The 57,671-nt window shown below is 44.7% G+C and carries 40 protein-coding genes, 2 pseudogenes and 1 riboswitch (1 of these 43 running past the window's edge); of the genes and pseudogenes, 10 read left to right on the forward strand and 32 right to left on the reverse strand.

Going from position 1 to position 57,671, the window contains the following annotated elements; all coding sequences use genetic code 11:
- Window positions 1-156: 156 nt before the first annotated feature.
- The 6 genes and pseudogenes from AACV20_RS11500 to AACV20_RS11525 form a co-directional block, all read right to left on the reverse strand.
- Window positions 157-543 carry a hypothetical protein gene (locus AACV20_RS11500; RefSeq protein WP_047691023.1) on the reverse strand — a complete coding sequence of 129 codons (387 nt, stop codon included), beginning with the start codon at window positions 541-543 and terminating at the stop codon, window positions 157-159.
- Window positions 544-1,207: 664 nt separating this feature from the next.
- A pseudogene (tssI, locus tag AACV20_RS11505) lies at window positions 1,208-3,688 on the reverse strand (type VI secretion system tip protein TssI/VgrG); the annotation flags it as partial.
- A 141-nt stretch (window positions 3,689-3,829) separates the two neighbouring features.
- Complete coding sequence (locus tag AACV20_RS11510) at window positions 3,830-4,348, reverse strand: Hcp family type VI secretion system effector (protein WP_013868180.1); 519 nt, start codon at window positions 4,346-4,348, stop codon at window positions 3,830-3,832.
- A 290-nt stretch (window positions 4,349-4,638) separates the two neighbouring features.
- Window positions 4,639-6,828 carry a 1,4-alpha-glucan branching protein GlgB gene (glgB, locus tag AACV20_RS11515; RefSeq protein ID WP_170907316.1) on the reverse strand — a complete coding sequence of 730 codons (2,190 nt, stop codon included), beginning with the start codon at window positions 6,826-6,828 and terminating at the stop codon, window positions 4,639-4,641.
- Window positions 6,829-7,009: 181 nt separating this feature from the next.
- Window positions 7,010-9,187 (reverse strand): 4-alpha-glucanotransferase, encoded by a 2,178-nt coding sequence (malQ, locus tag AACV20_RS11520; protein WP_047687685.1) that lies wholly within the window; start codon window positions 9,185-9,187, stop codon window positions 7,010-7,012.
- Window positions 9,188-9,288: 101 nt separating this feature from the next.
- Window positions 9,289-11,742, reverse strand: a complete 2,454-nt coding sequence (locus AACV20_RS11525) for a glycogen/starch/alpha-glucan phosphorylase (protein WP_013868184.1) — start codon at window positions 11,740-11,742, stop codon at window positions 9,289-9,291.
- Between the two features lie 586 nt (window positions 11,743-12,328).
- Here AACV20_RS11525 and malT point away from each other — a divergent pair.
- Window positions 12,329-15,037 (forward strand): HTH-type transcriptional regulator MalT, encoded by a 2,709-nt coding sequence (gene malT / locus AACV20_RS11530; RefSeq protein WP_170907317.1) that lies wholly within the window; start codon window positions 12,329-12,331, stop codon window positions 15,035-15,037.
- Window positions 15,038-15,099: 62 nt separating this feature from the next.
- Here malT and AACV20_RS11535 read toward each other — a convergent pair whose 3' ends face one another.
- Window positions 15,100-15,456 (reverse strand): YibL family ribosome-associated protein, encoded by a 357-nt coding sequence (locus AACV20_RS11535; RefSeq protein WP_170907318.1) that lies wholly within the window; start codon window positions 15,454-15,456, stop codon window positions 15,100-15,102.
- A 291-nt stretch (window positions 15,457-15,747) separates the two neighbouring features.
- On the opposite strand from AACV20_RS11535, the gene AACV20_RS11540 reads away from it, so the two are divergent.
- The gene (locus tag AACV20_RS11540; RefSeq protein WP_088729794.1) at window positions 15,748-17,409 is read left to right on the forward strand and encodes a methyl-accepting chemotaxis protein; all 1,662 of its coding nucleotides are present in this window, start codon (window positions 15,748-15,750) and stop codon (window positions 17,407-17,409) included.
- Window positions 17,410-17,539: 130 nt separating this feature from the next.
- Here the strand turns inward: AACV20_RS11540 and AACV20_RS11545 are convergent, their stop codons facing one another.
- From AACV20_RS11545 to AACV20_RS11560, 5 genes and pseudogenes are all read right to left on the reverse strand, one after another.
- Window positions 17,540-18,022 carry a YehS family protein gene (locus tag AACV20_RS11545; protein WP_038148283.1) on the reverse strand — a complete coding sequence of 161 codons (483 nt, stop codon included), beginning with the start codon at window positions 18,020-18,022 and terminating at the stop codon, window positions 17,540-17,542.
- Window positions 18,023-18,141: 119 nt separating this feature from the next.
- Window positions 18,142-18,522, reverse strand: a complete 381-nt coding sequence (locus AACV20_RS17625) for a CZB domain-containing protein (RefSeq protein WP_410001445.1) — start codon at window positions 18,520-18,522, stop codon at window positions 18,142-18,144.
- Window positions 18,523-18,564: 42 nt separating this feature from the next.
- Window positions 18,565-19,257: pseudogene (locus AACV20_RS17630) on the reverse strand (methyl-accepting chemotaxis protein); the annotation flags it as partial.
- Window positions 19,258-19,374: 117 nt separating this feature from the next.
- Window positions 19,375-20,031 (reverse strand): 3,4-dihydroxy-2-butanone-4-phosphate synthase, encoded by a 657-nt coding sequence (gene ribB / locus AACV20_RS11555; RefSeq protein WP_047687676.1) that lies wholly within the window; start codon window positions 20,029-20,031, stop codon window positions 19,375-19,377.
- 91 nt (window positions 20,032-20,122) lie between these two features.
- Window positions 20,123-20,279: riboswitch (FMN riboswitch) on the reverse strand.
- Window positions 20,280-20,460: 181 nt separating this feature from the next.
- Window positions 20,461-20,598 carry a hypothetical protein gene (locus AACV20_RS11560; RefSeq protein WP_013868191.1) on the reverse strand — a complete coding sequence of 46 codons (138 nt, stop codon included), beginning with the start codon at window positions 20,596-20,598 and terminating at the stop codon, window positions 20,461-20,463.
- Window positions 20,599-20,743: 145 nt separating this feature from the next.
- Here AACV20_RS11560 and AACV20_RS11565 point away from each other — a divergent pair, with 145 nt between their 5' ends.
- Window positions 20,744-22,642 (forward strand): SgrR family transcriptional regulator, encoded by a 1,899-nt coding sequence (locus tag AACV20_RS11565; RefSeq protein WP_170907319.1) that lies wholly within the window; start codon window positions 20,744-20,746, stop codon window positions 22,640-22,642.
- Here the strand turns inward: AACV20_RS11565 and AACV20_RS11570 are convergent.
- The 8 genes from AACV20_RS11570 to AACV20_RS11605 form a co-directional block, all read right to left on the reverse strand.
- The gene (locus AACV20_RS11570) at window positions 22,639-24,054 is read right to left on the reverse strand and encodes a coniferyl aldehyde dehydrogenase (RefSeq protein WP_170907320.1); all 1,416 of its coding nucleotides are present in this window, start codon (window positions 24,052-24,054) and stop codon (window positions 22,639-22,641) included. The two genes, AACV20_RS11565 and AACV20_RS11570, sit on opposite strands and share 4 nt — an antisense overlap.
- 21 nt (window positions 24,055-24,075) lie before the next feature.
- Window positions 24,076-24,558, reverse strand: coding sequence for an Lrp/AsnC family transcriptional regulator (locus AACV20_RS11575; RefSeq protein WP_170894923.1), 483 nt, complete (start codon window positions 24,556-24,558; stop codon window positions 24,076-24,078).
- A gap of 221 nt (window positions 24,559-24,779) precedes the next feature.
- Window positions 24,780-26,669, reverse strand: coding sequence for a methyl-accepting chemotaxis protein (locus AACV20_RS11580; RefSeq protein WP_170907321.1), 1,890 nt, complete (start codon window positions 26,667-26,669; stop codon window positions 24,780-24,782).
- Between the two features lie 218 nt (window positions 26,670-26,887).
- Complete coding sequence (locus AACV20_RS11585) at window positions 26,888-27,115, reverse strand: hypothetical protein (protein ID WP_013868195.1); 228 nt, start codon at window positions 27,113-27,115, stop codon at window positions 26,888-26,890.
- Window positions 27,116-27,330: 215 nt separating this feature from the next.
- Window positions 27,331-28,821: a sodium/proline symporter PutP gene (putP, locus tag AACV20_RS11590; protein WP_017044927.1), complete on the reverse strand. Its 1,491-nt coding sequence runs from the start codon at window positions 28,819-28,821 to the stop codon at window positions 27,331-27,333.
- Window positions 28,822-28,889: 68 nt separating this feature from the next.
- Entirely contained in the window at window positions 28,890-29,588 is a 699-nt protein-coding gene (locus AACV20_RS11595) for a 1-pyrroline-5-carboxylate dehydrogenase (RefSeq protein WP_017042347.1), read from the reverse strand.
- Between the two features lie 21 nt (window positions 29,589-29,609).
- Window positions 29,610-32,732 carry a bifunctional proline dehydrogenase/L-glutamate gamma-semialdehyde dehydrogenase PutA gene (gene putA / locus AACV20_RS11600; protein ID WP_170907322.1) on the reverse strand — a complete coding sequence of 1,041 codons (3,123 nt, stop codon included), beginning with the start codon at window positions 32,730-32,732 and terminating at the stop codon, window positions 29,610-29,612.
- A 291-nt stretch (window positions 32,733-33,023) separates the two neighbouring features.
- Entirely contained in the window at window positions 33,024-33,848 is an 825-nt protein-coding gene (locus tag AACV20_RS11605) for an AraC family transcriptional regulator (protein WP_017044929.1), read from the reverse strand.
- A gap of 426 nt (window positions 33,849-34,274) precedes the next feature.
- Here AACV20_RS11605 and AACV20_RS11610 point away from each other — a divergent pair, with 426 nt between their 5' ends.
- The 3 genes from AACV20_RS11610 (at window position 34,275) to AACV20_RS11620 (ending at window position 38,381) form a co-directional block, all read left to right on the forward strand.
- On the forward strand, window positions 34,275-35,378 hold the full coding sequence (locus tag AACV20_RS11610; RefSeq protein ID WP_026028446.1) for a PEGA domain-containing protein: 1,104 nt from the start codon (window positions 34,275-34,277) through the stop codon (window positions 35,376-35,378).
- 156 nt (window positions 35,379-35,534) lie between these two features.
- A complete protein-coding gene (locus AACV20_RS11615) occupies window positions 35,535-37,355 on the forward strand; it encodes an SUMF1/EgtB/PvdO family nonheme iron enzyme (RefSeq protein ID WP_170907323.1) in 1,821 nt (606 codons plus the stop codon).
- Window positions 37,356-37,664: 309 nt separating this feature from the next.
- Window positions 37,665-38,381 carry a helix-turn-helix transcriptional regulator gene (locus AACV20_RS11620; RefSeq protein WP_017042342.1) on the forward strand — a complete coding sequence of 239 codons (717 nt, stop codon included), beginning with the start codon at window positions 37,665-37,667 and terminating at the stop codon, window positions 38,379-38,381.
- 39 nt (window positions 38,382-38,420) lie between these two features.
- Here AACV20_RS11620 and pdxH read toward each other — a convergent pair whose 3' ends face one another.
- The gene (pdxH, locus tag AACV20_RS11625; RefSeq protein WP_017042341.1) at window positions 38,421-39,056 is read right to left on the reverse strand and encodes a pyridoxamine 5'-phosphate oxidase; all 636 of its coding nucleotides are present in this window, start codon (window positions 39,054-39,056) and stop codon (window positions 38,421-38,423) included.
- 297 nt (window positions 39,057-39,353) lie between these two features.
- Here pdxH and AACV20_RS11630 point away from each other — a divergent pair, with 297 nt between their 5' ends.
- From AACV20_RS11630 to AACV20_RS11645, 4 genes are read left to right on the forward strand one after another with little or no spacing between them, the layout of a single operon-like run.
- On the forward strand, window positions 39,354-40,745 hold the full coding sequence (locus AACV20_RS11630) for an HlyD family type I secretion periplasmic adaptor subunit (RefSeq protein WP_170907324.1): 1,392 nt from the start codon (window positions 39,354-39,356) through the stop codon (window positions 40,743-40,745).
- Window positions 40,746-40,789: 44 nt separating this feature from the next.
- Window positions 40,790-41,452, forward strand: a complete 663-nt coding sequence (locus AACV20_RS11635) for a transglutaminase-like cysteine peptidase (RefSeq protein ID WP_026027195.1) — start codon at window positions 40,790-40,792, stop codon at window positions 41,450-41,452.
- Between the two features lie 5 nt (window positions 41,453-41,457).
- Entirely contained in the window at window positions 41,458-43,368 is a 1,911-nt protein-coding gene (locus tag AACV20_RS11640) for a bifunctional diguanylate cyclase/phosphodiesterase (protein ID WP_017049355.1), read from the forward strand.
- Window positions 43,369-43,382: 14 nt separating this feature from the next.
- Complete coding sequence (locus AACV20_RS11645; protein ID WP_170907325.1) at window positions 43,383-45,497, forward strand: type I secretion system permease/ATPase; 2,115 nt, start codon at window positions 43,383-43,385, stop codon at window positions 45,495-45,497.
- An 81-nt stretch (window positions 45,498-45,578) separates the two neighbouring features.
- Here the strand turns inward: AACV20_RS11645 and AACV20_RS11650 are convergent, their stop codons facing one another.
- From AACV20_RS11650 to AACV20_RS11700, 11 genes are all read right to left on the reverse strand, one after another.
- A complete protein-coding gene (locus AACV20_RS11650; protein ID WP_170889216.1) occupies window positions 45,579-47,255 on the reverse strand; it encodes a DUF342 domain-containing protein in 1,677 nt (558 codons plus the stop codon).
- 188 nt (window positions 47,256-47,443) lie between these two features.
- Window positions 47,444-49,138, reverse strand: coding sequence for an ATP-binding SpoIIE family protein phosphatase (locus AACV20_RS11655; protein ID WP_017049353.1), 1,695 nt, complete (start codon window positions 49,136-49,138; stop codon window positions 47,444-47,446).
- Between the two features lie 18 nt (window positions 49,139-49,156).
- Window positions 49,157-49,456, reverse strand: a complete 300-nt coding sequence (locus tag AACV20_RS11660) for an STAS domain-containing protein (protein WP_017049352.1) — start codon at window positions 49,454-49,456, stop codon at window positions 49,157-49,159.
- 9 nt (window positions 49,457-49,465) lie between these two features.
- The gene (locus AACV20_RS11665) at window positions 49,466-50,644 is read right to left on the reverse strand and encodes a methyl-accepting chemotaxis protein (RefSeq protein WP_017049351.1); all 1,179 of its coding nucleotides are present in this window, start codon (window positions 50,642-50,644) and stop codon (window positions 49,466-49,468) included.
- Between the two features lie 44 nt (window positions 50,645-50,688).
- A complete protein-coding gene (locus AACV20_RS11670) occupies window positions 50,689-51,732 on the reverse strand; it encodes a protein-glutamate methylesterase/protein-glutamine glutaminase (protein ID WP_170907326.1) in 1,044 nt (347 codons plus the stop codon).
- Window positions 51,729-52,370, reverse strand: coding sequence for a chemotaxis protein CheD (locus AACV20_RS11675; protein ID WP_017049349.1), 642 nt, complete (start codon window positions 52,368-52,370; stop codon window positions 51,729-51,731). Before AACV20_RS11675 ends, AACV20_RS11670 begins: the two co-directional genes overlap by 4 nt.
- A 10-nt stretch (window positions 52,371-52,380) precedes the next feature.
- Window positions 52,381-53,241 (reverse strand): CheR family methyltransferase, encoded by an 861-nt coding sequence (locus tag AACV20_RS11680; RefSeq protein ID WP_017049348.1) that lies wholly within the window; start codon window positions 53,239-53,241, stop codon window positions 52,381-52,383.
- Window positions 53,226-55,244 carry a methyl-accepting chemotaxis protein gene (locus AACV20_RS11685; protein ID WP_017049347.1) on the reverse strand — a complete coding sequence of 673 codons (2,019 nt, stop codon included), beginning with the start codon at window positions 55,242-55,244 and terminating at the stop codon, window positions 53,226-53,228. Before AACV20_RS11685 ends, AACV20_RS11680 begins: the two co-directional genes overlap by 16 nt.
- A gap of 10 nt (window positions 55,245-55,254) precedes the next feature.
- Entirely contained in the window at window positions 55,255-55,719 is a 465-nt protein-coding gene (locus tag AACV20_RS11690) for a chemotaxis protein CheW (RefSeq protein ID WP_170907327.1), read from the reverse strand.
- Window positions 55,719-56,249 (reverse strand): chemotaxis protein CheW, encoded by a 531-nt coding sequence (locus tag AACV20_RS11695; RefSeq protein WP_170907328.1) that lies wholly within the window; start codon window positions 56,247-56,249, stop codon window positions 55,719-55,721. Before AACV20_RS11695 ends, AACV20_RS11690 begins: the two co-directional genes overlap by 1 nt.
- 21 nt (window positions 56,250-56,270) lie before the next feature.
- On the reverse strand, window positions 56,271-57,671 hold the 3' portion of the coding sequence (locus AACV20_RS11700) for a chemotaxis protein CheA (protein WP_170907329.1). The gene runs 771 nt beyond the window's last position; the window shows 1,401 of its 2,172 coding nt (coding positions 772-2,172); its start codon lies off the right edge, out of view; its stop codon occupies window positions 56,271-56,273.

The raw sequence follows: 57,671 nt of genomic DNA on the forward strand, positions 1-57,671 counted from the left end.
AGATTCTGTCTTAATTGACTTTGCTGCTTCACGAGCAAAAGCTTCGAGTGCTTTCTTATCCATATTGTCCATCCTTAGCCTTTAAGGCTTAAGTTTAGACAGTTACACAGAATTCAGGACACTCTCCTTTATTCTATTTAAAACAACAGTCAATATCTAACCGTAGGGCTCATCACATTCTATTTTTTGATCTTCGGTAAAAATACGACAGCTCATTGAATACCAGAGTGTATCGTATGAAAAACTAATATCGCTCTTTGATACACTTTTTAAAGTAATATAAAAACCTTGCTTATCACTATTCGACAAGTTTTCATTCTCGTTAATAACACAATACTCATAATGCTTTCCATTAGTAACGACATTCAGACAAGGCTTTCCTATTGGTATATAGGCAACATTATCTCCAGTTTTACCTGTCTGATTATCGTAAGACTTAATTAACGTTCTTAACTCATTACTTGGTGGAATCGGAAATGCCCCAGCATAGGATGAATAAGATAATAAAAAAGTGCAGTAAAATATTAGGTTATAAGTGGTCATATCTTATTGTCTTCCTGTTTAGTGGTACACTATTCCATACTGCATTTTCATAATGCATAATTCTTTTAAAGTTGAAATAGTTCATCGATACTTTGTCTTCAACTAATGCCGGAACATAGGCTCTACGAGTTTCAGTATAGCTATCACCACGATATGTAATATCTATAGTTACATCCTTCACACTACGAGGCATTCCTTCCCAATCAACAACTCCATATGTTTTTTGTACATCTGCTTTTGTAACTAAGATTTTTGTCTTATTTTCAAGATATTCATAAATAGTGTTAAACATAATGTACTGTTGCTTTCTAGTAATAACCAACTCTTCATCGGTTAAATCACTCGACTTCAAGGCACTCAATGCATCGCTTTTTGTTTTACCCTCAACACTTAAGAGCCACACTGATAACTTCGGGTTAAGACCCGCTAGCTCAAATAAATTTTTCAAATCCAATTTAGAGGGATTTTGGCCATTAGCACCGCTTGGAGGACTGCCGAGATCCAGACCTCGCCCGATAGTAACACCTGAATTTCCTATCACTTTTCCGCGATGATTAGGTATGTGCACTTTCCGAGAAAAGAATGGGCTTCCTTCGATGTCATTCCCCTCTGCATCAAAGGTCAATTGACCTTTTGGTACAGTCAACCATTTCAGATCCATCTCATCATTTTCATAAACCCACTCATCCATCAACGCTTCATCTAAACCTAACAATGTCCCTTGGCCAACAATACCATCAACGGGGCCAATGCTGTACGACGGATGCGTTTGATGACTGGGTTGATAACTTTTTTGGAACTGTTCGATGGCCGTTTTGGTTTTATTACCGAAATCACCATCGGCTTGCAAATCAAATTTCATTTTGATTAACGCTTGCTGAATCAAGCTCACTTCTTCGCCATTGTTGCCTTTTCTGAAAGCGCTGGCTTGTTTCTTCGCTAACTTTTCCAGCTCTTCTGAAGGTTTCAACACATCCGATTGTAGCAGTGATGCTTTATCTTCGTTTTGTGCATCCTCTTTTGGGCTCTCTTCCTGAGCGCTCTTTTCTGCCGCCTTAGATTCTGACAGCTTTTGTTGTGATGCAGATGATTTCTGCGCAGCGGATTGTACTGCGGCAGCCTCAAAATGAGTGATCACATTCGCTTGGCCGCTTTGCATGGTCGCGCTAATAGCACTCGCTTGTAATTCGGCCGGAGCTTTCATATCAAGTAGTGGGGTTGCCAACATGGCGGATTGCCCACCATAAGCGCTACCGCTGCCAGCACTTCCGCCAGCATTAAGGTTAATCGCAGGACCAACGATGTGCACGCCACCAGCATCCACTTTGACAAAGCTGCCACCCGCTTTTAAAGTCACTTCAGCCCCAGCTTCTACAACGATTTTAGCTCCCACTTTAAGGCTGATTTCGCGCCCTGTTTCTATCGCGGTCAGTTTGGCCACTTTATGCTGTAATGACCCGCTAATCTCTACACTGCTATCTTTGGTTATGTTATCGCGGCTTTCGCCCTCCACCGTGAGGTGGTGGTTATGTTTAACGTGCGTAAACTGGTCGTTATCCACCGTGAGGTGCTGGTCGTGCTTGATGTGCGCCGTGGCGTCATTAAGCACCAAGGCATCTAAGTCTTTTTGCGCGTGTAGGTAGATTTTCTCTTGCGCCGCTTGGTCTTCAAAACTCAGCTCGTTAAACCCTTCTCCTTGGTGCGTTTCACTGCGCAGCACGGTTTTGGTTTTGTTATCCGGCAGTGTGTACGGCGCTTTGTTGGTGGCATGGTAGGTACGGCCTGTCACTATCGGTTGGTCTGGGTCGCCGTTGAGAAACGAGACGATGACTTCATGACCAATGCGCGGAATGGCTATCATGCCGTATTGGCTGCCAGCCCAACCTTGTGAGACGCGCACCCAGCACGAGCTGTGCTCATCGCCGTTGGAATATCTGTCCCACGGGAAATGCAGTTTGACGCGGCCATGTTCGTCGCAGAAGATTTCTTCGCCATCAGGGCCCACGACTAACGCCATGCAAGGGCCATCCACTTGAGGTTTGGCTTGCGGTGTCGCACGCCACGTGACATCAGCAGGAATGAGCGTGAATTGGTTGCTGTACGTGGTCGCGCCACTGCCGCCCTCTTCTTCCAAAGCTTGTGGCTGACGCCCTTGGTGGTGCACTTGCACTACAACCCAATCGCGGTTCGCGCTGTCGTCAAGATGCTCTTGTAAGTCGAACTTTGTGCCCGCTTGCAGGCCAGGATGGTTACTTTTTCCGGTCGCAGTACGCGCTTCTCGTCGTAAGTACTCTAAGCGAATTTGATTAAAGGCTTTGCCGCTGACGTCGTCTTTAAAGCGACCCGGTGCATCAAAGTGTTCGTAGGTCGCTTGCTGGTAATCCATCTCGCGCCCTTGCGCTTGCTGAGCAAACGAGTAGCTCGGTTTTTTAAAGCTGTAATCTTGCAGCGCGCTGTGGCTCACTTCGGTTTGGCTGTGTTGCGTTAATTGCGACACATAAGGGCTCTCCATCACGCCACCCGCAAGGGCGTTGCAAGGGATAGGCGTTTCTCGCTTTATCAGGCTTTGGCTGTCGTCACTGAAAAAGAGGGTGTGTTTCCCCTCTTCATGGATGAAGTGATACACCAAGCCCTCTTCGGCGGCTAAGCGCTGCAAGAAGTCGATATCCGTCTCACGGTACTGCACGCAGAATTCACGCTGAGCACACTCACGTTTCAGCGAGAAGGCGTAGTCGTTAATGCCCATTTCTTGCAGTACGATGGAGAGGATTTCGGGAACGGTTTTGAGCTGGAAAATACGGCTGTTTTGGCGCAGTGATAGCCGCTCTAATGCCGGGACTAAGGTAAGTGAGTAAAAGGTGTGATGATGGCCAATATCGCCTTTACTGAACTGGCGCACAATGCCGTGCACGCGCTGCACGACAAGGCCATCACGCAGCATCTCAAGCTGAGCGGTTTTGTCCACCAGCTCCAGCGCCGTTAAGCCAGATTGGCGACTGGCCAGTTTTATCTCATAGCGAAAACCGTAGCAATGCAGGCCCGCTTGCGCGCTATCAGACAGCGATTCCACGCCTTGGTATTCACGTACCACTAACGTGTCGTCTGCCAAACCCTCCACGGTGAGCCTAAAACTTAACCTTGCCATCTTTTTACCTTCCACATTTGAATGTCGAAAAACCTTAAGCTCAATACATAACTAGGCTACGTACTGAGCTTAAGGTTTTGGTGTGGGCCACTCACCCCAAGGACATGAAACACGAGTGAGCGACCCAAAAACTAAGCGTGATTACGCTTCAACAGGCTTGCGCCAGTCGTCAGAACCTGAAGTACCCGCATTCACGTGATCCCACAGGATTTTACGGTAAGACATAGAAACCGTAACGTTTTGTGTGAAGTCGCCGTTCGCTGGATCTTGGCAATGTGGCATTTCACAGTGAATGTCCACGATAGACGCGCTTTCGAGTGTAGTAGTGAAGAAGTTCTCTTGCTTACCTTCGATAGAAGTGCGGTACCATTTTAGCTCAACCGATTTCATCTTCTCGCCAGACGCCAGTGCGTTATAAAGAAGAGGAACCGCTTTGTTTAGCGCTACGGTGAATTTAAATGGTTTGTGAACACGTTGACCAGAAGGCTGACCTGATTGTGGATCAGTCGGTACAGTTACAACGTGGTCAAATTGTTGAACCAACATTTGGTCTTCATGACCTTCAACGAACGCATCACCGATTGAATCAGTAGACAGAGCACCAGCAGTGATCAGGCCCTGAGTTTCGCCTTCGATAGAGATATAACATGGAGTTGGCATTGCAAATTCCTTACTTTAATGATGAATGGTATGAAACAAGTTCACTCGTCATAGAGCAAAGTCAGTGCCAACTCTATTACCATTTAAAATCAAACACTTATATTGTATGTATTTTTGATTGAGCAAAAACCTGCCCAGCATGAGCAAGATATTGCTTCGATGGGTAAAAACTTACCCTCATTCTGAGACAGCCAGATGTAAAAATCCCGATTCACACTGTAAATCGGGATTTTGATGTTGAGACTTCACAAGAAACCATTCAACTCATTAAATTGCAATGGGGTTGACAACTATACCCTTGTCTCTAGCTTATAGTAGAGAGTTGCCAGTGGCGGTACACAGACCAAAATAGATTGGTCTAAACCCTCACTCTCAACGTTTTCAGTCAGTACACGGTTTTTGACTTCAAAACTGCTACCGCCATAGTGCCTATCATCTGTATTAAGCAGTAATTGATACTCACCTTTGACAGGCATACCTAAACGAAAAGCTTGGTGAGGAACAGGGGTAAAATTGGTGATAATTAAAATACGTTCACCGCAGTCACTCATGCGTTCATGCGCAAGAATGCTCGCATCGGCCGCATCTTGTAAGCGCCACTCAAAGCCACGAGGCTCACTGTCTAACTCAAAAAGTGCAGGCTCGGCTTGATACATCTTATTGAGATCTCGCGTTAAATTCTGCACTCCTTGATGGCGTTCAAACTGCAATAAGAACCACTGAAGTTGGTCATCATGATTCCATTCTGCCGTTTGACCAAATTCAGTGCCCATGAAGTTGAGTTTTTTACCCGGCTGGCCATACATGTAACCCATATAAGCACGCAAGTTTGCCGTTTGTTGCCACTCATCGCCGGGCATTTTGTTGTGGATCGAACCCTTGCCGTACACCACTTCATCGTGTGATAGCGACAACACATAGTTTTCACTGTGTGCATAGACTAACGGGAAGGTGATGACGTTGTGATGGTATTTACGATGGACGGGATCTTCTTTTATATAGGCCAAACTGTCATGCATCCAGCCCATATTCCATTTGAAACCAAAGCCTAAGCCACCCATAAAGGTTGGCGCTGAAACGCCGGGAAAAGCTGTTGATTCTTCAGCAATGGTCATAGCATTCGGGAAGTGTTTGTACACTTCTTCGTTCATCCACTTTAAGGTGGCAATCGCATCGTAATTTTCTCTGCCGCCATCCACATTTGGGATCCACTGATCATGGCTGCGTGAGTAGTCGAGATAGAGCATCGAAGCAACGGCGTCTACTCGAATGCCATCGATATGGAACTGTTCAAACCAATATAACGCATTCGAGACTAAGAAACGGCGCACATGTTCGCGGCCAAGGTCGTAAATATACGAACTCCAATCTTGATGCCAGCCGCGGCGTGGATCAGGGTCATGGAATAAAGGAGTGCCATCAAAATTGGCTAAGCCATGACTATCGGCAGGAAAATGTGCGGGAACCCAATCGAGCACCACACCAAGGCCGGCTTGGTGGCACTGATCCACGAAATATTTAAAATCATCGGGCGTACCGAAACGGCTCGTTGGCGCAAATAAGCCAACAGGTTGATAGCCCCAAGAACCATAGAATGGATGCTCAGACACGGGCATAAGCTCTACATGGGTATAGCCTAAATCCACCAAATAAGGCACCAGTTGATCAGCCAGCTCACGATAATTTAGAAATTCCCCCGCCGAATTACGACGCCAAGAGCCCACGTGCAACTCATAGAAAGAGAGCGCTTGCTTGCGCTTTTCGGTGATGGGGCGAGCTTGCCACGTACTGTCTTGCCATTCATAACGCCGATGATCATACGTCACTGAAGCAAACGAAGGGTATTGCTCGGCGTAGTAACCCCAAGGATCGGCTTTGTGCGGTAACCCTTCACCATGAGGCCCTTTCAATTCAAATTTGTATTGCGTACCTTCGGGTAAGTTGGGCATGAAAATTCCCCAAATACCGTAATCAAGGCGCTGCATTGGATTACGACGTCCATCCCATTGGTTAAATGCGCCAATCAAACTGCACGCTTTGGCATGCGGTGCGTAGACTAAAAAACGGATACCTGAGATTTGTTTACCACCACGTTCCATGGTCACGAACTGCGAACCCATGTGGTGATACATCGATTTCGGCGTATGTAAATCATCATATTCAGCGTATAAACCATGGTACTGATATGGGTCATCGATGAGCTGTTCGACACCTGCCCAATCGACCGCCAATTGGTAGTGGGTAAAACGTAAATCAATATTTGATTTTAGGATGAAACCCGACTCATCTTCACGCTCAAGCAGAATGCGGGGTTGATTTTCCACCACCAGCTCAACTTTTTCGGCACCCGGCATCCAAACGCGTAGCGCACCTTGATCGGGTGCAAGGTAAGGGCCTAAAAATGAGAATGGATCTGTAAATGATGCATGGGAAAGTTGGCTATATGCCTGCTTTAGCTTTGAAAGCTTTTTTGTTTTCATATCCCTACTCCTAACCTAACTTTCTTTAAACGTATAAAAATGCCCGCTAAAATGGCGGGCATACTAGCGAGGTTCAGTGTACCGAACTCTGCTGTTACATTGAGTGACCTAGACTAAAATTCTTCATGCCATGATTAAGAAAGATAACACTAAGCCACATCAAGGTTTATTCAGTAAGTGATTATTTACTTACACTCGCTCGCACTTCCGTTAAACGTGCAGCAATGCGATTGACATTATCACGCGCAAATACTTCATCCAAATTCATTGAAAGTTTACGACGCCAGTTAGGGTACTCATTAACGGTGCCCGGAATATTAACGGGTTTATCCATTTCCAACCAATCTTCTAACTGAATACTTAACAAGGTCGATGCGCCAGATGCAACGTGCAATTGCAGCGCCTCACTTAAATACGAATCCATTGGAACAAGGCTTGCATCGCGCCCCACACCCTCAGGCAAATAACCATGCCATGCCACCGAATCCAAAATGCCTTGTTTACATTTCAAACGGTCCTCAAACAAGGCTTCGAGCTGGGCTTGATCGGGGTACAAACCAATTTCGCTCCCCATTTTGAGATCATCGCAATGCCAGAAACCACGCAACGTTGGCATATCATGTGTGCACAGTGCCGACATCGATTGAGCGGCGTAATGTTTCGGTGAGATAAAGCCGCCATCGTCTGCGGTTTCAAAGAAGAACACTTTATAAGAGTGAACACCCGCATCGGCTAAAATATCGACGATTTCATCAGGTACTGTGCCCAAATCTTCGCCAATCACGCTGCATTGATGGCGGTGAGATTCCAACGCTAAAATCGCGAGCATATCTTGTACTGGGTAGTAGATGTAAGCACCCTTAGTGGCATTTTCACCTTTTGGTACCCACCACAAGCGCAGTAAACCAAGTACATGGTCAATGCGCAGAGCACCACAATGTTTCATATTGGCGCGCAGCAGCTTGATATAAGCATCGTAAGCGGTTGCTTGTAATACTTGTGGATTAAGCGGTGGTAAGCCCCAATTTTGACCCAATGGTCCAAGAATATCGGGCGGTGCGCCAATGCTAGCATCTAAAATCAAGTTACCGGCATCAGCCCAAGTTTCAGAGCCAGAATCAGCCACACCCACCGCAAGGTCGCGGTATAAGCCGACCGCCATACCTTTTTCTTCCGCGAGTGCTTGGGCTTCATTAATTTGGCCATCAGCAATCCACTGCAAGTACATGTATAGGTGAACTTTATCTTGATTGTCTTCGATAAATTTCTGTACTGCGCTGTTTTCAAACCGACGATATTTTTCAGGGAAAACCGGCCAACCCCATACATTCGGATCTTGGGCATGTAAATCGACATGCAGCGCATCGAATGCCGCTTGGTGCACTAAGCTCTCACCACCTTCTTCAACGAAATTCAAAAAGGCTTGTGCGCGATCGCTATTTTTATCTAAATGGCGTTTTTTAAATTCGGTGAACAGGAGTGGCAAGACACTCATTTTTAATGTTGCAACTTCGGTATAGTTTACCCAATGCGCTTCACGTACTTTCTGAAGACGTTGCTGAAACTCCGCACTGCCTACTTTTTGCTGCGCATCCGCACTCAAAGCAAATTCAGGCACTGAACTCACGTCTATGTATAAAATATTGAGCCAACGGCGTGACGATGGGCTGTAAGGACTCGCTCCTTCCGGGTTTGCAGGAAAGAGAGAATGAATCGGGTTAAGGCCGACAAAATCGCCGCCACGAGAGGCAATATCCGCCACTAACTGTTTTAAGTCGCCAAAATCACCAATACCCCAGTTGTGCTGAGTACGCAGCGTGTAAAGCTGCACACTCGGGCCCCACAATTTTTTACCTTCAGTAATAGGTGCTTGTTTGTAACAGGCTTTTGGCGTCACTATCAGCGTGAGCTCATACGGTGTTTTACGGCGTTTCCGTGTCACCAACAGTTTGTGATATCCCCATGCCAAATCGCTTGGCAATGCAAACACTAAAGGGCCACCCTCAGCGCGTTCATCACGAACGACTTGCGATTGAAGATAGCCTTCAAGTACCTCTCCTTGTTCGGTTTCTAAGCGCCAGTTAAATTCGCTTTCACGTGCGCTGGCACCTAGATAAAGTGGCACTTCCACCGCTTCACCTTCACGAATAACGAGAACAGGATCTAATACATCTTTCTTGTGTTTCTTTTCTGCTGATTTCAGCAGCGTTTCATCATTGGTTGTGTCATAGCCCAAAGACGCCAATAAGCGGATAATGGTTTCATCTTCCACTTTCGCTTCGTCGCCCCACGCGCTTATGTAGCTGTCGGCAATGTTCGCCATCGCCGCTACTTGTTTTAATGCGTTTAGTTGTTTCATCGCTTTCTCCGAAGGGACTTCTTTCCCCTTCAAATGGGTAGGGTTTTATTATAATGAGTCATCATAGAGCCAAGGCTCTAAGGCCTTGGCTTACTTGAAAATTAACGTTTAACGGTTTCTAATTTCCAGATGTTGTTAACGTAGTCACGGATACTGCGGTCAGAGCTGAACTTACCCACCAACGCGGTGTTAAGAATCGCTTTCTTCGCCCAGCCAGCCTGGTCACGGTACTGCTTGTCCATCGCCTGATGCGCTTGTACATACGAAGCGAAGTCAGCCAGCACTAGGTATGGATCACCACCATCAAGCAAGCTATCGAACGTGGCTTTCAATTTACCCGGAGCGCCTGGGGTAAACTCTTCACCCACCAACAAATCCAGTGAAGCCTTAAGCAGCGGATCCGCATTGTAGTAATCATATGGGTTATAACCACTGGCTTTTAATGCTTCGACTCCGTCCACTTCCAAACCGAAGATGTAGATGTTGTCATCACCCACTTCCTCACGAATTTCCACGTTTGCACCATCCATCGTACCTATGGTTAAAGCACCATTTAGCGCCATTTTCATGTTACCGGTACCGGATGCTTCTTTACCTGCGGTAGAAATTTGCTCGGATACATCGGCAGCAGGAATGATGATTTCAGCTATGCTCACGCGGTAATCAGGAATGAAAACTACTTTTAGCTTGTTACCAATGCGCGGATCGTTATTTACTTTTTCCGCAATTTTATTGATGGCGTAGATGATCTCTTTAGCTAGGTGGTAACCCGGTGCCGCTTTAGCCGCGAAGAACACCACGCGCGGCGTCATATCGAACGTTGGGTCATTCACTAAACGATGATACAAAGAGAGAATATGTAACATATTCAAATGTTGACGTTTGTATTCATGCAAGCGTTTGATCTGCACATCAAAGATGGCATTGGTATCAAGCTCAATACCCATGTTCTCTGATACCCAATCAGCCAGACGCTGCTTGTTGTGTTTCTTAACCGCCATAAACTCTTTTTGGAATTTCGCATCGTCAGCGTATTGCGCAATCGCTTCTAGCTGGTCAAGGTGCGCTGGCCACTCAGTGCCAATTTTTTCCGAAATAAGCGCCGACAAACCTGGGTTACAAAATTTCAACCAGCGACGCGGCGTAATGCCGTTTGTTACGTTGTGCAAACGTGTTGGGTAAAGCTCGTGGAATTCTGGGAAAAGATCGCGTTTTACCAACTCCGAGTGCAGCGCCGCCACACCGTTCACAGCGTAAGAGCCAACCACACAAAGGTTTGCCATACGCACTACACGGTGGAAACCATCTTGAATGATGGAGAGTTTTTGCTGTTTCGACACATCACCCGGCCACTTGGCTCGTACTTCTTGCAGGAAGCGGTGGTTGATTTCGTAAATGATTTCCATATGGCGAGGAAGCAAACGCTGGATCAACGACTCGCTCCACGTTTCGAGTGCTTCAGGCAGTAGCGTATGGTTGGTATAGGCGAACGTTTTTGAGCTGATCGCCCATGCTTCATCCCAGCCCATGCCTTTCTCATCAATCAAGATACGCATCAATTCAGGAATGGAAATCGTTGGGTGAGTATCGTTTAGCTGAACGGTTTGATATTTAGGAAGATCAGCAATGTCATGACCCGCCGCCGCATGACGACGCAAAATGTCACGCATTGACGCCGCGCTATGGAAATATTGCTGCATCAAACGCAGTGTCTTGCCTTTTTCGTGGTTATCGTTTGGATAAAGTACTTTGGTAATGTTGCCTGCATCAATCAAGGCATGCTGTGCTTCAAAGTAGTTACCGTTGTTGAAATCAGCCAGTGAGAAAGGCGCAATTGCGCGACATTCCCATAAACGAAGTGGGTAAACCGTGTCGCTTTCATAGCCGACGATCGGTAAATCCCAAGGCATTGCTTGGACAAACATACTCGGAATCCAACGGCGTTTTTCCACACCATTGTCATTGATAACGTCAACATGGCCGTAAAAACCAATCTCTTGTGCTAGGTGTGGTCGTGCCACTTCCCACGGGTAGCCTTCAACACAACGCCACTCATCAGGAGCTTCTTGTTGGTGGCCCTCACTAAAAGATTGCTTAAACAAACCATATTCATAATGTAAACCATAACCTACGGTTGGGTACTCTTGCGCAGCGCACGAATCCATGAAACATGCCGCAAGTCGCCCTAAACCACCATTACCTAAGGATGGGTCACGTTCTTCTTCTAATAAATCCGTTAGGTTCTGACCTAAATCAGCCATCGCTTCCGTGATTTGCTCATACAGGCCCATGCTGATGAGGTTGTTGCCCGTTAAACGGCCAATCAAGAACTCAAGTGATAAGTAGTTCAGACCCTTAGCGTTAACAATGCGCTCGTCTTGCTCAGTTTCGAGTAGATCAAACATCGTTAATTCAGCCAGTGCGCGCCCCATTGCGAGATACCATGAACGGCTATCTGCATTTTCAATGGTGGTGGCGTAGGTGGCAGTCAGGTGTTTCTTTACGTTGTCTTGGAACGAAGCTTTATCAAACTTCTTCTGTTGCGTAGGTTTCATTAGCGAAATCTCACTTAGTCGTTTTAATTCATCTTCGGCATATCGTGCATCAGCTACGCAAGGTCGGCATCCTCCTAAAAATGACCTCGTTTAGGAGGAGGGCTCAGGGCGTAGAGGGCGAGCACCAGAGTCGCAGTGATCTATCTCTCATTCGTTGCACATAGCGGTTCATAAGCAGTGATTGTGATCACATCACCTTGCTCACTAGCCTAAATACCGCTCATGACGCTAAGGTTTCGATCAGGAATATCAATCTCTCAATATGAGAATTGGCTCTCAAAAAAATGAGCTTCATTTACAAATTACATGAGATTTTGTACATGCTCAGTTTTTATATAGCGCATAACAAAGAAGTTTTAGTGATTAAAGTCACAATTACAGGGCGTAGATGATGAGTAAATGTGAATCCTGCAAGAATCTCGGGATGGATCAATAAACGTGCGTCACGACATCAAGTAACATCCACACAAAATGAGTGATAGTTCACTTGTGTACTCCTAAATAATGATGCTCTTCTTACTAAGCACCTCCAAAGCTGCGATCAGCTTTTAAGTCAGTAACAAGAACAATAAATGGAATCTGGAAGATGTGGATACCTTCTAAGCTTACTCGTCCCGGCCGCCTACACAACGCCATCGTTCGCCCGCGCGTGTTAGAGCTGCTTGCCCAAGCACCTTGCTACAAACTCGTGCTATTTCGCTCGCCTGCTGGTTATGGAAAAACCACCATGGCAGCGCAATGGTTATCAGACAAGACCAATGTAGGTTGGTATAGCATCGATGAAAGCGACAATGATGCGTTCCGATTTATCAACTACTTACTGCAAGCGATTAATAAAGCGACTCAGCAAAGTTGTCCAAATGCCCAAAAACTGGCCGAGCGACGCCAGTTCTCTTCTTTACACTCGCTATTTAGTGAAGTGTTTTCGGAAATGTCTGGCTTTAACAAAGAGTGCTATGTGGTTCTCGATGATTATCATTTGATCGCCGATGACGATATCCACGAAGCGATGCGCTTTTTCCTCAAACACATGCCAGACAACCTAACGCTGGTCGTCACTAGCCGTGCCACACCCCCATTAGGTACGGCCAACTTGCGCGTACGCGATTTGATGATCGAAATTGGTAATGAGCTACTCGCCTTTGATACCGAAGAAACAACACGCTTCTTTAATCAACGGGTCTCTGATGGCGTGGATGATGATACTGCCAACAACTTGTGCACCTATGTCGAAGGCTGGCCCTCTGCACTGCAATTGATTGCCTTACAAGCACAGCACCAAAAGCGCACGTTGGCGCAGACAGCGGAGTCGGTATCGCAGTTTAATCATGCACATTTATGGGATTACTTAGTTGAGGAAGTGTTTGATCTGCTCGATAAAGAAACGCGCCAATTTTTGATGCAATGCTCAGTGCTCGATCACTTTAATGACGTGTTAGTCTCTGCACTCACCAAACGTGACGACGCACTGAGCATGATTGAGTCGCTCAACCGCTATGGTTTATTCATTTATCCATTGGAAGGCGAGCATAACTGGTATCGCTTCCACAACTTATTTGCGGAATTCCTCTCTCATGAGCGCTTAGCTCGCATCCCGCAGCAAGAACAAGATCTGCATCGTGCCGCCGCACACGCGTGGTTACACGAAGCCACACCTCATCAAGCGTTGCGTCACGCCACGCTCGCCAACGATACTGACTTACTCGCTACTATCTTGACGCAATTTGGCTGGAAGATGTTCAACCAAGGCGAGCTTTTGGCTCTCGAAGAGGCCATTAACCAACTCTCTCCGGCCCAACTCTATCGCGAGCCTAAACTGTGTATGCTACAAGCTTGGCTGGCTCAAAGTCAGCACCGCTACTTTGACGTTGGGGATCTGCTAACCAAATCGACCAACGAGATGAAAGCGCTCAATGTTCAGCTCAGCACCAAAGAACAAGGCGAATTCAATGCCCTACGTGCTCAAGTCGCGATCAACCAAAATGAGCCAGAAAAAGCCTTAGAACTTGCGGAGTTAGCACTCAGCCAACTGGATCACACAGTTTACCGCAGTCGTATTGTCGCCACTTCAGTCGTCGGCGAAGTGAACCACGTGCTCGGTCAATTAAGCCGTGCACTCTCGATGATGCAACAAACCGAAAAGCTGGCACGCCAGTATCAGGTTTACCATCAAGCGCTATGGGCATTACTACAGCAAAGCGAGATCTTGATTGCCCAAGGTTATGTGCAAGCCGCTTTTGAAGTACAAGATATTGCCTTCAAATTAATTGAAGAGCAGCAATTGCAGCAAGTGCCATTACATGAATTCTTACTACGGATACGTGCCCAAATCCTGTGGTGCTGGAACCGCTTGGATGAAGCGGAAGAATGCGCTTATAAAGGACTACGCGTATTGGGCAACCACTCTCCAAGCAAGCATCTGCACAGTTATTCTATGCTGGCGCGTATTGCTATTGGCCGTGGTGAACTCGATAAAGCGGGTAAGTTCATCGAACAAATACAGCACTTACTGAAACAATCGACTTATCACGTAGACTGGACGGCGAATGCTTCGCTCTCACTGATTCTATTTTGGCAAGCTCGTGGCAATGATGAAGCAATGTTGCAGTGGCTCAAGACCACCATTCGACCAGAAAAAGCGTGCAATCACTTTTCACAGCTTCAATGGCGCAATATTGCTCGAGTTCAGATTCACTTAGGTCATTTGGAAGATGCGACTCAAACTTTGACGTTTATGCAGCACGAAGCGCAAACTTATCAGTTGATTACTGACCTAAACCGTAATTTGATCCTCGAAGCCGTTCTAGCCACCACAGTGCACAACGAAGAAGTGGCGAAAGAAAAACTCAAAGAGGCGCTACAACTAACCAATCAAACGGGTATGGTGGGTAACTTTTTAATCGATGGTTCTCAGATCGGCCACTTGTTGGAAAAACTCTCTAGCCGATCCGAATTGGGAGATCTGGAACGCCACCGCGCACAACAGTTAATGAAAGAGATCTCTACCACTCAGCGCAGCCGATCAGTCCATTTCGACGAAGAGTTTGTTGAGAAGCTGGTTAATCACCCAAATATTCCTGAGCTGGTTCGTACCAGCCCACTCACTCAACGTGAATGGCAAGTCTTGGGGCTTATTTACTCTGGGTTTAGCAATGAGCAAATTGCACAAGAGCTGGATGTCGCAGGAACCACCATCAAAACCCACATCCGCAACCTATACCAAAAACTGAATATTGCTAACCGCAAAGAGGCAATCCACACCGCCGAGAATTTATTGCAACTTATGGGCTATTGAGTCGCAGGTACGATCAAAAAGAGCCAGATTATCTGGCTCTTTTCTGTCGTAAAAAATGATGGTTAGAAGGTTTTTGGAGCGAAACCAGTCATCACTTCTAAACGCAGTTCTTTGCCCATTGTTGTCATCGGGTGTACCACGATTAAACCTTTAACTAACTTTTTCAATTGACCTAAATCCGCCTGTTCGGCTTTGGTCAACTCACGAGAAAATGGCATATCGAGCAAACTCTTACGCTCTTTGCTCACCGTATAATTTTGCTTGTGTTTTGCTTGAGCGAGCTTTTTCGTCAGTTGTTCTACTTCATCGGTAAATTTGCTGATCATTACTTGATCGCCACGACCTTTAGCCGCATCGAGCTTATGGCGACACGTATCTAAACGGTTATTGAGTTGTTGAATTTCATTTTTCAGGCTCATGGTCACTGGCTCTTCGAAAGTAAAGTGGGCGCGGAGTATATCACAGCCTATCTATACTCTATATAGAAATTAAGCTTAAACCGGTGAAATGAAAGCCACTGGCAAGTCATAGAGGGCATAACAACTCTACTTAGCATTCCAATTTGACATAACACCCATTTTTCATATGAAAATATGCTCTTTGTAAGACGCGGTGCCGCAAACTTAGCTAAGCTATATTTATAACAACAACGAGCATGTCAACCGTCAGTTAAAGTACCAAGGCCAATAACATAACAACAGGAAATAACCATGAGCCTGACTATTCGCCAAAGACTCTACGTGCTATCCATTGTTCCGCTACTGATTATTTCGTTAAGTATGATGTATCTCAGTTTTTCAGAAACACAAAAACTGAATCACGAACAAATGGCTGCTACCCGCGCTAGCATGATGGAGATGAAACAAAATGAGCTGCGTTCATATCTGCAAATTGCCGATACAGCGCTCAAATCACTCAAACAAAAAAACGCTCCCCTCAGCGAAGCCATCACCATACTGCGTGACATCGCGTTTGAAAATAGTGGCTATATCTTTGGCTACAATAGCAAAGGGGATCGACTACTACTGGGCCAAAGTAATGCTGGTTTAGGCGATAACTTTTGGAACATGCAAGATACGCATGGCAACTATTTAATCCAAGATTTAATCAAAAATGCCAAAGTAGATAAGTTCACTACCTACTATTTCCCCAAGCCGGGAGAGACGACACCACTACCTAAATTGGCCTATTCTACCTATTTGCCACAGTGGGATCTAATGATAGGCACTGGCTTTTACACCGATGACATTGATGCTGTAATCGCCAACATGGAAACACTCGCTGCGGAAAATATGCAAAGCAGTTTAGTCAATATCGGTTTGATGAGCTTGATCATTATCCTCATCGTCGGTTTTTTCGCCATCATTTTAAATCGCAGTATCATGCGTCCTCTCGAGCTATTTGATTTATCGATTCGTTCATTTGCAAACGGTGACGCTGATTTAACTGCAAGAATGGAAAAATTCAACGCCCCTGAATTTGCAAGATTAAGTGATAACTTCAATGCCTTTGTCTCCAGCTTGCAAAGTATCATTGCGCGCGTGCACCAAGTTGGGCAACAGGTTGTGGATGAAACCAATGACATGACACAACGAGCACAACAAGTTGACGCCATTGCATCAGGGCAACGTGAAGAGACCGATCAAGTAGCGACAGCGATGACAGAAATGACCACCACCGCAACAGAGATCTCGAATAACGCCCATCATGCCGCTCAATCGGCAAAAGATGCCGACGACAACGCCAAAGATGCCCATGAAATTGTTGATTCGGCGGCACAATCGGTACAGGATCTTGCCAAAGAAGTCGCTGAAGCGAGCCTTGTGATTTCAAAACTAGAAGGCGATGTGAAAAACATTTCGTCTCTACTTGCGGTTATCCAAGATATTGCGGAACAAACCAACCTATTAGCATTAAACGCAGCGATTGAAGCAGCTCGCGCGGGTGAACAAGGACGAGGATTTGCCGTGGTGGCAGATGAAGTCCGAAAATTAGCCAGCCGTACCCAAGACAGTACAGGGCAAATTCATGCGATGATCGGGCAACTGAAAAATGCCTCTGATGCCGCAGTTAAAGCGATGGATTCAAGCCAAAGTCGTAGCTTAAGCACCGTAGAAAAAGCCAATGCCGCATCAACAGCATTACAAAAAATTCAAGACTCTATTGCCACGATTATGGATATGAACGCACTGATCGCCACAGCAACGGAAGAACAAAGCATTGTTGGGCAAGAGATATCAGAGCGTATTGTGGTGATCTCCGACCAAAGTAGTCAATCGGCTGAACTGGCTAATCAGAACCAAGCGGGTAGCCAGCAGTTAAATAGCCGAGCCAACGAACTCTATGAGTTGGTGGACCGCTTTAAAGTTTAACAAAAAGAGGTAAAACTGATACTCGTAAGCGTCAGAATGAAGATCGTTGATCATTAAAGTAAAAAAGCCATGCCGACATGGCTTTTTTCAATGAAGAGATCCCTAATGACTTACAGGAGATTTCTTTGGTTTAATCGATTTTTTCTTGATATTCGCGTTTATCTTCTGGACGCAGTTGACGCTGAACACCCATTAAAAAGTTACGCAGGATCTGATCTTTACATTCACGGTAGTGTTTATTGTCAGGCTTGCGGAAAAATGCATTGAGCTCGTGCTTACTTAAACGAAAATCGATAAAAGCTAATGTGTCTAAAATATCTTCTGCTTTCATATCCAGCGCAATACGCAATTTCATGAAAATCATATTATTGGTTAAGCGTGTTTCAGGCTGAGGTTGTTCACCATCGCGTTTACCACGCTTTGTATTGATTAAACCATTGAGAAATATCGCTAGATCCACATCACTCAACACAGATTCCGTCTCTTTGTTTAGCCAAGTAGTCACTTGCTCTTGAGTAACGCAGCCGTCCGCCGCAGCAAAAATCTCAACCATAGCTGAGTCTTTAAAGTCAAAAGTGTAGCGAATACGGCGTAAAATATCGTTATTGGTCAAAATAGATCCTAGGGTTAGATTTCCAGTGCCATCAAGATGACAGACTGTGAAGAAATAGCGCGCCACTGTAGCAGAAGAGCGATCGGACACCTATCTATTTTACGTAATACCGTCTGAGTTTAATGTGTGTTTACTACCTCTTTTAGTAATCGGTCTATCGAATCAACCACCGATTTACTGGCCAATTCCATAGTATCAACTTGCTTAATCAGTTGTGTCCAATCACCATTCTGACCAAACTTCAGTGCACTCTTTCCTGAATCATGCACCAATTTATGAGGAGCATTCAAACCAGCAAAGCTGGGAAGCTGGCTGTATTCACGCGCACCATCACCCTCAAAATACCATTTACCTAGACGGCACTCTTGATGAGTATTCATCCCATGTTCAAACCGACGATTGAGGATGTGATCGTACACTTCATTTTTCCAAACTGCGTGATCTAATTTCACCGTATCAAGGAAAGAACACGCCGTCGCAATACGAATAACTTCTTGCATTTGTTTTGATTTGTCTAAAACGATTGTTACCGTCTGTTTTAATTCATTTGAAGCATTTTCTACTTCGATTGCACATTCTTGACTCTGATTCACTGAACCTTTAATACTTTCCGTTTGGTTCTGAACTTGCCCAACTAAAGATTCAATCTTAGTGCTGGCATCATTGGCTTTGGAAGCTAATGCCCGTACTTCATCGGCCACGACCGCGAAACCTCGACCCGCTTCACCTGCGCGTGCCGCTTCAATAGCTGCATTCAGTGCCAATAAATTGGTCTGTTGCGAAATCTCTTGGATCGTGCCGACTAACTGGCCAATCGAAATGGTTGTTTTATCTAGAACAGTCACCGATTCCATACTAGCGTGAGCGTATTCTGCAATTTTTTCTGCTCGAGAAGATAAGTGATTAATTGCTGTGCTTGTCTGACCAAAAATACTATTCAGTTGCTTCAGTGATTCGTTCTCACGCAATAAATTCTCAGCATTGTGAGCCAGACCAGAACGGATGGCTTCCAGCATGTGGCTACCACTCAAATGGCTGGCCATCAAATCAGACTCTAATTGAGTTGATGTACGCAATAAGGCCAGCTGTTCTTTTAGCTGCTGAATTTCATCTTGCCACTTTTGTTGCTCAAGTCTTTGCTGTGCTTGTAATGCAGCTATCTGAGCCTTCAAATCATCATTTTCTTTTTGCATTTTCTTATTAAATAGCATGCTCAACCTCGGCAAAAATAACATCGTCAATCTACATAAGTTTAATCGAACGTTAATAATTTTATGCACTTCTCATTTCAAAATGAGAAGATTAAATCGGAGTAATGTGAAGGGACGCACCTAGCCTCCCTTCGACATTCATTAAGCCTGTTTGAGTTCAAGTCTTGTTCGATACAGCACCATATCTTCAATCGTCAATACAGGCATATTGTGCTTTTGCCCGAACGCAACGATCTCGGGTGTTTTGGCCATGGAACCGTCAGGATTGGTGAGTTCACACAATACGCCCGCAGGCATTAAACCCGCCATTTTCATAAGATCAACCGTCCCTTCTGTATGCCCACGACGAGCCAAAACGCCCCCCGCCCGAGCGCGAAGTGGGAAAACATGGCCGGGGCGTGCAAGATCATCGGCTTTAGCATCAAAGCGGGCCGCGGTTTTTATTGTGGTCACTCGGTCTTGTGCTGAAACGCCCGTGGTTACACCTGTTTTTGCTTCAATCGAGACAGTAAAAGCGGTTTGGTTTGCGCTATTGTTATGCATTACCATCGGGGGCAGTTGCAGTTGATTAGCCTGTTCATCGGTCAAACATAGGCAGACGATGCCACTGCATTCACGGATCATCAGTGCCATTTGTTGTGTGGTCAGTGACTCAACCGCATAAATGATATCGCCTTCATTTTCACGATCTTCATCATCAAGCAACAACACGCCTCGCCCTTCTTTAAGCGCAGACAGTGCGTTTTCAACACGAGTAATAGGGTCGCCAAATTTGGCAAGTAGAGATAGCTGATTCATAGTTGTACTCCTAAAAAATCACCAGAATCAGGGCTGCTTGAGGGATCAAATCCAAAACAAATTGCACCAGCTAGCGAACTAACTGGCGTCTCTTCATTCTCTCTCATCCGGACTATAACCGTCGGCTCTGGTTTTTCACCAGATCTGCTGACCTCGATACATCGAGCGCTCGCGGGCTCATCTGCCTTCTCAACTGAAAAAACAAACACACCGCCGGTGGGGAATTTCACCCCGCCCTGAGAATTTAAACTATAAATTGGCTTTAAAAAAGCGATGTCATGGTAGTCGTTTACGATAAAGATGAAAAGTAGGACGACGAAAAAGTGATGTGCATCGAAAAGGAAAGGCATCCTGCAATTATGCAGTTGGGGGTAACAGGAGCATAGCTAACTCAAGAGTTTAGGGTATGCAGGATGCCTTTATTCATGGTCACCAGTGACATAAATGAATCAGAGCTAAAATCGCCATTACCTCTATAGGGTTACGTGATTTTTCTAAACGCTGGCGGTAATAGATCGCCAGCGGTGTTGGCTGTTTGGTGTCAGTCGTTATGGGGTCGTTCATCATTCACCTCCTCAGCTATCGATGCGTTGATTGTGAATCAAAACAAGGAATACAAAAACTGAGAATTTTTTATTTTTTAATTCCTCATATCATCGAAATTAGCCTTAAAACGATATTTAAAAACTAAAAATCAATAAATGAGGAACAAATGATCATTAATATTTCTTATTTAGTTCTTCATAAATTCGCTACTATACCCAAACAACTTGACCATCAAGGAGGGCAAAGCGCAAGGTCGTGCGAAGAACTGAACTGCCTATCTCTTCCCTTTCATCTAGAGGATTTGCGAGTGTCCGATCTTACTTTATTACGTTATTACACACGCCTGACCGTGCTTGGTGTGGGTCAAGAGATTAAAGTATCGTTAACACAGGTTGCAGAATGTTTATTCACCTCACCACGTCATGCACGAAATCTGGTGGCTAAAATGCAGCAACAAGGTTGGCTCAAGTGGCAACCCAAAGTCGGACGTAACCAACGCTCGATACTGCGCCTGAACCTCGATTTAGACACAATCAAACAAATGCTCGCGAAAGAGCAAATTTTGGCTGGGAAATATGAAAAAGCCTTAACCATACTGGATAATGATGAGGTAGTGTTTGGGCGTTTGTTGCAAAGTACTTCCGGCGCATCTATTCGCGAAGGTCGCTTACACATTCAACTGACGTATAAACGACCATTTGAACGGCTAGTGCCCCATCAAATACAGCGTAGTAGTGAGCGATTTCTGCTCAGGCAAATCTATTGCTGCCTCATCCAGTGTGATGAACAAGGACGCTTTCATCCAGAATTAGCCCATCACTGGGAGTATGATGCACAACATTTTCAGTGGGTATTTTATCTTCGCCCCGGATTAGCGTTTCACGATGGCTCACCGATTGATGCTAATACGATCGTGAGTTTATTTGCCAAACTCTCTAGTTTGGAAGAGTACAAAAAAGAGCTCGCGCATTTGGTTGATGTAAGCGCACCACAACCACAAAAAGTAGTATTTTCTCTTAATCAATCTGATTTAGGATTTGCAGGGTTGCTCTCTGGCGTCAAATATTCAATTCAACCAGCCAGCCAAGTGAACAATGCATACTCCCCAATGGTGACAGGTTGTGGCCCATTTCAAGTTCAAGATCACTCACCTCACAAACTCATTTTAAGCGCATTTGACCAATTCTATGGCTGCCGAGCTTTAACGGATCACGTCACAATTTGGATTTTAAATGAAGACGAGTTGTACCCTCAAGGCATGCATATCAAACAAAAAAATCAGCAACAAAACATCTCTTGCCACCACGATGTAGAGCTGAGTAACGTTGAAGAACTGGCGATCATCACCTCTAATCAATCATCAAGAGTAGAAGATGGTTGCATGTTTATTTTGTTCAATCAAGGTGCTCATTCAGCTCTTAATGAAAATCAGAAACGCTACCTAGCTACCGAGATATCTGGAGAAAAACTAGAGCACTATTTAGCACAACAACCAACTAAGTTTGACGCAGTCGTTGCCAGTAACCTACTGCCAGTATGGCAACCTGTGGTGCGACCACCAGCGCCCAAAGCAAGCCTGCCAAATCAAATCTCGATTGCCGTCTATGACTACACGGTACTGATTCATTGCGCCTTCGGTGTGAAACATATTTTAGAGGAGATGGGGCTGGCTGCTGCCGTCAACATTTACTCCTACCGAGAATTGAATTTTCTGGCCCAGCAAGGCAAATTGTACGAAACCATAGTTATCACCAATATTAATTTAGATGACAATCGGCATTTCAGTGCATTTAGCCATTTATTTGGCAACCCAATGTTGCACCATTGCATTGGCCCCGCAGAGAGCCAATGGCTGCTCAAAGCGTTAATCGACATTCGATCAACGACACCATTGACACACTACCTTATCGCGTTGGAACCGCTAGCATCGAGTTTGATCAACGAATACTGCCTCGTCCCTTTGTTCCACCATAAGCAAACATTACGTTTTCAGGGTGTGCTCAAAGACGTTGCACTGACCAACTGGGGATGGCCTGATATTAAAAATGTGTGGTCCATTGATTAGCGAATAAATAGCCTGCGTAATATTGCCAGCATCACTAAACGATAACGCAGCATCCACTGGCTACGTGGCAACCAACGCTTAGAAAACAATACGGTTTTGGCGTGTGAAAAGGTCTTAAAACCTTCAATCCCGTGATAGTGCCCAACCCCAGAATCGCCAATACCGCCAAAGGGGGCATCATCGGCGGCCACATGTAACAGAGTATCGTTCACAGCTAGGCCACCACTATGCGTTTGTGTACTAACCTGTTTGATCACCTTGTGATCATCACTCATTAAATATAAAGCTAACGGACGTGGGCGAGCGTTGATATAAGCTATCGCTTCATCCAAACTGTGATAGCTCAATACCGGCAATATGGGGCCAAATATCTCATGTTGGGATAACAACATATCAACCTTCACATTCGTCACTAAGCAAGGCAAAAATTGATACGTGCCCGCTTTTGCATCGCCTTCTACGGGATGCAATGTAGCCCCTTTTTGTTTAGCATCTTCTAAGTATTGCTGTAGCCTATCAAACTGGGTTTGATTAATAATATGTGACGTATCATAGCCATCTTTAGTGGAAAAATAGCGCTTAAAGCGTTGCAGATAGAGCTCCACAAAGGCTTGTTGTTTGCCTTCCGGCAGTAAAACATAATCAGGAGCAACACAGATCTGCCCTGCATTGATGGCTTTGCCAAGCATGATGTTATCAACGCTGCGCGCAAGGTCAGCATCAGGTGCAATGATCACGGGGGATTTCCCGCCAAGCTCTAACGTTACTGGTGTTAGGTTTTTCGCAGCCGCTTGGGCAACCAATTTACCTACCGGTGTTGACCCCGTAAATAACAGATGATCAAAGGGTAACGCACTGAACTGTGCGGCAACGTCAGCCCCACCTTCTACAGTATCAACCGCTTCATCGACCGTCGCAAAAATACGCATCAACACTTGGTTGGCGCAAGACGTATGTTCGCTCAATTTGACCATAGCGCGATTACCTGCCGCCAATGCTGTGACTAATGGAGCCATACTGAGCACGATAGGAAAATTCCAAGGTACAATCACTCCCACAAGACCCAAGGGTTGATAGTGAACGCTCACTGTCGACGGCAGTAATAGCCAACCTGCATGACGCGATTGCGATTTTGTCCACGATTTGAGGTGTTTTAGCGTGTAATTAATGTGTGAAACGGCCGGTAGCAGATCGCAAACCGTACTATCAAAGCGACTTCGATAACCATAATCCTGATTTAAGGCCTCAACGAGCGCGGCCTGTTCACTGAGTAACGCGGTTTTTAAACGCTGCAACCAAATACGTCTTTGCTCAAGGCTAGGATACGGCTCTGCTATTGTCTGCTGTTTTAACCTAGTAAAAAGTGTCGTAACGTCTTTAGTTAAGGGCTGTTGCTGTTCTGTTTCTTGCACCGTATTTCACCTCATTCGCAGCTAAGGCAGCGTCTTGGAAATGAGCTCAGGATTAATGCCAAAGCTGGCTTTATGTTCTTCAATCACAAATTCACTGCGCGTTTGAATCACTCCCGGCAATGTCCCCAACTTGCCAGACATAAAACTTTGGTAGGCTTTCATATCTTTCACTCTCACTTTGATCATGGTGTCAAAATCACCGGACAATGAATAACATGCTTCAATTTCTGGGATGTCCGCCACTGCTTGTGAAAAACGCTCAAAAATAGAGAAACTGGTTTGATCCAATCGAATATGAATGAACACTTGTACATCCAGACCTAACTTTTCTGGGCACAGTTCTGCATGGTAGCCTTTGATATACCCTTCCTTTTCTAAGCGTTTGACACGATCAGAACAAGGAGATGTGGTTAAATTCACCAACTTTGCTAGCTCAACAACGGGAAGCCGTCCTTTACTGTGCAAAATACGTAAGATCTTTTGGTCGATGCGGTCTAGGCTCATGGTTTTGCACGGCGCTCTAAAAAAAGTGATATGGCATACAATAATGGCTTACAGCGTTAAACCAACCTATCATCACAAGGCATTGTGATATAAATCACATAGAATAGGGGAACGTTAGAATAAAAAGACTGAGGAGAAAAAAGGAAAAGAAAGTGAGCAAGCACCCACTTTCTTGGTTGTAATCTATTTATCGCCTCTTTACTTTGAGTATGTTGAGATGATTACAGTTTGAAGCGAGAAATTTCTTTATCTAACTCATTCGCTAAACGGTGCATTTCATGAGCTTGTTGCACTGCATTTTGCGCATCACTGGCGAGTTGGTCGCTGACTTCACGTACCGATTCGGTGTTGCCATTAATATCCGCTGTCACCAAAGATTGCTCTTCTGCTGCTGATGCAATTTGTGTCGCCATATCACTGATCATCTGAATGGCTTCGCTGATTGCGTGTAAGCTTTCTCCTGTATGGTTCACATCTTGCACACTTGTTTCGACCAGTTTATGGCTTTCCGTCATGACAGAAACAGCATTGGTCGTTACCTTTTGCAAACCGGAAATTTTAGACTGAATCTCCTCGGTAGAGGCGTGAGTACGCTGAGAAAGCACTCGGACTTCATCAGCTACAACCGCAAAGCCACGACCTTGCTCTCCGGCGCGCGCCGCTTCAATCGCCGCATTCAAGGCCAACAAATTTGTCTGCTCTGCAATCGAGCGAATGGTCGACAGAATGGTTGAAATCTCATTAGCGTGCACTTCTAATTCACCAATGATGCCCACAGCACTGTTAAGCTCTTGTGCTAACTGATTGATTGACTGTTTGCTTTGCTGCATCTGGCGATAGCCTTGTGCACCAAGCTCAACCGATTCATTGGCATTTTTAGCGGTATTATCAGCATTGCCCGCGATTTCAGCGGTCGCAGACGCCATTTCAGTTACCGCAGTTGCAACCATAGTAATTTCATCTTGTTGAGTACGAATCCGTTCACTACGTTGACTGGCTGAGCTCGCGGCCTGTGTCGCTCCTTGGTTAAGGGAAACGGAAACATCACGCACGCTTTGCACCATGACATGGATGCGATCGACAAATTTATTGAACTTATCCGCTAAGATACCGACTTCATCATCGCTGCGAACGGCTAAACGACGGGTTAAATCGCCATCACCTTCGGCGATATCTGACAAAGCTTGAGCAATATTACTCAACTCATTCAACTGACGAGCGACGAACCATGAGGTCGCTAATGCCAAGATCACTAAAATCATCAAACCAATCAAGCTCTGTTTCAATAGCATGTCATTGAGTGGCTGTTCAAGAACCGTTTTGTCCATCACCATAACCAACAGCCAGTCGGTATGTTCAATACTTTGCGCCATCAATACTTTGGCCTGACCATCAATATCAACAAAGAGTGGTAATTGAGAATTTGCCGCCTCTGATATGCTTTGAATGGTCAGTTGTGAGGCCATTTCTTGGGTAGGTTTTAAAATAAGCTCTTGATTGGGATGGGCAACAATTAGCCCCTTGGTATTCACCAAAATAGCATTGCCCTTCCCGGGAACCTCAATAGCTAAGACGTCCTTGATCAATTTACCCAAAGCTAAATTGGAAGCGGCGACGCCAATCAGTTGGCCATTTTGACGGACAGGTTCTGCCAATGTCACCACTAAGGTTTGCATGGTAACGCTGACGTAGGGGGCGGTTGTGATCGGTTTACCCGCGACTTTGGCTTCTTTATACCAACCACGCTCACGGGGATCATAACCATTTTGGTTACGCGATCCGTCATTGCGGATCATATCGCCCTGTTCATTACCGTAATAACTCAGCCCAAACTCACCAGACTCCAAGGTTTGGCGTAGGTGAGGAACAATGTCTAATTGTGGATTACGCTCGATTTCGTTTTTTAATCCTAGCAGCGTTTTTTGTTTACCATTAAACCAGTCACCAATCCCTTTTGCATGAGCCTGTAATGTATTACGCGCTTCACTCTCAATCGCTCTCCAGCTGTCGGTTTTAAAGGTTTGATAGCCAACCATAACCAATGCAGCGGCTGTCAATGTAATAGCAGCAACCACAGAGAACACCATTTTTCTCTTTAAACTCAATTGCATTGCAATGCTCCTTGAAGCTTGTTCACCAAAGTAATGGGCTTGAGAGTATTACAACTATGGATTATTACTTTGCCTAAGTTCCCAATACTTGACACTCGTGCAATAGAACGGCACGTGAATGTGCACTAAATCAAACTTAGTCAGCCGAATAAAAGCAAAATTATCTTTTGAGCGAGAGGCGCACTACGCCAAAAAACTTAGCGCAGTGCTGGAAGTATTTAGAGAACGCGGACGCGTGAGAAGTCAGTGTGGCTTAATGTTGATGGGTGATTACATACTCGGCAAAAACCTTGCTTTTCCATTTTGTAATGAGGTTCACCTTGTATAATGAGCGCAAAAAACTTTTGAACACCTTGCCACGTTGAACAAGGTTCTGACTGACAGCGCTTCATCACGACTTTATGTGGTGTCTCTTTACGACAACAGGTGCAATAAGCTTTTGACATGGTCCAATAATCCCTACAATTTGCATCATTATTGATAATTGACACATTTTGCGCCTACAGGTTCATTTTTCTCAAACTTTAGTGTGTGTTTCGTGAGCTATCTTCAAAAAACGTCCATCCCAATCTCCTTATTTTCTGCTAAGCACACTACACAATCTAACCTGTACAAAAAAGCCCCTCAGAAAGGGGCTAGTTATTGAACAACGGTATGAATGTCAATCTAGTTCAACCAGCTGCTTTTTAAAGGTCACGTGCTGTGCTCTCACGCTCTCTTCGGGTTCAGCTGTCGCTAAGCTCACCACAACGATCGCAAGTACAGAGAAAATGATCCCAGGAACAATTTCATACACATCAAACCAACCGCCAGACAGTTGTTTCCAAACCACAATGGTCACGCCACCAACAATAATGCCGGCTAGTGCACCATTGCGGTTCATTCGAGACCAATAAAGGCTCAATACCACTGCAGGGCCAAATGCGGCGCCAAAGCCCGCCCATGCATACGAAACTAAGCCGAGCACGGAACTATCTGGTGTCATGGCCAGCACTAACGCAACGATAGAAATTAGAATCACAGCAAAGCGGCCAACACGAACTATCTCCTCCGACGTTGCATCTTGCTTGATGACTTGCTTGTAAAAATCTTCCGCTAACGCAGAGGAAGAAACTAATAATTGCGAGTCAGCGGTACTCATAATTGCCGCAAGAATAGCCGCAAGCAAAATACCTGCAATAACTGGATGGAAAATCGCATTCACTAGCAGCATGAAGATTTTTTCACCATCTGCCAGCTCCAGCGAACCTGTGTTCGTCACATAAACAAGCCCAACTAAGCCAACTAATAGGGCTCCCGCCATGGATAAACCGGTCCAAATGACCGCAATACGACGTGCTGTGGTGAGATCTTTATTTGAGCGAGACGCTTTAAAGCGCGCCAAAATATGGGGTTGACCAAAATAACCAAGCCCCCATGCCATTAATGAGATAATGGCAACACCCGTTAACGGCTCACCTTTCACATCATGCCATAGCGTTAGTAGCTCTGGGTTTATTGCGGATAGATCTTGACTCAGTTGACCCAAACCACCGTTGATTGCCGCGATGGGCACAATCATTAATGCCGCTGCCATCAATAGGCCTTGCACTAAGTCAGTCCAAGAAACGGCTAAAAATCCACCAAACAGTGTATAAGACACCACACAAATGGTGCCAATAATAACTGCGGTTGAATAATCTAAACCAAATACCGTTTCAAATAGTTTACCGCCAGCCACAAGGCCAGAACTGGTATAAAAGAGGAAGAACAGCAAAATAAAGAAGGCTGAAATGGTTTGAATCAGTTTAGATTTATCATTAAAACGGCGTGATAAAAATTCAGGTAATGTTAATGAATCTGTCGTGATGCTATAAGTGCGCAAGCGCTTAGCATTCACTAACCAGTTCGCCCATGTGCCCAATAATAAGCCACCCGCTAGCCAGAAAGCCTCAATACCAGCGGCGTACGCGTAACCAGGTAAACCGAGCAATAACCAACCGCTCATATCAGATGCACCCGCCGATAAAGCCGCAGGCCAAGGGCCCAGTGATCGCCCTCCTAAGAAATAATCTGCGGAGTTTTTCGTTCGAAGGTATGCAACCACACCAATAGCCAGCATCAAAATAAGATACAGGATAAAGGTGGTTGTAATAGCAAAGCTATTTTCCATTGTGTTTGTCCTCTTTAAAAGATCGCCTTCCATGTCCTCTTCCGAAGAAGAGGATAAAACAGAAAGGATTAATGGGTTTCGCTACCAAGCTCAAGCAAGGTCGCATTACCACCCACTGCTGTTATATTTATTGTGCGAGTACGCTCGGTAATAAAGCGCAACGATAAGTGAGGATCATGAGCCACGGGGATCGCGCTCAAGTCCGTTTCAGAAACTAGGCTGACAATCGCACCATTACGATCAGCTAGCTGACGGTTGAGGCTACGCTCAACCGAAGTGTTCCCAACGTAACCTACACTTCGAACGTCCGACGCCATCAACGGATGATAAGCATCAAAAGACGTAAACTGAATGAGATTAGTAGGGAGTGTTGACTGCTCAAATGCCGCTTGCAGTGTTCGAATCAACATCGCATCGTCACTACATAAGACGACGCTATTGCCTGCCACAAGAGCGGCACAAAGCTGAGCTGCCACCGCCTGTTGCGCTTTATCACTGTGCTCACCTTGGATGATCACAGCCACGCCCCGACCTGCGGTGTATAGCTCATTGGTTTCTCCAGTAGGACCGATCAATTGATGCGAATGCGCCAACAGCGCCGATGCCTGATGAAGATGATAAGAAATCACTGTTGCCAGTTGTGGCATAGCGCTTTCTAGTAGATTTTTAAATGAAAGTAAGCACTCACATTTAGAATCAAAATCGGTGATATTCCAATTTTCCCATGCTGAAAAAGCGTCAGAAAAACGTGTTACTTGATGAACCATGCTAATTCTCCTGAGCCTTTATTACTGAGAAAATTCAGTTTGAGTAAAACGGTATAAGTAATGTGGGCCACCTGCCTTTGGTCCGGTACCAGAAAGCCCCTGCCCACCAAATGGTTGCACGCCCACCACTGCACCCACTTGATCACGGTTGATGTAACAGTTACCTACTCGGGCGTGTTTTTCTATCCAACGATATGTCGTTTCATTGCGGCTATGGATCCCCATGGTTAAACCAAAACCAGTTTGATTAATTTGCTGCACGACATCGGCCAGCTCACGCGCTTTAAAACGCACGATATGTAAGATCGGCCCAAATTGTTCTTCGGTTAAGCAGTGAATATCTGAAATTTCAAAAGCCGCTGGCGGTACAAAATCGCCGTGTTGGCACTCCGAACTGAGTTCTAATTGCGCAACTTTGGTCTGTGTCTTGGTCATCTGTTCAATGTGAGAGAGCAACTTTTGTTTGGCTTTTTCATCAATAACAGGGCCGACATCTGTACTGTGGAGGTAAGGAAGACCAATCTTGAGCTCATTCATCGCACCATGAATCAAACTGATGATGCGATCGGCAATATCCTGTTGAACAAATAGCACTCGTAATGCAGAGCAGCGCTGCCCGGCCGAAGCAAAGGCAGAACGAATCACATCTCTCACCACTTGCTCGGGTAAAGCCGTACTATCAACGATCATCGCGTTTTGCCCACCCGTCTCTGCAATCAACGGCACTGGCGCGGCGTCACGTTGAGCGAGTGCTTGATTGATACGTTGCGCGGTCGCCGTTGATCCAGTGAACGCGACACCTGCAATGGCAGGGTGAGAAGTCAGCGCACTACCAATTTCTGCACCACGTCCAGGTAACAATTGGATAACGCCAGCAGGAAAGCCAGCTTCCAACATCAGTTCCACGGCACGCGAAGCAATCAAACTGGTTTGTTCTGCGGGTTTGGCAACGACCGTATTACCCGCAACTAACGCTGCCGTGATTTGCCCAAGAAAAATCGCAAGAGGGAAGTTCCATGGGCTAATACACACGAAAACACCACGACCTTCACGGCTCACTTTTCGCTTTTCATTATCAAAACTCGTCACTTCAAAGGGTGTTAACGCGGAAACTTGTTTGGCGTAATAGCGACAAAAATCTACCGCTTCGCGGACTTCATCAATGCTATCGTGAATGGTTTTCCCTGCTTCGTGATGACAAATGGCGACCAGTTCAGCCAAGTTCTCTTCGAGTAAATCAGCAAGTTTATCAAGTTTGCCCGCGCGAACGCTGTGCTCTTCTTGCTTCCAAGCAGCAAAGGATTGCTCCGCTATTGAGATAGCTTCGGAAACATGATCAAGGTTGGCAAATACCACTTGTCCAACATGCTTCCTACGGTCATAAGGCGCAGTCACAACTTCCGGCGATGCCCCTGCCTTGATCATGCTTTCGAACTGAGCAACACCATTGATGATAGGAGAAGCATGCCACTGTTTACTGAGCCAACATTCTACTTTCGCTTCAAAAGGCGTTGCCTCACTTTCAATATCAATATTGACGCCATAGGAATTAACGCGCTCGGCAAAGATACGCGGTGGCAAAGGGATTTTGGTATTTGGTAAAGAATCAAACGAGAGCAACATATCGACAGGATGTTGCGTTAACGTATCAATAGGACAACGAGCATCGACTAAACGATGCACAAACGAACTGTTCGCACCATTTTCAAGCAATCTACGAACTAAATAAGGCAGTAAGTCTTTATGACTACCTACTGGAGCATAAATTCGCACCGATTGTTGATAGGCCTTCATTGCATGATGATAAAGAGCATCACCCATGCCATGCAGGCGCTGGAACTCAAAATCTTTGTGTTGTGACATCACCGCAATCGCGGTCACGGTTTGTGCATTATGACTGGCAAATTGAGGGAAAATATGACCACGAACACCCTCGCTTAAAAGAAAACGAGCGCAAGCCAAATAGGCGACATCAGTAGCTTCTTTACGTGTGTATACCGGATAGTTGCTGTAGCCACTTTGCTGAGACCACTTCACCTCGCTATCCCAATACGCCCCTTTGACTAAACGCAGTGGGATCACATCACCTTGCTGTTTCGCCAACCCATTAAGCCAAACTAAAACGGGTAAAGCGCGCTTAGAGTAAGCTTGTACAACTAAACCAAATTTCCCCCACCCTTTCACGGGTTCACTGCGATATATCTTTTCAAATAGCTTTAATGACAGCTCTAAACGGTCTGCTTCTTCTGCATCAATAGTGATCGCCACATCCAGCTCGATAGCACGGGCTAAAAGCTGTAGCAGTGTGCTATAAAGCTCGCTCAGCACGCGCTCTTGATTAGCCACTTCATAACGCGGATGCAATGCAGAAAGCTTGATTGATACGGACGGTGCCGGGCTGGTTGATAAGCCATATTTCTCGCGGCCAACCGCCTCAATCGCCATCAAATAATCTTTGAAATATTTATTGGCATCGGCCGTGGTTAACGCCGCTTCACCGAGCATATCAAATGAATAGGTATACCCTTTATCACGCATAGGACGGCCATTTTTTTGTGCTTCTTCAATGGTTCGGCCTAGCACAAATTGGTGGCCCATCACCTTCATCGCTTGGTGCATCGCCTTACGAATCACTGGCTCAGAAAGCTTATTCACTAGACGATTAACCGCCTGCGTTGGACTAGTCGTATCCACATCAGCAAGGCCAATCACTTTACCAGTCAGCATCAACCCCCACGTGGACGCATTGACAAAGACAGAGTCAGAATTTTTCAGATGAGATTTCCAATCCGCAACGCTGAGGCGATCTTTAATAAAAGCATCCGCGGTTTCCGCATCGGGAATGCGCATCAGAGCTTCAGCCAAACACATCAACAAAATACCTTCTTGCGTATCTAAACTGTACTCAAGTAATAAGGCATCGATCATTTGCACCGCTTTTTTGTCGGCTCGGATCGCTTCGATTAACTGGGTTGTTTTATTTAATATCGCCGATTTTTCTGATTCTGTAGCTGTTGCCAGCGGTAATAACTGCTTCAGCCATTGAGATTCGTCCACCATATAAAGTGGAGAGATCAGCGACCACAGCTTATCAAGCGGTTGCTCGATAAACTCTGCATTCAACACATCTGTTGCTGTAAACATGCGTTTTCCTCAATCTCACTCCCGAAAAAGGTCGGGTTTCCTGCAATGGCTGGCAGTGTATTTTGAGCGCGAGAAGAATACTTGTCAAAAACTCCGAGTTTTTTGCCAAAAACTCTGGCTATTAACAAAATAAAAACACAATCACATCAATTGACATCATGCACAAAGCATAAAATAGCAACATTGTTTCCAAAATTTAACCAACGGTGCACGTGTTGCCGATAGGTCAAGGCAAGCAATATAAAAATGATGTGGGAATTACAAACAAAAAAGAGGCAGGGATATAAAGAATTAGCGACGACACAATTTTCGGTATTGCGATGGAGAAATACCTTGCAAGCGAGTAAATGAATGAGTGAAGGTACTTTGTCCAGAAAAGCCTGTTAATTCCGCAATTTGACCAAAACTCAAACAACCTTGCTCAATCAAATCTTTTGCCATATCAATTCGTTTACCTAACAAATATTGATGAGGCGTGATCCCCATTTGCTCTTTGAACAACATATGAAATTGGCTTTCACCTAAATAAACGCGGCCCGCTAATTGAGCGACTGAAATTTTACGACCAAGGTGCAGATCGATATAACGATCAATCGCTTCAAGATCAAAACGAGACTCTTTGCGATGCGTTTCAAATACAGAAATATGGCGTTGCAGTAATGCCATAACGGTGTCATTGCAGGCACGGCTCAACAGTAAATCATCAGGACTCGATTGCATCTCTTTAACTAGCAATTGGATCAACTTTTGGATTTGCCCATCCAGCTGAAAGTAAATATCCGCATTCGACAACTCATTCATTTTTTGTAGAAGCAAAGGGTCATCTCCACAGGAGATTGGAAGGTTAAGCACTAAAATATCCGACTGCTCAACGACACCACCAAACGCATGGCCAGTTCCAGAGGTAACGACACAACCTTGCCCCGGCCCCACCAAATTGCCGACACCTTGTACTTCAAACTCAGCTTGGCCTTTTAATCCGATAACGACTTGGGTATAACTATGATCATGACACTCCATGTACGAGGGTAATGTCACTAACTCTGCCGGCCTAGGCGACAAAACTTTGTCATTTTGTTGATAGTTCGATAGCTTAGCCGAAGAAAAGTCACTCATATTGCTGCATCATAGTTGAGGTTAGAAGCTGATGTTATAACAAAACTATCAGGAGCGAAAACAAAGCTGTATTTTTTTAAAAATTAAACATCAAAGTGCATATGAAGCTTAAGTTTAGGGGTGAAATGAGATCGATTTTTCAAAACGGAACAATGATCAAGTGCACATAAATTACGGTCAATGTGTGTTCAATCCCAAAACCCCTAAATAGATCGAAAATAGAGACTTGCATATTTCGCTATTAGGCTCAAAATGAAGATGCACAATTATAAAATTTACAAAATCAGTCACCTAGTAATAGATTTAAGTGAATTTTGCTATTGTTCGGAATAAATTTTGCATTATGAATACAGCTTATCCATTAAAGCTGTCAAAAGTTTGTCTTTCCCACTTTTGTGGTTAAACGTTAATTTGTTGCAGGGACCTATGATCACACGTCGCATCCCAGCGCTATTGCTTGCGCTAAGCCCTTTTTGGGTATCTGCATCGGTGTACGCGGAAGAAGTTATTCAGGTAGATCCTGTCACCGCTATCGATGAAAAAATGACTACTAAACAGACGGAAATCGACGCGATTTCTGCAGAATACGAAGCAGAGGGAGCCAAGCTTCAACAACTTAAAAATGAACATGTTCGTATTAAACGAGAAAGTGAAGAACTTGATGCTAAACGCAATCGAGCCAAGTCTGCTTTGGACAAACAATATAGCCGTCTTTTAGATGATCCAGACACAGATTTAGCCTCGTTTCAAAAGAAGTACCAAGAAACATGGGCATCAGTGAAGCAGAACCAAGCTGAAGGCCTTGAGAATAATCAAGCGATGACCGAAGTTGAAATGCGCTTGTCTCAAATCAAACAGAAGCAAGCTCGTCTCAGTAATGAGTATGCGAACCTCGAAGAGTCGCGCATTGAAGCTAGGGTCAAACGTCTCGAAGCCGAACTGCGTGAAAGTAGTGTTCTTGAAACTGGCTATAAAACTACCTGTTCAACGACGATGACACTCGGTGAGTGTTCAAATCAAGGACAGCACCTTACCAAACAAAAAGCGGTAAAAACGTTTCGGGCCAAGTTGCTTGATGACCTAACCGAATCGGTCATTGCCAAGCAAAACCTGAAAGGCGTGGAACTTAACATCCATGTACAAGATAGCCAAATTATTCGCAGTGGTTTTGAAGGCAACAACGAATACTTCACCCAAATGCAAGCTCAGCTTCAAGCGAAACCAGAAGCGGTGGCTGCGTGTAAACTGCTTAACGTGTCAACTCGATACTGTTTGAAAGGCGGCGTGTCTGAAGGTACGCAAAAAAATGACAAACAGTGGGCAAATGTGACCGTAAGGTCGGATCAATACAACGATGCCGTAACCATCAACGGTATTAACTACGGCAGTACACCTGTTGAGATTGTTTTGCCTAATGGCCGCCACCAAGTTACCGTCTCTAAAGATGGCTACGAAACCTACAACCGGGTATTAACAATTAACGGCAATGATACGGTTTGGATAAAGCTAAGACCGAATAAAGAGGGTTAATTACCTCAAAAAAACTCTGTTTTTCTGTCGTAATTCACAAAGATGCGGTTAAAACGCCATTTTGTCATTAAGTTATTGAAAGATGACTTCAGACAAAATGGTGTTTTCGTTTAGAATAGACACAATGAACTAATAACTTAACTGAAGTAGATAATAATGCGACAAGGTTTACCCGCTCTCTTATTAGCACTTTCGCCTTGCTTAGTGGCAACATCGACGATGGCAGAAGGAACGCCTTCCTCAGTAATTGCCATTGATGATGCGTTGTTTACTAAACAGTCCGAATTACAGGCAGCCCAGAAGGCCACCCATGAACAACAAGTGGTTGTGAACAACCACAACAGTGAGTTAGACAGGCTAACAAAGCAAGCCCAACTCTTTGATAAGGCACTTGCAAAAGCAAAAACTGACTTAGAACGCGATTACATGAAAATGATTGATGATCCTGAACTGGACATCATGCCTTCACAAAATGCCTACCAAGCAGCTTGGGCTAATGTAAAGCAGAATCAAAAAAACCGTTTAGATGCTGAGCAAAAACGCCAAGAGTCAGAAGCACTGCTGGCACAAAAAAGGGCCGAGCAGAACACGGTCAGCAAAAATATCAATGAGCTAGAACAGCATAAATTACGCGCGCGAGTTGAGCGCTTAAGAGATGAACTCAAACAGAGTAGCACCGAGAAAGTTAGCTTTACTAACGCTTGTAGTGCCGATATGACATTGGCTCAATGCTCGAAACAGACCACTGACTTAGCGCTCCAGAAAGCGGTAAACCAGTATCAAACCAAGTTAATAGAGGCCACAAGTGAGGCCAAGCTCGTCCAACAACATCTGGCCAATGTCTCTTTTAATATTCATGTACTGCGCCATAAAACCGTAGATTCAGGTTTCTACAATGGCAATAAGTACAAAGCCGTACTAGATGTTCAGCTTGATGCAAGACCGGATGAAAATACACCATGTCGGTTGCTGAATGTCGAATCACAATACTGTTTCGCTCCAGGCGAATACTCAGCCAATACAGAAAAACAGAAAGAAATTGCTTGGGTTACCCTATCGATTCGCTCGAACCAATACAGTGATAAAGTCTCTATCGATAATGTAAACTATGGCAGTACTCCCGTCGAAGTGATGCTTCCAGTGGGACCGCACATGATTACGATTGAGAAAGAAGGGTATTACTCATTTAATCAAGAGCTGAAAATCACCTCAGATCATACATTAAGAGCGAACCTACGAGAAAAAGACAACCTACTAAAACCTGGACATAAATTTGCTGATTCCCTCAAAGGGGATATTAAAGCTCCTGAGTTAGTCACTTTGATCTCAGGCGAATATTTGATTGGCGAGCACGCATCGAAACAAGTTTTTCTTGATCATGCTTTCGCAATTGGTTCAACCCCCGTAACTGTGGGTCAATTTGAAACCTTTGTGAATCAAACCACCTACCAAACTGATGCTGAGCTACAAAAACTGTGCACAGCAGTCGCCGAATCTGAAATTACCCCGATTGCAGGTAGCTATTGGCGCGACCCAGGTTTTAAGCAGTTGAGCAACTCGCCAGTGGTGTGTATTAGCCAAAATGATGCGAAGGCCTATACTCGCTGGCTAAGTAAGGAAACTGGCTATAAATACCGTTTGCCGACTGAAGAAGAGTGGGAAATTGCCGCTCGCGCTGGTACACAAACAGACTATTGGTGGGGAGATGATTTCGGAACTGGGAAAGCGAATACTGGCTGGAGTGGTACACCTTGGTCAAATAAAAGTACCTCTCCTGTGAAGTCTTTCGCTCCCAATGGCCTAGGCCTTTATGATGTTGTCGGTAACGTGTGGGAATGGACAAATGACTCAAGAGGTCAAGCAAAAGGTGGAGCATGGAGCTTCTCCCCTGCAACGGCGGCGGCTTATGGTAATTTGTTTATTGCTCCTGCTACTTCGGCAAATTATGTTGGCTTCAGGGTCATTAGGGAACTTTAGGTAAGCTGAACTAGCTCAGCCATTTATATAACAAAGGGGGGAATTCCCCCCTTTGTTATTGCACTCTCGTCGTCTAAAGTGGTGTTGAATATCAAACACGTTTGATATTTTATATCCATGTGGTATCCCTATGAATTTGCAACACCCTCGCAGCATTCATAGAACCTCTTCTGCACGTCGACAAGAAGCAATTCTTGTATTTATGCCAGCCCTTCTTCAGGCTGGCTTTTTTATGTTCAAATGCCGCTATGGATTACAACCCGCCATGTCATTGGTATTATATCAATATCATTGTTAGGAGAACCCGCTATGGTCAACTTCCTCAGCGCAGAACAAATTTCATTGTTTCAACAGCTTCCGGGATATTGGGGTTGCAAAGATCTTAATTCGGTTTTTGTTTACGCAAACAATGCTTATGGCAAATTAATTGGTGTTAGTGATGCAAAACAGTGCATTGGATTAACTGACTTTGAAATGCCAAGCCCGACAACCGCTTGCGCCGCAGAATTCCAGCAACAAGATCGATGTGTAATCTCCACAAAAAAACCGTTAAAAGTGCTGGATATCCACCCCTATGCTGACGGTTCTTGGCGCGCTCATATTTTCACCAAAACCCCATGGTTCAACGCACAAGGTGAGGTTCAAGGTACAATTTTTTTCGGGCAAGAGCTAACAGATACCGCTATTTTGGAGGTAGGACATTGGATATGTCGGGCAACAGGTTTAACGACCACACAGTATTCCACGGGTGTTCTAGAACCCATTTCCGGGCCCCTAACCACAAGAGAATCTGAAGTTCTTTTTCTTCTGCTTTACGGAAAAAAGCCCAAACACATTGCTCGGGTGATGAAGATTTCGATAAAAACAGTGGAAGGCTATGAAGCAAAATTGCGACATAAATTTGCAGCCCACAGTAAAGAGCAACTTATCGATATGGCTCTAGACCAAGGTTATGGCTCAAACATCCCCAAGACCTTGCTCAAAACGCAATTATCCGTGGTACTCAATAGTGAATGCCCCATATAAATGAGGCATTCACTGCGACTGACTTTTAACAAGTAGGCTTTAGGGCGCTAAACGTTCAGCGTCCCACTGTTGATCGTGTTGCGTAAACAAGAAGCGATCATGCAAACGATGCTCACCACCTTGCCAAAATTCTATCGATTCAACCCTAACGCGATATCCTCCCCAAAAACTCGGAACTGGGATCTCACCTTGTTCAAATTTCTTTTTTAACTCCAAGTATTTACCTTCCAAAATACCACGTGCTGAGATACGGCTGCTCTGGCGGCTCGCTATCGCGGCAATTTGGCTATCTTTAGGACGAGAAGTAAAATATTTCATGTTTTCAAAAGCCGACAATTTTTCAGCCGTTCCTGTGATGTGCACTTGTCTCTCTAATGGGTGCCAAGGAAAGTGCAAGCTGACTTTATTGTTGTGTTCAATATGCTGCGCTTTGCGACTGCCTAAATTGGTGTAGAAAACAAAACTGTCTTTTTCGACATTTTTTAATAGCACTATACGTTGGAAAGGTTGTCCATTTTCATCAACCGTTGCCACTGTCATCGCCGTGGGATCGGTAAGACCGGCATCAATGGCCTGTTGCAGCCAAAGGTTAAACTGCTCAATGGGATTTGAAAGCAAATCTTTGCGTCTTAAACCGCCTTTTATGTATTCGCGGCGGATGTCTGAAAGTTCCATCTCTGCTCCTTATGAAATTTTTGACGATTGTGCGCCTATCATCGTCATAACTCAAGAGTGCTAAGGTTCAACAAAATCAGTAATTCACAGCTAAACTCTGTAGAACGTACGCAATAGGAAGTACAATCAATTCAAATGGTGAATAGTAATCTCATGATGAGTGGCAAATCCTTAACATTTTGCTAGACAAGTAATAAAATCAAGCAACTATACCCAAACAACTTACTGTTGTAGCCTCCCTCTACAGCTTTAAGTAGAAAAGGGAAATACACTACGATTAGGCGCAAAGGATAAGCGATGAGCAACAAGAGTTATAACAAGCTCTCTTCGACAGAATTGGAGTACATAGACGACAAAACGGCGGCTCTGCTACTGAACACGCCCAACAGTGCACGTGTGATGCTCTGGGTTATGGTCTGTTTTTTTCTCTTAGCCATCGTCTGGGCCTCATGGGCACAGGTCGACAAAGTGACAGTTGGACAAGGCAAAGTCGTTCCGTCATCGCAAGTTCAAGTGGTTCAAAACTTGGAAGGAGGCTTAGTCAAACAGATATTGGTTCGCGAAGGTGAACGAGTGCAAAAAGGCCAACAACTGTTATTGATTGATGACACTCGTTTCCGCTCAGACTACCGCGAACGTGAACAACAAGTCGCTAACCTTACCGCCAGTGTTCTACAGCTATCCGCTTCCATTACTAGCGTGATGATCAACGAAGAAATTGATGATGACAACTGGCAAAATAGCGTCAAAATTGACTATAACAAACTCGCCTTTCCACCGCTGTTAACAGACAACCAACCCGATTTAGTTAATAGACAAAGGGCCGCCTACCGACAAGATCTTAATAACTTACGCAACCAACTTTCTCTTTTAGATCAACAAGTCAAACAGAAACTACAAGAGTTGGTTGAAATACAAGCGCGCGTGAAAAATTTGCGCCAAAGTTATGATTTTGCGAATAAAGAACTTGAGATCACTAGACCTTTAGCAGACGAAGGTGTCGTGCCACGAATTGAGCTGCTGAAACTACAGCGCCAAGTAAACGATACTCGCCGTGAAATGACTACCAGCGAGCTTAACATCCCAGTATTAAAATCAGCGATTCGCGAAGCGGTGCTCAACCGTATTGATGCGGCTCAAAAGTTTCGCTCACAGCAGCAAGACAAACTGAACGAAGCCCAAGATAGACTTTCAGCAATCACAGAATCAGCCGTTGGGCTTGAAGATAAGGTAAATCGCACTGTTGTGCTATCGCCTGTGACAGGAACGATTAAGACGCTTTACGTCAACACCGTTGGCGGTGTTATCCAGCCCGGTATGGATATTGTTGAAGTAGTCCCAACAGAGGATACCTTGCTTGTTGAAGCGCAAATTGCCCCACAAGACATCGCCTTCTTAAGACCAGAGTTGCCTGCCATCGTAAAATTCAGCGCCTATGATTTCACCAAATATGGCGGCTTGGAAGGGACACTTGAGCATATCAGTGCCGACACAACTCAAGATGAAGAAGGCAAAAGCTATTATTTAGTCCGAGTAAGGACCAATCAAACCAGCTTAGGGCATGATGCTAACCTGCCTATCATCTCAGGAATGACGGCCTCTGTTGATATTATTACGGGTAAACGAACCGTGATGGATTATCTACTAAAGCCCATACTCAGTGCACAAAAAAATGCGCTAAGGGAATAAGGTTCACTTATGCTTTTTAATATATTCATGATTGACGGTTTTTGATGAAGTTTTGGCTGCCACTGGTTTTATTGCTATTTATGCCCTCATCCCCCCAAGCGCTCAACACCAAAGAGCAGCAGTGGGTCGATGCGGTCGCGCTTACCTATGGCACAAGAGCGGGAAAACGCGTCGAAACATGGCGCAAAGAAATTGCCAAACACCAAAATGCTCCCGAACGTGACAAATTGACCGAAATAAATCGATTTTTCAATCAGCTGTACTTTGTTAATGATATCGATTTATGGGGAAAAAATGACTACTGGGCAACACCACTTGAGTTTCTAGGAAGCAACGCAGGGGATTGCGAAGATTTCACAATTGCGAAGTACTTCTCCCTGCTTGAACTGGGTATCGATGATAAAAAGTTGCGCCTCGTGTATGTTAAAGCCATTGAATTAAATCAGTTTCATATGGTTCTTGCGTACTATTCAACACCCAATGCCGAGCCCTTAATTTTAGACAATATAAACCCTGAGATTAAGCCAGCATCAACACGCCGTGATCTGTTACCGATCTACAGCTTTAACGGTAAAAATTTATGGCTAATGAAATCCAAAAATGGCCAGCTTGCAGGAGACTCTTCACGATTAAGTCTTTGGAATGACTTACGTGAACGCGAACGCTCGCTAAAATTGAATAAACCAATTGTAAGTTACGATGAGTAAGTAATATGACGCTATATAAACAACTTGTCGCGGGAATGATTGCCGTCTTCATTATGCTGATGACTTCAGTCTTTATTATTGAATTCAATACGACCCGCAACAACTTAGAGCAGCAGCAGCGCTCTGAAGTCAACAACACCATCAACACCGTCGGTTTGGCGCTGGCACCTTATTTGGAGAAGAAAGATAAGATCGCGGTTGAGTCGGTTATCAATGCCTTGTTTGATGGCAGCTCTTACTCAGTCGTACGATTGATTTTTCTAGACGATGACGAAGAGATTCTGCGATCTTACCCTGTAAAACCCAATAACGTTCCGCAATGGTTTACCAATTTACACCTGTTTGCACCGATCCATGATCAACGCGTTGTAACCAGTGGTTGGATGCAGCTTGCTGAAGTCGAAATTGTCAGCCACCCTGGCGAGGCCTATGCGCAATTATGGAAGGCGCTGATTCGGCTACTTATCGCGTTTAGCGCTATTTTTGTGATTGGCCTTGCCGCCATCGCTTTCATTCTGAAGCGCGCTTTACGCCCGCTGCAGATGATTGTCGAAAAAATGGAGCAAGTCGCACGCAACCATTTTGGTGAACCGCTACCGCGGCCAGCGACCAAAGATCTGATTTATGTAGTTGATGGTATCAATAGCATGTCAGCGCAGGTTGAAAAAGCGTTCAAAGCTCAGGCGCAAGAAGCGCAGCAACTGCGTGAGCGTGCTTATATTGACCCAGTTTCTCAACTTGGCAACCGCGCCTATTACATGAGTCAACTCAGTAGTTGGCTATCAGAAAGTGCCATAGGTGGCGCTGCTATTTTGCAAGCAGAGTTTATCAAAGAGCTTTACGAAGAAAAGGGTTATGAAGCAGGCGATGGTATGGTGCGCCATTTGGCTGAGCATCTAAAAGTGTCGATTACTTCACCTGATGTGACTCTGGCACGCATTTCTACCGAAGAGTTTGGCTTTATTTTGCCCAACATGGAAGAGAGTGAACTTAAAATCATCGCCGATAGTATTATGAATTTTGTGCAAGACACTCTAGCCGACCCGACTGGCATGGCATCAGCCAAAGTCTCTTTAGGTGTTGTTCATAATAAAGAACCAAAATCTTCAACGCAGTTACTTTCCTTGCTCGACAACGCGTTAGCCACTGCAACTGCAAATCCAGAGCTGATTTACGGCTTTGTCAGCAGTGAAACCAAACAAACTGTGATGGGTAAACAGCAATGGAAAGCATTGGTTGAAGAAGCTATCCATAACGATTGGTTCAGTTTCCGTTTGCAGTCAGCCAATAATAGCTGGGGACAAACTTTCCACCGCGAAGTTTTTTCAGCGATTGAGCACGATGGCAAACGCTACAGCGCTAACCAATACTTATTTGCACTCGACCAACTCAATGCCAGCCATATTTTTGATGAATATGTTATTGAAACGATGATTCGCAAGCTCGAAACGGGAGAGATAGCCGAACCATTAGCCATTAATATCGCTCAAAGCAGCCTTTCTCAACCCAGTTTTATTCGTTGGGTCACTCAGACTCTGGCGAAGCATCGCTCTATCTGTGAGAACCTACACTTTGAAATACCGGAAAACGCATTCCTCAACTCCCCTCACCATACGGCGCTGTTTTGTAATGCCATAAGAGCCGCAGGTGCAGACTTTGGTGTCGATAACTATGGCCGGAATTTCCAATCATTAGACTACATCAACGAGTACCGTCCAAAATACGTGAAACTCGATTATCTATTTACTCACCATCTCGACGATGAAAAGCAAAAGTTCACCTTAACGTCGATTTCTCGCACAGCACACAATTTAGGAATCACCACAATTGCGTCAAGGGTAGAAACGCAAACTCAACTTGATTTCCTTTCCGAGCATTTTATAGAAGTCTTCCAAGGCTTTATTGTGGATAAATAAAAAGGTCAGATGTAATGCAAGACACGCTACTCAATTCGCTTATCTATGTGAGTCGTTACTATGGACTGGCGAATTCCCCAGAAGCACTGATCAACGGCCTACCTTTATCAGATGGCAAACTGACGCCTTTTCTCTTTCCTCGAGCAGCCGAAAGAGCGGGGTTAATCGCCAAGGAAAATCGCTCAGCATTGGATCAAATCCCAAAATTGGTTTTCCCCGTTATCTTAATTTTAAAAGACGGTGAAGCCTGTGTGCTCAGCAGCATCAACGAAGCGAATCAAGAAGCTGAGGTCGTCACTGCGGAGTCTGGTCTAATCCCCGTTGCTATCCCCTTAGAGGAACTGACTGAACGCTATATTGGCCGCTACTTCATGGTGAAAAAACAGTTTCGCTATGACGAGCGATCACCAGAAATATTAAAGACCCGTGATGGCCACTGGTTTTGGGGTACGTTATGGCAGTCAAAGCACATTTATCGCGATGTGTTGATCGCTTCCATTTTAATCAATTTGTTTGCCATTGCGGCACCAATGTTCAGCCGTTTAGTGTATGACAAAGTCGTGCCTAACCTTGCGTTTGAAACCTTGTGGGTATTAGCGAGCGGGATTTTTGTGATCTTCTTATTCGATCTGCTCCTCAAACTACTTCGCAGTTATTTTATTGATGTAGCGGGCAAAAAATCTGACATTCTGATCTCTTCCAAGCTCTTTAGTAAAGTGATGGGGATCAGAATGGAGTCTCGTCCTCCTTCTGTCGGTGCGTTTGCACGACATTTACAAGAGTTCGAATCCATACGCGAATTCTTTACCTCAGCAACCATCTCATCATTGATTGACCTGCCATTTGCATTGCTCTTTTTAGTGCTGATCTGGCTAATGGCGGGCAGCTTAGTGCTGGTACCTATCGCCGGTGTACTGATCATTGCTATCTATTCTCTGCTCATCCAAGCACCTCTACGACGGGCGATTGAAGAGGGCTCTCGACTGGCATCACAAAAATACGCCAACCTGATTGAAAGTTTAGCTGGGCTTGAAACAGTGAAACTCTTTGGCGCTCAAAGTCAGTTTCAATATCGCTGGGAAGAAGCGGTTGCGCACATGGCGAACTGGAACATTAAAAGCCGTCGAATTACTGATGGTATTCAAAATACTGCCGGCTTTGTTCAGCAAGCCGCGAACGTTGGCATGATCATCTTAGGCGTCTATCTGATATCCAACGGCGATTTAACCATGGGTGGGCTCATCGCCGCAACCATGCTCAGCGGCCGTGCGATTGGCCCAATGGTGCAACTATCATTACTTTCAACACGCTACAACCAAGCCAAATCGTCCTTAAAAATCATTGAGCAAGTGATGCAAATGCCCGATGAGCAAGAAGAAGGTAAACGCTATATTCATCGTCCGATTGTGCAAGGTAAAATTGAGCTAGACAAAATCACTTTTCACTACCCTAATGCGCCTGTTGCATCAATACGTGACTTAAGTATAACGATTCATCCGGGTGAAAAAGTAGCGATCATAGGCCGCATCGGCTCAGGGAAGACCACCTTAGAGCGCCTTATTATGGGGTTATATCAACCGACCGAGGGGAATGTTCGTATTGATGACACCGATATCGCGCAACTGCATCACATTGATGTGAGACGTAATATTGGTTGCGTACCTCAAGACAGCAACCTATTTTACGGTTCAATTCGCGATAACATTACGCTCGGGCGTCCATTAGTTGATGATAGAGATGTGATGGATGCCGCTAACCGAGCGGGAGTTACCGCGTTCACACAGCAAGACCCCGCGGGGTTAGAACGACAAGTGGGTGAAGGCGGCTTGTTGTTGTCTGGTGGTCAGAGGCAAGCGGTAGCCATTGCTCGTGCACTGCTCGGACGCCCACCCGTTTTGCTACTTGATGAACCCACCAGCGCCATGGACAATCGTTCTGAAATGCACATCAAACATCAACTGTCTCAATTGACACCAAGTGAGACATTAATATTAATTACTCATAAAACGTCAATGCTCGATGTGGTTGATCGCGTCATTGTGATGGAGAAAGGCTGTGTCATTGCCGATGGTCCTAAATCGATGGTGTTAAACGATCTCAAACAGGGCAAAGTGAGATCAGTGCAATAGCCACCTTACTAGAAATAGCATAATCAGCAAAAAACGAGGCAAAATGCCTCGTTTTTTGCTTAGCACTCTGAGATAAGAATGTTAGATCCCTCCGACATCTTCATCTTCAAGCATCGAGGCACATTTAATCTCATACTGGTTAAATGAGAAAATACTAGCGCCATGAGCCCGCTTGGTGATGATCCGCTCATCATCAAATTGCACCGAAACATGGGTATAAACTTTATTTTTGACTTCGATCGTATTCATTTCGAGCAATTGATCAAACTCCTCTCCCAGCATATCCAACGCCAATTTTGCTTTTTCTAAACGATCATTAGTCTGTTTCTTAAATTCATCAATTTTTAGCAGTTCCTCTTCCGAGCGTTCCGCTTTAGGCTTTTTCTTAAATTCAATCTCACGGCGGATCACTTCCATCGTCGCTTCTTGCGCTTGTTTATAATGCTCTTTGTGTTTCGCGACCCGTTCTTTATACACAGCATAACGAGCAAAAGCCTGCACAGCCGTGGCGGTATCGCCTTCAACGCCTAGATTGAAGCAAACGATCTTACCACCAACTTTCGCGTGGCCACCGCTGAGCGTGCCTTGCTTCTCTTTACTATCTAATACTTTTAGATCATTGCCACAGCGCAATTCATTACTCATGCTGTGAACCGCTAAATTAATATCATCTGCCGCTTGCAGTTCGCTAAATTGAGCATAGTTAGCCGTGATAGAGCCTCCTGATTTGATAATGCATGTTCTTGCTTCATCATCAAACACCGTATGGCCAATAATGCCTTTACCAACATCAATATTACCTTGGGCTTGAACATCAGCAGACTCAACAAACCCACCGATGGTGATTGAGCCCGTCGCTCTCACGATCATCCCAGGCTCGACATCGCCCGTGATGACAACACATCCTTTAAATTTCACGTGGCCAGTCGCTACACTGACGTTGTTTAAACATAAAGCGTTATCGACATCAACCGTTTTACTTTTCAGGATAGGCATGCCCGCTTGACTGGCCAGTAGCACATTCGGGTCATTGGGTGAGATGTAAGACCCCTTTCCTGCAACTAAGGCCGAGTCTTTACCTGGTTTAGGATCCAGTACTTTTCCCTGCACGGTATAGCCTGGCGTTCCTTTTGTTGCAGGAATTCGACGCATCACTTCATCATCTTGACCAACAGTGATGGTTTCACCTAAGTTGCGCATATCAATTTTGTTCTGTCCTTGCTTTTTGGTCGGTGCTAACACGCGCTTACTGACATCCTCAACCAAAGGAATAAATTGTGCGTCTTTACCTTGAATGGGTTCACGCCCCTGCGCAACAGGCTGAGTATATACCTCCCCTGGCTTCAAGGTATTACTTACCATTAACACTTTCTTTAAAGCCAGTTTGTTGATGCCTTTTGTCACATGGGAGTGAGCCAATGCATACACCAACTCACTACCGCGCAATGCTCTGCCCCCATATGCACCCGTCACGACCATGCTGGCTAACATATCTCGATCACTAAATTCAATCTCCACCGAAGCGTTCTTTTTCTCTGCAATGGTGATTCCAGAGAATGCTTCACCCTTACCCTCTTTTGCACAGTTGATAAAGCGGGTAACTTCAGTTTCATTTAAGAAAAATGTCGATGCAGATAACTCAAACAATGCTTCTTTCAAGCCTGCTTGGTCAAAATTTTTGTCGATGGACTCCGTCCCAGGCAACTGGGCAATGACTTGTTTTTTGTCCTCTGAAAGCGAAATTAAGCGTTTCCACATACTACTTAACCCATATGGTTAGATTCCGTTCGTATGGCAGTGTATACAATTTACAGTATGGACTAAATCTTTAGGCAACTAAATTAAGGGCTACATCACTTAGTCACGACGAAACGAACCGTACAACCTAAAAATAAACGAAAGAATGAGTTACGCAGAATTTTACAGTGTAAATAATCAGTTCAGTATTAAGACAATATCGGAAAATCATGTTTACTGTTAAAGGCGTAAGTCACCTTAACAGTGCAACCATTTTTTGAATATTCCAATGACTCACACAATTTAGAGACCAAAATAATCCCTCGACCATGTGTACAGTTGCCGTCTGCAACCGTATGTTGGTATTCAAAGCCTTCACCATTATGCTCGAGTGAAAAGCTCAATTGTCCCACCGTTGGGTCATAATCAATGTCTAGTTTAATCCATAACGATTCATCTAACTCATCCATACACTCTTCACGTCGTTGGTAAAAAGTGAGAAATCCATCTGGGTCATCTTTTAGTGAAGAGTTAAGTTTTAATAACCCATGCTCAATGGCATTAGCAAACAGTTCTGATAATACAGAGCAAACGAGATCAAGATGCTCACCACCACTGATAAAACCGCGAACAATGTTACGCATCTCGACCATAACTGAAATCTTTTTAAGAATTGAAGCAGGAAAAAAGAGATGGCTTTGCATTGGTATATGGCTAAGAAATCGGTTTTTTTGCGACGCTAATATTTCATTATTATTGGTAATTGGAAATGTCATTGAAAGAATTGAGAGATCATCACCATGGCCACGATTGGAAAACTGGCATACTTCATCATACAAATCTGAAATCTGAGTCTTAACGTTCCGTTGCAAAACTTGTTCGAGTCGCAACTGGCCAAATTGTTCCCCGTTTTCATTCATCGCTTCGGTAATACCGTCGGTATAACAGAGGATAGTTTGGTTAGGTTTTAATTTGAGATGAACTAAATTTACTTCAAATTCATCAGCATCCAGAACTCCCAGCGGCATATGTGTGGAAACGAGACGACGAACGATGTTGCTTTCTTCATCCAGTAGATAACCATCAGGCAAACCACCTCCCCACCACGAAACCTCGAAGCCATTGGCTCGTATCTCAAATACACTGGCCGCAAGCATCATGCCAACAGGCAAAAACTTTACTAGCGCACTATTAAGTTCAGCGACCATTTCGCCAAGCGACATCCCTTTTTCAGCCATTGAAAAAAACGTACGCGTGGCAGGGATCGTTGAAATCGCGGCGGGTAATCCATGCCCAGTGGCATCAGCGATCATGACGTACACACCACCATAGGGCCGGTTCGCCACAATGATGAGATCACCATTAAAAATGGTCGAAGGTGTGGAGATATAACTGATGCCATAGATATTGTTGACTTTTGCACTCATCTCCTCCATTAAGTTGGTGAAAATGGATTCGGCAATGGCGTAGTCATATTGTACTTGTTCGTTGAAATAATTGAGTTTATCTCGCTGTTGAGTGACTTCATTATGCATTTTCACAATGCGATAATGAGCCTGCACTTTAGCGAGCAGTACGCTTCGCTCTACTGGTTTAAGAATAAAATCATCGCCCAGCGATAAACAGCGTTCAAATGAATCATGATCATCAAGCACAGTCAAAAATATAATTGGGATATGGTGATTTGGAAAAGAGTCTCGGATCTCTTTTGCGGTGGTGAAACCATCTTTAACTGGCATCATCACATCCAACAAAATAACGTCGGGTAAGACGTCCATGACGAGCATCGCCTCAACAGCATCAGCGCCATTTTCGAAGGTATCGATATGCTCGGCAATAGGCAATAAGATAAACCGACAGAGCTCTCTATTTGATTTATGGTCATCAACAATCGTTACGCGCATCGGCTTATTCCTTAAGCATTATTCGATACTAAATTTCTTATCAAATCGAGAAATCAGTAAGACTTTCCTTATTTGAGGTAAGGTGTTAGTAATTCGGATCATGCCATCACTTTGCTCAAGATATTTCTGCATATTGAGCAACATGCCAAGACCAGCACTGTCAATATAGTCCACCTTGCGTAAATCAATGGTGAATCTAAAGCCTCGGTAAGGTGAATAGCTATTACGAAATTCTTTAACTAGGTTAAAGCCAAAGGCCCCCTCAATTACGATCGTAATGTGCTTAGTAGTGCTATCTATTACCGTTTCTATACTCATCATATTCTCCTAAAACAGCTCGACTTCGCCTTCATCCATATTGGTTTGATTTGCAGCAGGAGCACTTCTATTGTGCAAGCGCTCTGTCAATTGGTGAAGTTGTTCTGCCCATGCTGCTTTAGTCATGCTTTGTGTTAGTAAAGCGTTCAATAGCTCATTTGCTTCCTGCAAATAATCAATAGACGCATGCGCATAATCACTTTGTTGAACCACAATGTCAGCAAATTGAAGGGCACGGATGCCATTACTCACTTGCTGGGTTAATTCTTGTCCTAATTCTTGAATTTTTTGCACTTCTTGCTCTATTTCTATATTCACTTGCTGAACGCCATGCAGCATGTGATCCACATTTCCTTTAGACTCAATTATGAGTGTCATGTCTATCGAGGCCATATCGCCAACGGTTTTGTTTGCTTGCAGCACCGTTTGTTGGGCAACATTAATTTCAGATTCAATTTGGGTATTCAGCGTTCTTGCTTTAACCGACAAATCGCGCACCTCTTGAGCCACGACCGCGAAGCCTCGCCCCGCCTCGCCTGCTCGAGCCGCTTCAATCGCCGCATTCAATGCCAATAAGTTGGTCTGTTCCGATAAGTTTCGGACTTGATTAAGTAATTTAAAGACCGCATCTAGCTGTTCTGACATATCGTGAATACTGTGTACCGCTGAAATACTTTTCTCCGAAATGTCTACTAGAATCTGAACAAAACCGTCAATAATTGCCTCAGTTCTTGGCAACACGGTGGTAAGATCATATTCACTACCTTGGTTAGCCAATAAGTTATTGACTAAGGTACTCGAAACTTGACTCTGCTTTTCACTGATGTCTTGCAAGCTAAAAAATGCGTTGTTTAATGTCTCTACTGAGCCTTCAATCACGGTGTGCTGCATGGTTAAAGGGCTACTCACTTTAGGTAGCGTCTCTTTGAACAGTTTTTCAATACTCTGTAGATGTTGCTGCGTTTCAAGAGTGGACTCTTCTTCAACCTTATTTTGGTTGGCTTTAGCTTTGTTTTGTTCACTAAAATTCATGGACAATACTAGCCAAGGTATTGCTGCCGCAAAAATCACCAGTCCTATGCTCCATAAATTAGGGGAGTGAAGCATGACGGCAAAAAGGGCCATTAGCTGCAAAACTAAAGCTAAAATATATTTTGCTTTTGGTGTCACTGTTTTATTTATCATCACCCATTCCTTGCTTATCTATGTTGAGCTTATTTAATGAGACAACACTAGCGATAGAGTTCATCACAAATCCATTGTGGTATGGCATTTAACGCTTTGATATTCTGTGTTGCGCCAATCTCTACTGCCGCTTTGGGCATTCCCCACACCACTGATGTTTTTTCGTCTTGAGCTAAAGTCAATGCGCCACACAACTTCATTTTGAGCAGGCCTTGCGCTCCATCTTTACCCATCCCGGTTAAGAGGATACCGATGGCTTTGTCTCCCACATTTTCGGCGACCGCATCAAACATCACATCTACTGAGGGTTTATGACGATTGACCGCAGGTCTATCGTCAACTTGACAGTAAAGGTGAGTGCCTTTTTTTATCACCATCAGATGCTTATCTCCGGGAGCAACATAAGCACATCCATTCACTAAAGGCGCTTGATTAGCGGACAACTCTCTTACCTCTACGGCGCTACAAAGATTCAAACGCTCTGCAAAGGGGCGAGTAAACATCGCACTGATATGTTGAGTGATCACGATCGGTGGCAACCCTGCTGGTAAAACAGAGAATATGCTTTTTAATGCTTCTGTTCCGCCCGTTGAGGCTCCAATCGCGATCAACTGATAACGCGCCCCTTGGTGGCTAGCCGCTATCAGTTCGACCTGATTAACCGCAGCAGAATGATGCGCTTGAACGACATTGGCCCCTGCCGCCATTTTTATTTTGTCGTTCACCAGTTCCCTATAACTTGCCATTTCAGCCGTATTTTCGACCGACGGTTTAGGGAAGTAATCCACCGCACCAAGCTCCAATGCTTCTAACGTGGCTTGCGCGCCATGCTGGGTCAAGGTTGAAATCATCACCACCGGCATGGGGCGTAACCGCATGATATTTTTTAAAAATTGCACGCCATTCATCTTTGGCATTTCAATATCTAGCGTTAGCACATCAGGATTGTGCTGCTTGATAAGCTCTCGGGCTTGGTAAGGGTCTTGTGCCATTGCGACAACGTCTAACATGGGGTCAGCATTAATCAGCTCGCAGAGCAGTGCTCTAAAAACGGGAGAATCATCGACAATCAACACTTTGATTTTTTTCATTTAAATAACTCCACATCATCACTCTCTTTATGCGCTTTACGATCTAACTGCGTGGCATAAATCTTTTCTTGAAAACTTAACTGGTTCACTTCAGTTAATGGAATTCTTTTTAACCACACTTTACCTGTCAGAGGTTCGAAAATGACTTTTCTCGGTTCGTCCCCCCCCAAGTCACTGGCTTCAACAATAAGCCTTTCTTGCTCAACATAGTTTTTGATAAAATCTATATTTTTCTGGCCAATCATGGCCTTAAAACCCAGCATTTGTGCGCCACCAAACAGCTTGACGCGTAAGCACCTACGCTCGGCACCCATTTTGATCAATTGGTTAATCAGTAACTCCATTGCGTAACAACCATAACGAGAAGCCGTGGACTCAATTTCATCTGGATGCCAGTGATCAATTTGCGAATGCTGATCAAAAGGTAATAAAAAATGGTTCATCCCCCCGACTTTGGCCTCTCGGTCCCACATACAAGCCGCTACGCAAGAACCGAGCCCAGTGTAAATTACCTCTTGTTGCATAGTGCTATACAACCCACCGGGTAGCACCTTAACCCAATCCACTTTCTGCTTGGGATGATGAAATCGACTGAAATTCCGATTATCTGTTGCCAAATACATCGCTAACGAGGCCATTAATTGTTCCTCATTTTTTCACGTAAATGGTGTGGCCGAGATGATGAAAAACATCAGCACAGCGCCCCACACTTTCTGAATGACCCAGAAATAAAATCCCATTCGGTTTCAACCATTCATAGAACCTTTCGAGCAAAGCCTCCTGAGTAGGTTTATCAAAGTAGATCATCACATTTCGGCACGAAATGAGGTCTAAATTCTTAGGTAACGTCCAAGGAGATAATAAATTCAGTTGCTGAAAATGGACAAAACGTTGCAATTGACTGGCGATTTTTATTTTTCCCTGTTTGATACCGCGCCCTTTTACAAAGCACTTTTTGAGATAGTGCTGTGGAATAGTAGCCACAGCCTCATCGGTATAAATGCCCGCTTGCGCATGTGCCAAAACCTGTGTGTCTAAATCTGTTGCGTAGATATCAATATTATCCGCGAAATCAAATAAACCGCTGCTGTATAGCGACGCAATAAAACTGTATGGCTCTTCACCGCTAGAGCATCCAGCAGACCAAATTTTAGGATGACGCACGCCCTGTGATCGCCACTCATCGAGCAGTACTTTTTCCAAAAACTCAAAGTGATGATACTCGCGAAAAAACTGGGTTTTGTTAGTCGTTAACGCATTGATGAAGTTGATCCGCTCTCGCTCATTATGCTCAATAAGCTCCTTGTAATCACAGAAACGCTGAATCCCCAGTCGACGCATCTGACGGCTCAAACGGCCGTAAACCATCGCTCGCTTCGCATCTGATAAGTAAATGCCGGCCGTTTTGTGCATAAACCACTGGATGAATTTGAAATCCTTTGCAGTGAGTTCAAACTCTTGATCATGGTTCACCGTGATTGGATGGCTATCCATTAAAACTCTTCCCATTCATCTCCATCCTCATTGAGATTGAGCCCAGAATTGGCAACGTTATTGGTGGCTCTAATGCCTGCCACTTTCTTGACCTTGGGTTTGGGTTGATGGGCGGAGATGGCTGTTCTTTTGGGCTCGAACGTTTTGATGTTGTCATCGGTGGTGAAATAGCTCATCAAGCTAATCAGCTCTTTCCCTTCATCTTTCAACGATTGGCTGGCCGCAGAGGTTTGTTCAACAAGAGAGGCATTTTGCTGCGTCATCTCATCCATAGCTGTAATTGCACGATTGATTTCGTCAATGCCCGTCGATTGTTCAATACTTGATGATGCAATTTGGGCGATGAGATCAGATACTTTTGCTACAGCGTCCACAATCTCATTCAATGTTGCTCCTGACTCATCGACTAAACGCGATCCCTCTTCAACTTTCTCAACACTATCTTTAATCAGCCCTTTAATCTCTTTCGCCGCTGCTGCGCTACGCTGCGCAAGGTTCCGAACCTCTCCAGCAACAACAGCAAACCCACGCCCTTGTTCTCCGGCTCTTGCCGCTTCTACCGCTGCGTTCAAAGCCAATAAATTGGTTTGAAAGGCTATCTCGTCTATCACTCCAATAATATCGGCAATCTTCTTACTCGAACGATTAATTTCCGACATGGCCGAGATCGCTTGTCCCACCACTTCACCACCTTTACTGGCTTTTTTGGCAGCATCACTCGCTAGATCGTTCGCACCTTTGGCGTTATCTGCATTTTGGCGCACGGTCGCTGTCATCTCTTCCATACTGGCGGCCGTTTCTTCTAAATTGGATGCTTGAGCTTCCACCCGTTGGCTCAAATCATTATTGCCTTGCGCGATTTCCGTTGACGCCGTAGCCACTCTGGCAGAAGAAATGGTGATTTTTTCAACCATATCGCGCAGGTTAGCAATCGAGGTATTGACCGCATTTTGCAGTTGACCAAACTCACCTTGGCTACCCTCTTCCATCTTGGTATTCAAATCGCCATCCGCCACTTTACTCATGACGTCAATACACTGAGCCAGCGGTGAAACTAAGGTATCAAGCAAGTTATTAATCCCCTCGCCCAACTCCCGCATAAATCCGCTGTACACAGTGGTATCAATTCGTTCATTCAGCTGCCCTGCGATCGCTTTTTGAATGAGGCTCTCTACTTGGTATTGACCATCTTGTTGTTCGGTAATATCGATCCATTGCAATGCAGGGCCAATGTATTCCCCTTTGTGATTGTGCATCGCAATACAAGTTAAATTAAATTGCAGCGCCCCCACTTTGATGTTGGATGAAAATGGCAAACGATCAGGGTTGGCAATAATGCTACGTTGATGGCCCGGGTTTTTATGAAAGATATCGATATTTTGTCCGACCAGATTATTGACGTCAAAGCTTGTTAATACTGTCCTCAACTCACTTTCTCTTGTACGCATCAACTTGGTCAATGAAGGGTTTAAGTATTGAATAATACCCTCTTTATCGGCCATCATTAGGTTAGTTGTCATCCCCTCGACTGCCGAAGCTAATCGGCCAATTTCTTGCTCTTTTGCAATCTCTTGAGTGACATCACGCCACTCTAATGTGTTCCCGATATAAATACCGTCTTCATCAATAATGGCGCCAACATTAAGCTCGATCTTCACTCCTTTAATAGTAATCATGGTAGTGAAAGGCAAGTTGGCTGGATTCGACAACATTTGGCGTTGATGCTGTGGATTGACATGAAAACCATCGATGCAGTAGCCAATCAATGACGACTCTTCAGCTTTAAAATCAGGCCAGACACTTTGAAAAAGCACTTCATGCTGCTTGAGTAGAATCAATGACTGCTTATTGAGATAGGTGATTTGAAAATCTCGGTTAATCATCATCAATGCGGTTTTTGCTGCATTAAGAGCAGAAAGAAGCTGCTGATTGGAGAGCCCTTCATTCTCATCGACCAATGGATCTTCTATCTGCTCAACAAATTTTTTTGGTTCTGGTTTGCGGTTCCAAAATGCCATGAGTATTCCCTCACAAAATAGCGTCTTCTACGAATGTCTGATTTAACCCAGGTACATCAAAAAGGGTCTCGATATTAATTAGGATCAAATGACCGTTAGCCACACTAGCAATTCCCTTCATAAATTGTGGTTTAACCGTGGTAGATAAGGCTGGTACAGGTTTTATCTCTTCAGCGGCTAAGTCATACACTTCTGAAACACCATCGACAATAATGCCGAGCGGATTGCGTTGCGCGTCATTCAAAACGATAACAACTGTCGTGGCCCCAATCTGTGCAGGTGGCAGATGAAAACGAATTCGAAGATCAACAATCGGTATGTACTCACCACGAATATTGAGTAAGCCAACTAAGTAATCCGGTGCATTGGGTACAGAGCGCACATCAATCCAGCCGCGAACTTCTCGGACCTCAAGGATTGGCACAGCGTACTCATCGTTATCTAGCACGAAACTAAGAAACTCTTGTTTAGACATCAGGGTTCCTCACTCAGTATTCGGTGCATATCAAGGAGCCCTTGGGTATCGAGCAGTGACATGACCTCTTCGCCAACATTGAGCAAACCGAGCAAATACGCAGCGGCAGGTGTTTCCCCCACGGCAGGAAACAGCACATTATCTCCCTGGCCAATCACATCACTCACTGCATCAACGACTAAGCCCATAATACGAGGCCGCTCTTGTTGCAGGCTACGAAGTACCAACACCACAGTCGTGGGAAAGTAGCCACAAGCCTCCATACCAAATCGAAGGCGCAGATCGATAACAGGCACAATCATGCCGCGTAAATTAATCACACCTTTCACAAAGCTAGGCGCGCGAGGAATAGGCGTAGGTGGCTCCCATACTCGAATCTCTTCAACATCTTGAATTGCTACCCCGTACAACTCATTCGCTAACCGGAAACTCAGAAAATCGGCCTCACAGCTTCTTTCTTCATAAACAGCATTCAAAACACTCTGTGTTTGATTCTCTTGTTGATGATTTGGTGAATAATCATATTCCATGGCTCTTCCCTGTCACCTTCACTAAGCGGCAATAATCTTGGGAGATAAACTTGAACGTCGATTCGAGTACGTGGAGATTAACCCTTGAATATCTAAAATGAGCGAAACGGAACCATCTCCCAAAATCGTAGCTCCTGATATGCCTGCCACTTTGCAGTAATTTGACTCCAAGCTCTTTATAACGACTTGCTGCTGGTCTAGCAGCTCGTCAATCAATAAGCCAACGCGGCACCCAGCGGCTTCAACAAAGCAGAGTATTCTATCGGGCAAAGCACCACTTGGTCCCATTTCCAGTTCATCTTGCAGACGTAAGATGGGAATGTTTTCGTCACGAAGTCGGTACAGCTCAACCCCACCAGCGGCATACTTCACATTAGCTAAGTTGATTTGAATAGATTCGATAATGGTGAGCAGTGGGATGATATAAACCTCCCCTCCTACTTTGATCAATTGCCCATCGAGAATGGCTAAAGTGAGTGGTAAACAGATAGTGAAATGGCTGCCTTTACCTAATGTGGATTCGACATCAATATGCCCACCCAACTCTTCGATATTACGTTTTACAACATCCATACCGACGCCACGACCTGAAATATCAGACACTTGTTCTGCTGTTGAAAACCCTGCGGCAAAAATAAGGTTAAGGATCTGTTTGTCGGTGATCTCTTCACGCTGTGTATCTTTAGGTAATACACCTTTTTCTAGCGCCTTTTGAAATATTCTTTCACAGTTGATTCCCGCGCCATCATCTTTCACTTCGATCACTATCGAGCCACCTTGATGATAAGCATGTAGTTCAATGGTGCCGATTTCTGGTTTGCCTTGTTCAAGGCGAATGTGTGGCTGTTCAATTCCGTGGTCAATACCATTTCTGACTAAATGAACCAATGGATCAACAATACGTTCAAGGACGGTTTTATCGAGCTCGGTATGCTCACCAATGATGTTCAGTTCTACTTTTTTTTCAAGTCGGCCGCACAAGTCTCGCACAAGGCGAGGAAAGCGGCTAAAAGCAAAGCTCATCGGCAGCATGCGAATATTGAGCACATTTTCTTGTAAATCTTTACTGTTTTGCAAAAGCTGAACTAGGCCTGCTTGCAACTTTTCTAATTTATCCATGGTGAAATCGTTGCCGATTTCGGTCAGCATTGATTGGGTGATAACAAGTTCCCCAACCAAATTAATCAGGCTGTCGACTTTCTCAATATCGACGCGAATAGAGCTTACGCTGGATTCTGCTTTAGCCACTTTGGGCGCAACAGCGGGCGTAGACTCTATTGATTTTATGAGATCGATGGGTTTTATGAGATCAACTTGCTCTGCCGATTCGGTAGGGGGAACAGCGTTCGCATGAAACGTAGGTGGCACCTCGGCCGAAGATTCCTCACTCTCGCTGATCATACCTTGGGTCGTCGATTCTTG

Source organism: Vibrio sp. B4-6 (genome assembly GCF_963888245.1).
Lineage (GTDB): Bacteria > Pseudomonadota > Gammaproteobacteria > Enterobacterales > Vibrionaceae > Vibrio > Vibrio anguillarum.

What these genes read in the sequence shown, in the direction of transcription:
- AACV20_RS11500 (WP_047691023.1), bottom strand. Translation starts at nt 543, where the DNA reads ATGACCACTTATAACCTAATATTTTACTGCACTTTTTTATTATCTTAT.
- AACV20_RS11510 (WP_013868180.1), bottom strand. Translation starts at nt 4,348, where the DNA reads ATGCCAACTCCATGTTATATCTCTATCGAAGGCGAAACTCAGGGCCTG.
- glgB (WP_170907316.1), bottom strand. Translation starts at nt 6,828, where the DNA reads ATGAAAACAAAAAAGCTTTCAAAGCTAAAGCAGGCATATAGCCAACTT.
- malQ (WP_047687685.1), bottom strand. Translation starts at nt 9,187, where the DNA reads ATGAAACAACTAAACGCATTAAAACAAGTAGCGGCGATGGCGAACATT.
- AACV20_RS11525 (WP_013868184.1), bottom strand. Translation starts at nt 11,742, where the DNA reads ATGAAACCTACGCAACAGAAGAAGTTTGATAAAGCTTCGTTCCAAGAC.
- malT (WP_170907317.1), top strand. Translation starts at nt 12,329, where the DNA reads ATGTGGATACCTTCTAAGCTTACTCGTCCCGGCCGCCTACACAACGCC.
- AACV20_RS11535 (WP_170907318.1), bottom strand. Translation starts at nt 15,456, where the DNA reads ATGAGCCTGAAAAATGAAATTCAACAACTCAATAACCGTTTAGATACG.
- AACV20_RS11540 (WP_088729794.1), top strand. Translation starts at nt 15,748, where the DNA reads ATGAGCCTGACTATTCGCCAAAGACTCTACGTGCTATCCATTGTTCCG.
- AACV20_RS17625 (WP_410001445.1), bottom strand. Translation starts at nt 18,522, where the DNA reads ATGCAAGAAGTTATTCGTATTGCGACGGCGTGTTCTTTCCTTGATACG.
- ribB (WP_047687676.1), bottom strand. Translation starts at nt 20,031, where the DNA reads ATGAATCAGCTATCTCTACTTGCCAAATTTGGCGACCCTATTACTCGT.
- AACV20_RS11560 (WP_013868191.1), bottom strand. Translation starts at nt 20,598, where the DNA reads ATGATGAACGACCCCATAACGACTGACACCAAACAGCCAACACCGCTG.
- AACV20_RS11565 (WP_170907319.1), top strand. Translation starts at nt 20,744, where the DNA reads ATGATCATTAATATTTCTTATTTAGTTCTTCATAAATTCGCTACTATA.
- AACV20_RS11575 (WP_170894923.1), bottom strand. Translation starts at nt 24,558, where the DNA reads ATGAGCCTAGACCGCATCGACCAAAAGATCTTACGTATTTTGCACAGT.
- AACV20_RS11580 (WP_170907321.1), bottom strand. Translation starts at nt 26,669, where the DNA reads ATGCAATTGAGTTTAAAGAGAAAAATGGTGTTCTCTGTGGTTGCTGCT.
- AACV20_RS11585 (WP_013868195.1), bottom strand. Translation starts at nt 27,115, where the DNA reads ATGTCAAAAGCTTATTGCACCTGTTGTCGTAAAGAGACACCACATAAA.
- putP (WP_017044927.1), bottom strand. Translation starts at nt 28,821, where the DNA reads ATGGAAAATAGCTTTGCTATTACAACCACCTTTATCCTGTATCTTATT.
- AACV20_RS11595 (WP_017042347.1), bottom strand. Translation starts at nt 29,588, where the DNA reads ATGGTTCATCAAGTAACACGTTTTTCTGACGCTTTTTCAGCATGGGAA.
- putA (WP_170907322.1), bottom strand. Translation starts at nt 32,732, where the DNA reads ATGTTTACAGCAACAGATGTGTTGAATGCAGAGTTTATCGAGCAACCG.
- AACV20_RS11605 (WP_017044929.1), bottom strand. Translation starts at nt 33,848, where the DNA reads ATGAGTGACTTTTCTTCGGCTAAGCTATCGAACTATCAACAAAATGAC.
- AACV20_RS11610 (WP_026028446.1), top strand. Translation starts at nt 34,275, where the DNA reads ATGATCACACGTCGCATCCCAGCGCTATTGCTTGCGCTAAGCCCTTTT.
- AACV20_RS11615 (WP_170907323.1), top strand. Translation starts at nt 35,535, where the DNA reads ATGCGACAAGGTTTACCCGCTCTCTTATTAGCACTTTCGCCTTGCTTA.
- AACV20_RS11620 (WP_017042342.1), top strand. Translation starts at nt 37,665, where the DNA reads ATGGTCAACTTCCTCAGCGCAGAACAAATTTCATTGTTTCAACAGCTT.
- pdxH (WP_017042341.1), bottom strand. Translation starts at nt 39,056, where the DNA reads ATGGAACTTTCAGACATCCGCCGCGAATACATAAAAGGCGGTTTAAGA.
- AACV20_RS11630 (WP_170907324.1), top strand. Translation starts at nt 39,354, where the DNA reads ATGAGCAACAAGAGTTATAACAAGCTCTCTTCGACAGAATTGGAGTAC.
- AACV20_RS11635 (WP_026027195.1), top strand. Translation starts at nt 40,790, where the DNA reads ATGAAGTTTTGGCTGCCACTGGTTTTATTGCTATTTATGCCCTCATCC.
- AACV20_RS11640 (WP_017049355.1), top strand. Translation starts at nt 41,458, where the DNA reads ATGACGCTATATAAACAACTTGTCGCGGGAATGATTGCCGTCTTCATT.
- AACV20_RS11645 (WP_170907325.1), top strand. Translation starts at nt 43,383, where the DNA reads ATGCAAGACACGCTACTCAATTCGCTTATCTATGTGAGTCGTTACTAT.
- AACV20_RS11650 (WP_170889216.1), bottom strand. Translation starts at nt 47,255, where the DNA reads ATGTGGAAACGCTTAATTTCGCTTTCAGAGGACAAAAAACAAGTCATT.
- AACV20_RS11655 (WP_017049353.1), bottom strand. Translation starts at nt 49,138, where the DNA reads ATGCGCGTAACGATTGTTGATGACCATAAATCAAATAGAGAGCTCTGT.
- AACV20_RS11660 (WP_017049352.1), bottom strand. Translation starts at nt 49,456, where the DNA reads ATGAGTATAGAAACGGTAATAGATAGCACTACTAAGCACATTACGATC.
- AACV20_RS11670 (WP_170907326.1), bottom strand. Translation starts at nt 51,732, where the DNA reads ATGAAAAAAATCAAAGTGTTGATTGTCGATGATTCTCCCGTTTTTAGA.
- AACV20_RS11675 (WP_017049349.1), bottom strand. Translation starts at nt 52,370, where the DNA reads ATGGCCTCGTTAGCGATGTATTTGGCAACAGATAATCGGAATTTCAGT.
- AACV20_RS11680 (WP_017049348.1), bottom strand. Translation starts at nt 53,241, where the DNA reads ATGGGAAGAGTTTTAATGGATAGCCATCCAATCACGGTGAACCATGAT.
- AACV20_RS11685 (WP_017049347.1), bottom strand. Translation starts at nt 55,244, where the DNA reads ATGGCATTTTGGAACCGCAAACCAGAACCAAAAAAATTTGTTGAGCAG.
- AACV20_RS11690 (WP_170907327.1), bottom strand. Translation starts at nt 55,719, where the DNA reads ATGTCTAAACAAGAGTTTCTTAGTTTCGTGCTAGATAACGATGAGTAC.
- AACV20_RS11695 (WP_170907328.1), bottom strand. Translation starts at nt 56,249, where the DNA reads ATGGAATATGATTATTCACCAAATCATCAACAAGAGAATCAAACACAG.